This is a genomic window from Ruegeria sp. HKCCE3926, from assembly GCF_017872515.1.
Lineage (GTDB): Bacteria > Pseudomonadota > Alphaproteobacteria > Rhodobacterales > Rhodobacteraceae > Ruegeria.
In genome coordinates, this window is sequence record NZ_JAEDOU010000008.1 from 56,522 (window position 1) to 110,495 (window position 53,974).

Consider the following 53,974-nt stretch of genomic DNA (forward strand, 5'->3'; position numbering starts at 1 on the left):
TCTCTTTCAGACGTTTCGCCAGCTTGCCGGTGGTCGTCGTCTTACCCGAACCCTGCAAGCCGACCATCAGGATCGGTGCGGGCGGGTTGTCGATCTTCAGCGCGCCAGGGTCTTCCTCGCCACGCAGGGTGTCAACCAAAGCGTCATGCACGATCTTGACGACCTGCTGACCGGGGGTGATCGACTTGGTGACTGCCTGACCGGTGGCCTGGCTTTGAACTTTCTTGACGAATTCCCTTGCAACCGGCAGTGAGACGTCGGCCTCAAGTAGGGCAACGCGGACCTCACGCAGGGCGGTTTTGACGTCTTCCTCGGACAGGGCGCCCTGTTTGGTCAACCGGTCGAAGACGCCAGAGAGGCGTTCGGATAGATTTTCAAACATGCCTGCGGCCTCCTTAGCCGGTTCTGATTTGGCGCCCCTTAGATAAGGGCAGACGGGTCAATGCACAAACGCCCCCACGGGCGAAACTCGCTGGTGGGGGGCGATCCCTGAACGACTCAAGGGACCGGAAGATCGAGAGGCTTCCGGATGTTTGGCGATCATCTACGCCTCTGGGCCGTGTGAGTCAAGATAAGCTATGTGAGTGTCACATTGCGGGCTATTCTGCGTGATTGAAGCTGAGGGAGGAGGCGATGAAGAATGGTCTGCCGCGAAAGACGACCGACTATGTCGGCGAAGTGACCAACACCGATATATGGTCCGGATTCGAGATCCGGCCCAGCGACGTTTTTGTGTGCACACCGCCCAAATGCGGCACCACTTGGACGCAAACACTGGTGCGCATGCTCATCACCGAAACGGCCGACCCCAGTGTGTACGACAACAGGGTCTCACCGTGGCTTGATTGCAGTTTTCGCGATCGGGTGGCGCAGGCGGATGAACTGAGCGCGCAAAGCCATCGGCGCTGTATCAAGACACATACCCCGCTTGATGGCATCTTGTTCTCGCCAAATGCGCAATATCTGGTTGTTCACCGCCACCCGGTTGACGTTCATTTTTCAATGCGCCGCCATGTCGAGAATATGAAGCATGACTGGCTTGATTACCTGTTCCCCGACGATCTGTCGGAAGCTTTCGACATGTTTTTGAACCGGCCCGCGTCGTCCAAGGGCACAGATGACCTGACCCTCAGATCGATCATTCATCACTTCCATTCCTTTTGGATGTATCGCGACCTGCCAAACATCCATTTTCTGCACTATGCCGAGCTCAGCCGGGATCTTCCGGGACAGGTCGCGCGGCTTGCACGGATCATGGACATCGAAATTAACCCGGATCTGGTCAAGGACATAGCCGGGGCCGGCAGTTTCGGATCGATGAAAAACAATGCCATACGTCTGGAGCAAACCCCCGGATTCACCAGCGGTTTTCACGACTTTGCGCAGTTCTTCTCTTCGGGCACAAGCAACAAGTGGGAAGGCAAGCTGACCGAGCAGGACATGGCGCGATATGACTCCTGCATGTCCCGGCTGGTCTCAGCCGAAGAACGATTGTGGCTGGAACGCGGCCTGACCTCTTAATTCGTCCCGACTGCGCGACGGTCTTGGCCGGGCTTAGATGGAAGCCAGTCATTCACCGCCTCGGCCAACCGGCGAGAGCCGGAGCCGCTGGAAAACGCTTCGACAATGGGATGGCGGCCCGCGCTCATGCCTTTCTCAAGAACAAGGACCGGGCGATACAGCGTCGAGGTGCCGTTTTTGCTTCGGGATGTCGTGCTTTCGATTTCTGCGTGGGACAGGTTGGACAGTTTGTGTTCAACCGCTTCGTAACCAAAAACCGATTGGCGGCGGATCAGGATACTGTCCTTGTTCCGATCCAGAATGATCTGAACCCGTCTTACGAAAACGCAAAACGCACCAAACCCAAGACCTCCTCCGCCAAGGGCGAAGATCAGGCCGAACCAGATGCCTTCGCCGCCCGTGCTCATCAGAAAAATACCGGGGCCGACAAAGGCCAGAATGAAAATGACCAACGTGATACCGATGAACCAGGGCGTATTGGCGATGATCAGTTGGTTCGGGGTGTCTCGGGTCACTTTCATGGCGGTACGCTAGCACCGTTCCAACACCCTGTTCCAGTTTGTTTCATCACCGTCTTGCGTGAAATCAGGCGGAAACGCGCGGGGCAAGGACAGCACCGTCCTTGATCTCGGGCAGTGTGGTTGGCGAGGTCAAGGCCAGGTTCGGCACGCCAGACACTGACTGCGCCAGTGATGCGCGCGATTTTCATTCGGGCGGGTGTCACCCTGGCAATTGTATGTCCCGCGCTTGAATTCCAAGCTTTGTTGCGCGATGAGCAATCCCAAAAAAGCGAGGGCTTCATGGACGCTTCATCCACCTATCAGGACACGTTGCCGCTGAGTTCGGACGCATTGCTGGCGCAGATGGAAGATTGGGGGCTGACCTATCGCCTGCATACCCATGTGCCATTGCGTACGGTCGAGGATGCAAAGGCGGTCGAAGACCAGTTCATGACACCGGGAGAGAACGCGCTGAGGGTCAAGAACCTGTACCTGCGCGACAAGAAAAAGCGCAACTATCTGGTGACCTTGGAACAAAGTCGCGAGATTGATCTCAAGGCTTTGGGGGCCGAGTTGGGCATAGGCAACCTGTCCTTCGGCTCGGCGGACCGGCTGTTTCAGAATCTCGGCATACGCCCCGGCGCGGTCAGTCCGCTGGCGATGATCAACGGTGTTCAGAATGATGTCAGGTTCTTCATGGATGCGGCGGCACAGCAGGCCGAGGTGATTTACATGCACCCCCTTGTCAACGACCGCACCGTGGCCCTGACGCGGGCCGACATGATGGCCTTTTTCGAGCGCATCGGCTGCGCGGTCACGTGGTTGCCCTGATTACATCAGCGCCTCTTTCAATGCGGCGGCAACATGCGCGGCTGACGGGTTGACGAACAGATGCCCGTCAGCTTCGAACACCGGATCGTCCAGGTGGTTCGGAAAAGCCAGTGGAAGCTCGGTACAGGCCAGCAGGATCGCGGTTCCGGGGCTGGCGTGCTTGTCGCAAAACGCCAGCAGACGAGCGCGGGCCGTGTCGGTTGCACCACCATAGAAATCACTGTCGATCATGGCCTGCATCTGGGAAATCTCGGGTTCGGGCAACCGTTCATTCGCGGTAATGCCTTCGGCGGCCAGTCGATCCGCATAGTTGGTGGCCTGCATCGTCACGGTTGTTCCCAGGACCAGAGCCCGTGATGCGCCGGTACCTGCCGTCGCCTCGGCGGTTGCGTCAAAGATGTTGAGGATCGGCATCGAGACACCCTGCCGTATCGCGTGAAGCCGCGCATGGGGGGTGTTGGACGCGATAATGCCAAAATCGCACCCGGCGCGTTCGAGAGTCAGCAGGGCGTCGCGGAACACCGCGTCAAAATCCGCCCAGCTTGCCTCATCACCGGCGACACCGCGCAGGGCGCGCGTTCTGGCCTGCGTAACGGATTCGATGGTCATCGGTGGGATTGGCAAAGGCGAACCATGGCCGCGTTCCGCGTGATAACGCCCGGCCCCTTCGGCAATCGCCCGGTAATAATCGACGGTCGAGGCCCAGCCCACACCGCCCAGAATGCCGATTTTCTTCATGTGGCCCATCCAGTCTGCCTGTTTGCTCGCATGCAGACTGGACGTTTCCACGCTCGTTGGCCAGAGGCGATCAGGCTGCAAGCTCCGCAACCGCCTTGTGGGCATTTTCCAGCGCCGCATCCGGGTTCACGGCCATCTGATCCGCGGCGATGACGTCGATGTCATGAATGCCGATGAAACCCAGAACGTGGCGCGCGTAATTGGTGGCGAAATCAGCTTCGGATCCGACGGGAACACCGCCCGATGCGATGGCCAGAATCGCACGTTTTCCTTCCAGCAGGCCTTTGGGGCCGTTTTCCGTGTAGGAAAAGGTCAGGCCCGCGCGCGCCACGAGGTCGACCCAGGCCTTGAATGCGGCTGGCACCGAAAAGTTGTAGATCGGCAGGCCGATGACGATGGTGTCGGCCTCTTGCAGTTCGGAAACGAGTTCGTCCGACAGGGCCAGCCGGTCGCGCTGTAGATCGTCGCGCTGCTCGGCGGGGGTGAAATTGGCGGCGATCCAGTCTTCTGTCAGCAGGGGCAGGGGGGTGGCCAGATCGCGGCGGATGATACGGTCTGCGCCCAGTTGCTTGACCACACGGTCAGACAGATCGCGCGTGGTCGAGTTCACGCGGCGGGCGGATGAGTCGATGTGAAGGATCGTTTTGGTCATTGTTTTGGTCCTTTTGGTCAGGGGAATCTTGTCCTGCGCCCAATATGATTGTTGCGCTGATGAACAAAACTCGGATACATCAACAGTTATTGTTGGAAATTGCACAGTGACGACATTGCCATGGATAATTGGGATGAAGTGAGAACCGCCTATCAGGTGGCACGCATGGGGACGGTCAGCGGCGCGGCAGAGGTTCTGGGTGTTCACCACGCCACCGTGATCCGTCACATTGATGCGATCGAGGCGCGATTGGGTGTCAAACTGTTCCAGCGCCATGCCCGTGGGTATACGCCGACCGAAGCAGGCGACGATCTGTTGCGCGTGGCACAGGCGACCGAAGATCAGTTCAACCAGCTTGTCGGCCGGATGAAGGGACGCGGAGACGATGTCTCGGGTGAATTGGTCGTGACATCCCTGGGGTCTCTTGCCCCGTTGGTGGTGCCGACGCTCACCGCGTTTCAAAAGATGCATCCGGACCTGATCGTGCGATACCTGACGGGCGACCGGCTGTTCCGGTTGGAATACGGTGAGGCGCATGTGGCGATCCGCGCCGGATCGGCCCCTGATCAACCCGACAATGTCGTCCAGCCTTTCCGACAAGAGGAAGTTGGTCTTTATGCCAGCGCCTCGTACATCGAACGGTTCGGCAAGCCATCCGGAATCGAAGATTTTGCACGCCATCACTTCGTCAGTTCCGATGATGAGACCAGCCGCGCGCCGTTCACACGCTGGCTGCGCGCGACGGTACCCGCCGATCGCATCACCTTCCGCTGTACCAACAACTTCTGCATGCGCGAGGCCGTCCTGGCCGGTGCCGGCATCGGCTTCATGGCCCGTTGGGAGGCTGCCCGCCACGACAATCTGGTCGAGGTGATTGATCCGCTGCCGGAATGGTTCGGCAATTTGTGGCTGGTGACCCACGTGGATTTGCACCGCACCACCAAGGTACAGGCCTTTCTGAGCTTTCTGAAAGAAGAAGCCAAAGGCTGGCAGCCATGAGCCCGCAGATGCGTGGCCATCTGGCCATGCTTGCCTTTTCAGCCCTTGTGGCAGGCAGCTTTTCGCTGGGGTCCATGATCGCCAACGAAATCGCGCCAGCCGCCCTGAATGCGGTTCGCTTTGCGATTGCCGCTGCCGTGATTGGTTTGGCCGCCTTGGCGACAACCGGCCTGCCGCGCAGCGCCGCGCAGGCCCCTTGGCGCTATCTGGTGCTCGGGGCTTTGTTCGCCACCTATTTCGTCCTGATGTTCTATGGGTTGCGAACCGCCCCACCTGTCAGTGCGGCGGCGGTGTTCACCCTGACACCAGTTGTCTCTGCCATGGCCGGTTGGGTCTTGTTGCGCCAGATCACGACTCCGCGCATGGCGCTGGCCCTGACCATTGGCGCCGTGGGGGCGCTTTGGGTGATTTTCCGGGCCGATTGGCACATGTTCCGCGCCTTTGAAATCGGTGGCGGCGAAATCATCTATTTCTGGGGCTGCGTCGCCCATGCGATCTATACGCCCATGATACGCAAGCTGAACCGAGGAGAGCCCGCCGTGGTATTCACCTTCGGTACGCTGGTCGCCGGGTGTCTGTTGTTGGTCGTCTTCGGCTGGTCGGACCTGATGGCAACCGATTGGGCCGGGCTTCCGGCTATTGTCTGGATCGGTCTGTTCTATATTTCGTTATTTGCAACGGCAGCCAGCTTCGTGCTGGTGCAGTTTTCTTCTTTGCGGCTGCCGTCGGCCAAGGTCATGGCCTATACCTACCTGGTTCCCAGCTGGGTCATTCTGTGGGAGATCGCGCTGGGCAAAGGCGTGCCAACCGGTTTGATCCTGGGTGGTGTGGCGCTGACAATCATCGCCCTGCTGATGTTGTTGAAAGAGGAAGTCCCGCCCTCGGTGCCTGTTCGCCGCGCCGTGGAATAAGCCATGTCTTCGCTGGAAAAACCCGACAGATCCTAGATGCATTCCAGAGGTGGAATTTGTTGAGCCAGATCAAGGCGCCCCTGCGGGCTCTTCCATAACCTCTTTGGCAGGCAAATGGAGGAGATCATGTTCAAACATATCATGTTGCCGGTTGACCGGCATCTACCGCCCGAAGTTCGCAAAGCAGCCGATGTTGCCGCGCAGGTTGCAAAATGGCAGGGCGCCAAAATCACTCTGGTCAGCGTTACCGGGGCTCATATGGGTGAATCCTCGGAAACCGAGGCCGAGATCGACAAGGACTTGGCGGAGTTCACCGAACAGTTGGCCGCAGAAAGTGGATCAGACGTTTCCATGCGCAAAATCCACTCGGTCGACGTTGCCGCAGAGGTGGACAGCGATCTGACCCGCGCGGCCGAGGAGATCGGCGCAGATCTGGTCATTGTCGGCACCCACGCGCCCCGGATCACCGACTATATTTTTTCCAGCCACGCCGGTTATCTGGCGAAACACGCCAGCATGTCTGTTTTTGTGGTGCGCTAGGCCTCGCCCGACTTTGGCAGTTCAGCTTCCAGAAACCGTTCGAACGCGTCCAGATTGACGGGCTCGAATTGTCCGAACCCCTGCATCCAGACCGAAGCGGCGCGCAAGGCGTCGGGTTCCAGCTTGCACCATTTTACCCGCCCGCGTTTTTCCTGACTGATCAGACCGGCCTTGGTCAGTATGACCAGGTGTTTGGAAATCGCCGCCAGCGACATCTCGAACGGTTCGGCCACATCCGTCACCGCCATGTCATCCTCCAGCAGCATCGCCAGAATGGCGCGGCGGGTGGGGTCGGCGAGGGCTGCAAAGACGGTGTCGAGATCGTTGGACATGCGTCCGCTCAACCATAGCTGCCGGGATTGGTCAACCATTTGGTTGAATATGTGGATTCAGGGCTTTGGCGGCACAACGGTGGCCCTCGAAACCAATGACACGCCCTGTGGGTTCTGAAAATCATAGAATTTTCAATGCTTTAGGCTGCGTCAATGAGGGCATTCAAGGTCGTTGACTCTGGGCGCTTCGCGCCTTAGCACCATGCCCAAGATTGTACGAGGGAAACGCCCGTGACCGATGATGACCAAAAGCAGCGTATGGCGCAGCTTGAGGCCAAGATCGAAGCGGCGAAAAAGGCCAAAGCGCCAAAGCCTCGTGCGGATGCTGACGTGTCCGGGGGCGAGCTTGCCTGGCGGATGGTCATCGAAATGGTATCCGGTCTGGGGATCGGATTTGGCATCGGATACGGGCTGGACAGCCTGCTCGGGACGATCCCGATCTTTCTGGTGCTGTTTACATTGCTGGGCCTTGTCGCGGGCGTGAAGGTTATGCTCCGCAGCGCGAAAGAGGTTCAAGAGAAACAAACGGCGGCAACGGCTGCCGAGAAGGACGAGAGGGACTGAACGTGGCAACCGAGACCACCGCAGCAGAAGGCAGCAGCCTGGTATTCCACCCGATGGATCAGTTCATCGTCAAGCCGCTGTTCGGCGACGGTGCAGTAGGCATGTTCACGGTCACCAACGTGACCCTGTGGTTGTTCTTTGCGGTGCTGGCCATAATCGCTTTGCTGGTGCTGCCCACTTCGAAACGCGCCATCGTTCCGACCCGTATGCAGTCGGTGGCCGAGCTGGCCTATGGCTTCATCTACAAGATGCTGGAAGACATCTGCGGCAAGGAGGGCGTGAAATACTTCCCTTATGTCATGACCCTGTTCATGTTCATCGTCTGCGCAAACTTCCTGGGGCTGATCCCGACCTCGTTCACCACCACGTCGCATTTCGCCGTGACCATCCCGCTGGCGCTGGCCGTGTTCCTGACCGTGACCGTGCTGGGTTTCGTGAAGAACGGCGCCGCATTCCTGGGCCTGTTTTGGGTCTCCAGCGCGCCTCTGGCGCTGCGCCCGATCCTGGCGCTCATCGAGCTGATCTCGTACTTCGTACGCCCTGTCAGCCACTCCATCCGTCTTGCCGGTAACGTCATGGCAGGTCACGCGGTTATCAAGGTTTTCGCAGGCTTCGCCGCGATTGCCGTGATCTCGCCCGTGTCGGTTCTGGCGATCACTGCAATGTATGGTCTTGAGGTCCTGGTGGCCTTCATTCAGGCCTACGTATTCACCATTCTGACCTGTGTTTATCTGAAAGATGCGCTGCATCCTTCGCACTAAGGTCCGATACCCCAACATCGAAACTTCCAATTCGTAAGGAGACACATCATGGAAGGCGATCTCGCACACATCGGCGCAGGCCTGGCAGCAATCGGTTCCGGCGCAGCCGCAATCGGGGTGGGCAACGTTGCAGGCAACTTCCTGGCCGGCGCCCTGCGCAACCCTTCGGCGGCTGCTTCGCAGACCGCAACCCTCTTCATCGGTATCGCGTTCGCAGAAGCCCTGGGGATCTTCGCATTCCTGGTCTCGCTGCTGCTGATGTTCGCCGTATAATCTGCGGAACCTGATCCTTACGCGCAGGTGGGCCCAAGCCATAGCGGCCCACCTGTTGTAAAGACACGTTTCCGACGGAGGATATCATGGCGACTGAACCCCTTACAAAAGAGGTAGCTGGCTCGTGCGTCGACTCCTATGGCTCTGCCATCGGGATGCCACAGCTCTGCTTCGATTGGTTCCCCAACCAGATTTTCTGGCTGGTCATTACGCTGGTCGTCATCTTTCTGGTCCTGTCTCGCGTGGCTCTGCCCCGCATCGCGGCAATCCTGGCTGAACGTCAGGGGACCATTACAAATGACCTGGCTGCGGCCGAAGATCTGAAGGCCAAGGCGGTCGAGGCCGAAGAGGCCTATAACAAGGCGCTGGCCGATGCCCGTGCCGAAGCGCAGCGTATCGCTGCCGAAGCACGTGCGGAAATCCAGGCAGGTCTGGATGATGCGATTGCCAAGGCGGATGCGGAAATCGCTGCCAAGGCGGCTGAATCGGAAAAGGCAATCGCCGAAATCCGTGCCGGTGCGCTGGAAAGCATTCAAGTGGTTGCCAAGGATACGGCGGCTGAACTGGTCACCGCACTGGGCGGCGAGGCAGATGCCAAAGCCATCAACAGTGCAGTAGACGCACAGACGAAAGGATAAGTGACATGCGGAACACTCTTGCCCTTATCCTGACCGTTGGTGCCGCCAGCCCCGCGCTGGCTGCAAGCGGCCCGTTCTTCTCGCTTGGCAATACCGACTTTGTCGTCCTTCTGGGCTTCATCGTCTTCATCGCGGTCCTGTTCTATTTCAAGGTACCCGGTATGATCGGCGGTGCGCTGGACAAACGTGCCGAAGGCATCAAATCCGAACTGGACGAAGCCCGTGCTCTGCATGAAGAAGCCCGCAGTTTGCTGGCCTCGTACGAGCGCAAGCAGCGTGAAGTTCAGGGGCAGGCCGATGCGATTGTCGCGGCAGCGAAGGAAGACGCGGCCTTGGCAGCAGAACAGGCGAAAGCTGACTTGGAAAAGTCGATCGAACGTCGTCTGGCCGCAGCTCAGGACCAGATCGCTTCGGCCGAAGCGTCTGCACTGAAGGAAGTGCGTGATCAGGCCGTTTCGGTTGCGGTTTCGGCGGCCAGCTCGGTTCTGGCAAAGCAAATGACCGCAGCGCAGGCCAACAAGCTGATCGATGCATCGATTGCAGATGTGGATGCCAAGCTGCACTGACGGGTGACCCCGACAGACACGTGATACAGACGACCCGAGAGCTTTTGGCTGTCGGGTCTTTTGTTTTTACCGTGCTTCTGTTTCTGTTGTTTGGAACACTCCGAATCCTACGACCTGCCGGGGATCAGGTTGATAGGAGCGCCCTGATGGGGGCGTGAAAACAACAGGGAAAGACAGGCGGTGTCAGGCAACGCAGTTTCGATGAATATTGTCGGCGTCGTCCGAAATGGCGGGTCGGCTCTGATCGACACGATCAACAGGATCGAAAACCTGTCTGCGCAGTTGCACCGGTTCACCGTCACCATTGCCACGAACGACAACACGGACGGTACGGATCAGGTGTTGTCCGACTATGCGGTGCAAAACAGGCATGTCGATATCCTGCGACTGGATGGTCTTGCGTCAAAATTGCCAAACCGGGTCGAGCGTATCACGGCGGCCAGAAATGCAGTTCTCAAAAAACTCGAGGATCAGGACAGGGATCTGGAGTTGACGCTGGTGTTGGATCTGGATGGTCCGAATACCTGCCTGGATGCTCAGGCGGTTCTGACAGCAGCACAGCGGGTCGCCCCGTTGTGGGAGGGCGTTTTCGCCAACCCCAAACCAGCATATGATGATATCTACGCCCTGCGTTGCTCGGGTTGGTGTGATGAGGACGTATGGCAACGCATTCAAAGCACGCGCAGGCCGCTGTTCGGGCGTCGCAAATGGCGCCGGTCTGTCATGAAGTCCGCTGTTTTTGACCGCCAGTTCCACATTCCTGCCGATACGCCCCTAATCCCGGTCGACAGCGCATTCGGCGGTGCCGGGTTGTACAAATCCCGCGCGCTGCGAGGGTTGCGCTATTCTTGCCGGGATGAAAAAGGCCAACAGGTGTGCGAACACGTTATGCTGCACAAACATCTGAGAGATCGCGGCGCAAGGCTGTTCATCGACCCGGCGCTGACGACACTGGCCGCTGAGGACCGTTTGGGAGAAGGCAGCGGCGCGCCGTTCCCCCGACATCTGCTGCCAGCCGCGTCGGGCGCTGCCTAGTCCCGGCCTTGCCCTGCCTAGTCTGCAAAATCGGGGCCGCGCTCAGCCCCGCCCGGTTTCGTGTTGCAGCCTTTGTTGCGCAATAGCTTCGTTTCGATCGGCCTTTTGCTGGTCCGCCATACAGCGTTCCACAAAATCCAAATGGCGTTCGATTGCATTTCGGGCGGCCAGGGGATCACGCTCTTGCAGCGCCGCATTGATGGCGCGGTGCTGGTCCAGGATAGCCTCGCGGGTGGCGCGCTGACGGAACATGGTCTGACGGTTGTAGAACACCCCCTGCACCAGAAGGTCATACATCGACCGCATCATGTGCAGCATCACCACATTGTGGCTGGCTTCGATGATGGCCATGTGGAATTCGGCGTCCAGCTGCGCCTCGTCATTCGCAGCGTTTCGGTTGTGGGCCGCCTGCATCTTGTCAAAGATCGCCTGAACGACCTTCAGGTCGCTGTCTGATCCCAGGCGCGCGGCTCGTTCCGCCGCCAGCCCTTCCATGTCACGGCGAAAGGACAGGTAATCGAATACAGCTTCTTCATGGCTGCCGAACAGACGGATCAGTGCCGGTGAAAAGGCAGAGCCCAGAACCTCGGCCACATAGATCCCGGATCCGGCTTTCGCAGTCAAAAGCCCCTGTTCCTGAAGGTCAGAAATTGCATCTCGCAGGGACGGGCGCGAAACGCCCATGCGCTCTGCCAACTCCCGCTCGGATGGCAGGCGCTCGCCGGGGCGCAGGATGCCCCGCAGGATCAAAAGCTCGATCTGGCGAACAACTGCGAGCGACAGCTTTTCCGTCTGAACTTTGTGAAATGGCATCTCATCTTCCGAAAGTGGTCAACTCATTTGACCATGGACGCCGGTACTGTTCAAGAATCCCCGGTCGCATCCGCTGATTAATTAGATCAGCAATATTGACCTTAATGGGGGAGAGCTTAGGCTGCACCGAATTGAGATCGGAGGAGCCTCATGCCCCAACACCCTTTGTTTGCCACCCGGGCCTCGCGAATGAAAGCGTCAGAGATCCGCGAATTGCTGAAGCTGCTCGACCAACCCGGCATCATTTCCTTTGCCGGTGGGATTCCTGATCCCGCATTGTTTCCCGCCGATGCGTTTGCACAGGCGTTTCAGCAGGCTCTGGGGCCGGATTTTCAAGCGCAGGCGCTGCAATATTCGGTTAGCGAAGGCTATGTCCCATTGCGGCAGTGGCTGGCGCATCACATGCGCGAAATCGGGGTGTCCTGTGACATCGACAACATCCTGATCACCTCGGGGTCGCAGCAGGCGCTGGACTATCTGGGCAAGCTGTTCCTGTCCTCCGGCGACACGGCCCTGGTCGGGTGGCCCACTTATCTGGGTGCGCTGGCGGCATTCAACGCCTACGAGCCGCGCTTTGATCGGCTCAATGGCAATCAGGGGGCCAAGGAATACAAGGCCGCAGCGGGCGAAGGCGCAGTGAAATTTGCCTATCTGTCGGCGGATTTTGCGAACCCGACAGGAGAAACCGTGGACTTGCAGGGCAGAGAGGCGTTGCTGGATCTGGCCGAGGAACTGGATTGCGCGTTGATAGAGGACGGAGCCTATCAGGCTCTGCGCTATGACGGGGACCCGATCCCCCCCATACTGTCATTGGAGCAGGCCCGCAAAGGGTCAATCGAGGACTGTCGGACGATCTATTGCGGCAGTTTCTCGAAAACGCTGTCGCCGGGTTTGCGCATGGGGTGGGTGGTTGCGGCCAAGCCAGTCATTTCCCAGATGGTGCTGCTGAAACAGGCAGCGGACCTTCATTCCGCGACCATCAACCAGATGGCCGTGCATCACGTGGCGCAGGCCTGTTTCGACACCCATATTCCGAAAGTACGAAACGTCTATCGCGCCCGTCGTGATGTGATGCTGAACGCGATGGACCAGCATATGCCTGACGGGGTGGATTGGACACGTCCCGAAGGGGGGATGTTCATCTGGGTCACGTTGCCCGAGGGGATGGTTGGCTCTGACCTGCTGGCGCGTGCGTTGGACACCGTCAAAGTAGCATTTGTTCCGGGGCAGGCGTTCTTCCCGGATGGCAGCGGGGCAAACACGATCCGTCTCAGTTTTTCGAATTCTGACGAGGCGACAATCCGCGAAGGTATTCGCCGGCTGGGAGAGGTGCTGCGGGCCTGATGTTCGGAAAGGTTCTGTTAACCAAAATGCTGCAACTCTGCGGCATGATCCGGTTTCTCGCACCTCTCTTGCTGGCCGCCTGCGCCGCCGGCACTCCGCATTTCCGCGACGTTCCCGCCACGCGCGTGGCTGTGAATGGCAGTGTCTTTGATGTGCGTGTGCGCGGCGACCTGGCCGAGGCTGTGCGGATCAACGCGCAATACGCCCCTCGGCTGGGCCCGGTCCGGGATCGCGCCGCTTTGGCGATGGCGCAGGTTTCGGGATGTCCGATCCTGGACGTGCTGGGGGACGCAGCCGTGACCGTTGGGGTTTTGGGGTGTGACCGCGATGCGGGTGAGCGGCTTTTGCTGACGGCCGTCTCGACCCCCAATTACGAATGCATCGACTTTGGTCTTTATGAAAACGTCGGTGGGGAAAACGGGTATCAGGTCTTTGAATGCACCCCATATTGAGATGCGCGCGTTCTTGCGTATTTCGGCAAGATGTTGTGGATAACTCGGGCTGATATCCCATATCCTGCGCAACTCCGTTGACTCGGACCCCATCCCTTGCGCAGACTTCCAATGCACAGGAATCATGGGACACGCAGCCATTGCGTTTCAGCAAGCTCAAACTGACCGGCTTCAAAAGCTTTGTTGATCCGACCGATTTGATCATCGCGGACGGGTTGACCGGTGTGGTGGGCCCGAATGGTTGCGGCAAATCCAACCTTCTGGAAGCTTTGCGTTGGGTGATGGGCGAAAACCGCCCCAAATCCATGCGCGGTGGCGCGATGGAAGACGTGATCTTTGCCGGGGCCGCCACGCGACCCGCGCGCAACTTTGCCGAAGTTGTCCTGACCATGGACAACTCGGAACGTCTGGCACCGTCAGGGTTCAACGACAGCGATCAACTCGAAATCGTTCGCCGCATCACCCGCGATGTGGGCAGCGCCTACAAGACCAACGGCAAGGATGTGCGCGCGCGCGATGTGCAGATGTTGTTTGCGGATGCTTCGACCGGTGCGCATTCGCCCGCTTTGGTCGGGCAGAACCGCATTGCCGAACTGATCAACGCCAAGCCGCGTGCCCGTCGGCGCATTCTGGAAGAGGCCGCCGGGATCTCGGGCCTGTATCAGCGTCGCCATGAGGCCGAGCTCAAGCTGAAAGGCACCGAAGCCAACCTGACCCGCGTCGATGACGTGCTGGAGCAGTTGGGCGGACAACTGGCCCAGCTTGCGCGTCAGGCCCGTCAGGCGGCCCGCTATCGTGAAATTGGCGAACAGCTGCGTCAGGCCGAGGGGATGCTGCTTTATCGACGTTGGAAAGAGGCCGACATGGCCCGCCAGCAGGCCGAAGAAAAACTCCGTGAGCGGATCACCGAAGCCTCCCGTGCCGAGGTCGAAGCCCGCGCCGCCGCCGCAAAACGTGCCGAGATCGAGGAAACCCTGCCGCCTCTGCGCGAGGAGGAGGCCATTGCCGCCGCCGTGCTGCAACGCCAGCAGGTGCAGCGCGATCAATTGTCCGATCAGGAAACCCGCGCCCGTCAAACGATCGAGACGCTGACCAACCGGATTCAGCAGCTGGCCAACGATATCGAACGCGAAGCCGGTCTGAACCGCGATGCGGGACAAATGATTGAACGGCTGGAATGGGAAGCGCGCGAATTGGCCAAGGCAGCAGAAGGTCACGATGAGAAAGTGGCCGAAGCGGCGGAAATCGCCCGCGAGGCAGCCTCGATCTTACAGGAACGCGAAGACCACCTGTCGCAGCAAACCGAGGATATGGCCCGTCTTGTCGCCCGGCACCAGTCCGCCCAGCGTCTGGTCGAAGACAGTCGCAAGACACTGGCCCGATCCGAGAGTGAAGAAGAAGAAGCCCGGAAAGCCGTGGACGAGGCCAAGACGGCCCTGATCCGCGCCAGCGAGGCGTTTGAAGACGCCCAATCGGGCGAAGAAGAAGCCCGTGAAGCGGTGGAAGCCGCCGAAGAGGCGCTTGCCGCGGCGGATGAACTGCGCAACGAAACGCAAGCGCGCGAAGCCGAGGCCCGGGCAAGACGGTCCGAGGCAGAAGGCGAGCTGGGCGCGATCCGGGCCGAAACCACGGCGCTGGCCAAGCTGGTGGAGCGCGACACGGCGGAAGGCGGTCAGGTGCTGGACCTGCTGCGCGTCGAACCCGGCTATGAAAAGGCTTTGGGTGCTGCTCTGGCCGACGATCTTCGCGCGCCGCTGGTCGAGGGTGACGGGCCATCTGGCTGGGTGCAGGTGGCTGGATATGACAGCGACCAGCCATTGCCTGAAGGGGCCGAGCCTCTGGCGCTTCATGTATCGGGCCCCGATCGTCTCAGCCGACGCATTGCGCAGATCGGGTTGGTGGATGCGGATCAGGGCGGACGGTTGCAGGCATCTCTGAAGCCGGGCCAGCGGCTCGTGTCCCGCTCGGGCGACCTTTGGCGCTGGGACGGGTTTCGTGCCTGGGCCGAAGACGCGCCAAGTGCTGCTGCTCTGCGGTTGGAGCAGCTCAACAGGCTGGAAGCACTGAAACAGGACCTTGCCCGTGCTGAAGCACAGGCTGACGGTGCCCGGGCCGCGCATGAGGCGCTGTCACAGCAATTGGCGGACGTGACCGAAGCAGACCGGCGCGCGCGTGAGGCCCGCCGTGCTGCTGATCAGCGCATGGCCGAAACCGCGCGCGCACTGTCGCGGGCCGAGGCCGACCGCAATCTGGCCCAGGGCAAGCTGGAAACCCTGACCCTCGCCGTTGACCGCCACAAGGACGACGCCATGGCCGCCCGCGCGCAACTGCGCGAGGCCGAAGCGGCTTTGGCCGGTCTGGGTGATCTGGACAGTGCCCGCGCGCAGGTCGAAGACATCAAGCAGACGGTCGAGGCGGCGCGGATCACCATGCTGACCCACCGCTCGACCCATGACGAGCTGCGCCGTGAGGGGGACGCCCGCACGCGTCGCACCCAGGAGGTCGCGAAAGATCTCAGCGGGTGGCGCCACCGTTTGGAAACGGCTGAAAAGCGGATTTCCGAACTTGCCGAGCGCAAGGAAAGTTCGGAAGAAGAGCTGACGGAGGCCATGGCCATGCCCGGCGAAATCGCCGAGGCGCGTGAGGAGCTGAACGAACAGATCGAAGCCGCCGAAGCACGGCGCGCCGAAGCCGCCGACAAATTGGCCGAAGCCGAGGCTTTGCACCGTGAAATCGTTCTGGCCGAACGGGAGGCCGAGCGTCTGGCATCAGAAGCGCGCGAAAGCCGTGCCGCGGCCGAGGCGCGTTGTGACGCGGCCAAGGAAAGTGTTGTCGCGGCGGCCGAACGGATTGCCGAGGATCAGCAACTGACCCCAAACCAATTGCTGAACCAGCTGGACGTGAACCCCGACCAGATGCCAGCTGCGGACGTTCTGGAATCCGAAGTGAACCGTCACAAACGTCAGCGCGACGCGATGGGGGCCGTGAACCTGAGGGCCGAGGAAGACAGCAAGGAAGTTCAGGAAGAATTCGATACGCTCAGCAGCGAAAAAGCCGATCTGGAAGAGGCAATCAAGGCGCTGCGCAGCGGGATCGCCAGCCTCAACCGCGAAGGGCGCGAGCGGTTGCTGACTGCGTTTGAACAGGTGAATTCAAACTTTGCGATGCTGTTCAAGCATCTATTTGGGGGTGGCGAGGCCAATCTTGTGATGGTCGAAAGTGACGACCCGCTGGATGCGGGCCTTGAGATCATGTGCCAGCCGCCTGGCAAGAAACTGTCGACTCTCAGCCTGCTGTCGGGCGGAGAACAGACCCTGACGGCGACCGCGCTGATTTTCGGCGTCTTCCTTGCCAATCCAGCTCCGATCTGCGTGCTGGACGAGGTTGATGCGCCTCTAGATGATGCAAACGTGACGCGTTTCTGTGATCTGCTGGACGAGATGTGCCGCCAAACTGACACGCGGTTCCTGATAATCACTCACCATGCGGTGACGATGGCGCGCATGGATCGCCTGTTCGGTGTCACCATGCAGGAACAGGGCGTCAGCCAGCTGGTTTCGGTCGATCTGAAGAAGGCCGAACAGATGGTCGCCTGACCGCTCACTGCAAATTTATGACGATTGCGGCTTTATCGCGCTAACCTGAGCGCATGACGCGCTTTCTGATCCCCGCCCTCATCGCCGCCGGCCCTGTCTTTGCAGCCGACTGGCCAGTCAAAACCGGGGATACGCCCCTTACAGCCGCAGAGCTTGATGCTTTGGCGGGGCAGACGCTGACCTTTTTCGACGACGGACAGGCCAAATTCTCGGCCGGGGGCGCCTATTCCTATACATATGCAAGCGGAGATTCTGCCTTTGGAACTTACGCGATTGCCGATGATGGCAGCGTGTGCATCGCTTACCGCAATGGGTTCAGCCGATGCGATTTGTACGTACGCAACGGGGACAGGTTGATCCTGATTGACGAAAAAGGCGATCGGTATCCGGTGCGTAGTAAGTGAAATTGATCTGAGATTCTTGCAGTTTCTGCGCATTTGATAGGGGAAATCCGAAAAATCAGATAATGTATGGGAGAAAATCTGATAACCAAGGTGGTATTGTCCCGAAAATTTTCACTGACGGACGGAGACAGGCAATGTGCCGATTCTTGGCTTGGGTTGGGCGGCAGCGATACCTGGACGAACTGGTCCTTGAGCAAGAACAATCGCTTGTCATTCAAAGCCGAAATGCACTGATCGGAAAAACGCCGATAAACGCGGATGGGTTCGGTCTGGCATGGTATTCTGATCGTGATACGCCGTGTTTTTACAAGGACACCCATCCGGCGTGGTCCGATGCTAATCTGAAGCAATTGGCGCATCACACGAAATCCCGGCTGTTTCTGGCCCATGTACGGGCCTCGACGGGTACGGCGACCTCGCGCAACAACTGTCACCCCTTTGGCGTCGGCAGGTGGAGTTTCATGCATAACGGTCAGGCCGGGGGTCATGAACGAATCCGGCAAGAGCTTGATGCCATGATCCCAGCGCATCTGTACCAGCATCGTATGGGCGCAACCGAGAGCGAGGCGATCTTTCTCATCGCTCATGGCGAAGGGCTGGACACCGATCCTGTGGGTGCAATGGCCCGTGCGGTTGGTCGGGTCGAAGCCCTTTCCAGGCGCCGCGGAGCATCACCCTATCTTCGGTTTGCCGCCTGCTGGTCGGACGGCAAACGGGTTTTTGCGGCCCGTTATGCCTCGGATCGGTTTGCCCCCAGTTTGCACTACAAGGCCTGCAAAGACGGTATCATCATTTCGTCCGAGCCATTGGATGCCAACAACGAGGGATGGCTCGAGATACAGCCCAACACGGCAATCGAAACCGAGGGTGCCACGGTGACGACGCACGCCTTTGCGCCCTGTGTTCCGCAGCAACGGGAATGGGTCGCGTAAGCGTGGTTGCCGCCTAAAGCCGGTTTAACAGATCCACTGTCGGCCATGCATCGGCCGGCAGGCCAAGCCGCTTCTGTTCCGCCTGCACGGCCGCCCGCGTGCCAGCGCCCAGGATCCCGTCGACCTTGCCAACGTCATACCCCTTGGCCTGAAGCTTGCTTTGCAGCTGCTTCATCTGTGCACCGTTCAGACCCTGTGCGGGATTGCCGGCATCATAGGTCTGTGCCCCTTCCAGACGTGTCCCGAAATAGGCGGCGGTCAATACATAAACAAAGCTCTGGTTCCATTCGAAATAGACGTCGAAATTCGGATAGGCCAGAAAGGCCGGGCCCTGGTGCCCCTGGGGCAGGATCAGCGAGGCAGGCAGGTTTGCCAGCGACCCGCTGCGTGCCTGAACGCCCATGGCCTGCCAATCGGCCACCGACCGGGGCTTGCCGGGGCCGGACAGCGACCAGTCCATCTGCGCGGGCACCGTGACCTCTTGCAGCCACGGTTCGCCTGCGCGCCAGCCCAGATGCGACAGCATCTTGGCGCCAGACATCAGTGCATCGGGGGCCGAGGTTTTCAGGCGGACATGCCCGTCGCCGTCACCATCGACACCGTTTTCAAGAATGTCCCGCGGCAGCATCTGGACCATACCGATTTCCCCGGCCCATGCGCCCGTTGTGCGGGCCGGGTCGAAATCACCATTCTGAAAAAGTTCGATGGCGGCGAAGATTTGAGGGCGGAACAGGTCGGGGCGACGGCAGTCATGGGCCAACGTCACCAGTGCATTGCGGGTGTTGAAGTCGCCCTGAAATGATCCGTAATCGGTCTCGAACGCCCAGAAGGCCAGCAACACCCCGCGTGAGATTCCGTACTGCTTTTCGATCCGGTCAAACACCGCGTCGTGTTTGCGTGACATCGCTTGCCCGCGTTCGATCCGGTCTTGCGAAATCAGACGACGGGAAAACTCGATAAAGGGTTTCTGAAACACCCCTTGCGCCCGATCGGCCTTCAGCACGGCGCTGTCCTGCTGCACGCCTTTGAAAAACGCGTTCACGGTGGATTTGTCAAAGCCTTGCTGCGCGGCCTCGGCCTTTAGCCCTTTGACAAAGGAATTGAAGCCGCCACCACATTGGGCCAGGGCAGGTTGGGCAAACAGGGTGGCGGCGATCAGGCCGGAAAGAAAACGCATGACAAATGTCCGTCAGTAAATCAGGTCGATCCCAACCGACACCGACACGAGCCCAAGCGCAAGCCCCCAAACACGCCACAACATGCGACATGCGCGGAAAATGTCCAAGGCTCCGATTTCGCGCTGAGCATTGCCATTGACCCATGCCAGATCCCGCACCTTGCCGTCATAGCTGCGCGGCCCGGCCAGGGCGACGTTCAAGGCGCGGGCCATGGCGGCCTCGGGCCAGCCCGCATTGGGCGAGATGTGACGGTGCGCATCTGCCAAGATTTCGCGCCAGCGCGACCACTGGCCCGACAGCGCCACGATCATCAGGCAGGTCAGGCGGGCCGGGATCAGGTTCAGCAGGTCGTCGAACCGGGCCGAAGCCCAGCCGAACGCGCGGTACGTTTCATTGCGATACCCGATCATGCTGTCGGCCGTGTTCACCGCCTTGTAGACCAGCAGCCCCGGCAACCCGGCAATCAGAAACCAGAAAGCAGGCGCGATGACGCCGTCGCTGAGGTTTTCAGCGGCGCTTTCGATGGCCGAGCGTGCCACCTGTGCCTCGGTCATGTCCCGTGTATCGCGCGAGACGATCATGGCCACCCGTGCCCGCCCCTCTGACAGCGAGGCCATCAGCCCTTCGCCCACGGCGCGCACATGGGTGACCAACGATTTTTGCGCCAACAGGATCGCGCAGACCAGGATTTCAATCACCGGCCCCAACAGGGACAAACCCCAGCCAAGCGCCCCTGCGCCGCAAACCAGCAGGACAAGCACACCCACCCCTTTTGAACGGCGCAGGGCCCCGTGGTTCAAGCGTGTATCCAGCCAGCCGATCAGGTTGCCGATCATCACCGCCGGATGCCTGATGCGCGACCAGAGCCAGTCGGGTTCCCCCAGTGCTGCGTCCAGACACATGGCACAGACCAGCATCAGGCCAGGGCTCACAGGGCTGCCTCCAACCTGTTCCATCCATCCTCGGGCGGGAGCCCAAGGCGCAGATAGGTTTCAGAATAGGGGAAGATGCGGCTCCAGATGTGGGACCGTGCCAGACGACCTTGCCAATGGGCGGCGTTGTCGACCTGATAAAGTCGGAACAGGCTGGTGCCGCCGATCATTTTGGCCCCTTTTCTCGTGACCAGCGCATCCAGCCTTGAGGCCTCGTCAGCCAGACGCGCATGCGTGGCTTCCGCCCAACGGTTGTCCATCAAAGCCTGTGTGCCGATCCGCAAGGCCGGACCGGATACCGACCAAGGGCCGGTCAGATCGTTCAACCGGCTGATCATATCCGGCCGTCCGATGGCAAACCCCAGCCTTACCCCGGCCAGCCCCCAGAATTTGCCAAAACTCTTCAGCACGATCACGCCGGGGCGGTCTGCCAGATGGATCAGGGACTTGTCAGGCATGACGTCGCAAAAGCTTTCGTCAATCACGGTAAGTGGTGCCGATGCGTCGCTTTCCTGCCAGATACGCCCGTCCGGGTTGTTTGGATGTACGATCACGCGGGCGTCGCTGGGCCCGTCTTGCCGTACCTTCCACCCCTGCGCCGAAAAGGCGGCGGCATGTTCGTTATAGGTGGGCGGCGTGATCTGTACCGTACCCGTCGCGGCCAGAGCCGGCAGACGCGCGATGATCGCCGACGCTCCGGGCGCGGGCAGGATCGCGGCACGCTGCGGCACGTTCCAGAACCGGCGCGCGGCATCGCTGAGCCGTTCGAACGCCCCGTGATCCGGCAATTCGGCCCAATCCCCGGCCGACAGGCCAGACACGGGATAGGCATGGGGATTGATGCCGGTGGACAGGTCGATCCAGTCGGTGCGTTGCCCACCATATTTGACAATCGCCTTGTCCAACCCGCCGCCGTGGTCACGAACCGCGCGTGGATTCAGACTTTCATCGAATGTGCTCATCTGCTCTCTCTGCGAGAAATTACCGCTTTTGGACCGCTTCAAGCGGATTTTCGCCTCTTACACAAGCAAATCCGCCTGTTCACGGGCCTGTGGGGCTGCTGTTAACACTTTGTTAAGGAAATAACGAGATCACGGACCATGGGGGTCGGCACCACTCACCATACCAAGTGCCGAGGTTGTTGCAAATGAAAGTTCTGATTGTTGAGAGTAATCCCGACCTTGGTCGGGTCTGGAAAAGGCATCTGGAACGGCAGGGCGCCGAGGTCACGCTGGTCGAGACGCAGGAAGCCGCCATTCTAGCGCTGTACGGCACGGATTTCGAAATCATCGTGCTGGATCTGGTTCTGGAAACTGGCAGTGCACTGGCTGTGGCCGATTTCGCAAGCTATCGCCGCCCCCAGGCGCGGGTGATCTTTGTCACCAACACCACCTTCTTCTCGGATGGATCGATATTTGCCCACAGCCCGAACGCCTGTGCTTATGTGCAAAGCGAAACACCGCCAGAGGATCTGGCGGCGATGGTCGAGCATTACGCAGCAGGGCGCTGATCGCGGCGGTGCGGTTCTGTGTAATCCAGCACCGGGTTTACCGGAATGATCCGGTGCGGATTGATGCTGTCATGGCTGTAGTGATAGTGGCGCACGATATGGTTCATGTTCACCGTGGGCGCCACGCCGGGCCATTGGTAAAGTTCACGCGTATAGGCCCATAGGTTCGGGTAATCGATCAGGCGCCGCTTGTTGCATTTGAAGTGCAGATGATAGACCGGATCAAAGCGGATCAGCGTCGTAAACAGCCGCCAGTCAGCCTCGGTAATCCGATCCCCCATCAGGTAACGGTTCCGGGCCAGACGATCTTCCAGCCAGTCCAGCGTGTCGAACAACGGGCCCACGGCGGCGTCATAGGCCGCTTGCGAAGTGGCAAAGCCGGACTTGTAGACGCCGTTGTTGACGTCTGTATAGATGCGCGCGTTGACCTCTTCGATTTCATCGCGCATCGCTTCGGGCCAGTAATCATCGGTATTGCCGGTGATCCCGTTGAAGGCCGAATTGAACATGCGGATGATTTCCGAGCTTTCGTTCGACACAATGGTTTCCTGCCGCTTGTCCCACAGGATCGGCACGGTCACGCGCCCCGAATAGGCTGGATCGGCTTTGGTATAGATCTGGTGCGCAAAACCCAGCCCGTAAAGGTCATCTCCCGTCGCGCCGTGAGCGTCTGTTTCAAAGGTCCAACCCTGATCCAGCATGTCCGGATGCACGACCGACACCGAGATCAGATCGCTCAGCCCTTTCAACTCGCGAAAAATCAGCGTGCGATGGGCCCAGGGGCAGGCATAGCTGACGTAAAGGTGATAGCGCCCGGTTTCTGCTTTGAACCCGCCTTTGCCTGATGGCCCCGCCTCGCCGTCAGCTGTCAACCAATTGCGAAACTGCGCTGCGCTGCGCTTGAATGCACCGCCCGTGGACTTGGTATCATACCAGGTATCGTGCCATTTTCCGTCGACCAGCAGGCCCATGTCTTTTCCTCCGCATGTGCGTTTCGAAAAACATAGGGCCAGGGCTTGCATCTTCCTATGCGAGCGCCCGCGCAAATGCTCTGCATCCGCGCACAGTCGAGTTCGGGATTTCTGTGCAACAAACCTCGGCTGGATCGTGTTTCTGTGACGTGGTTCACTGGATTTTTACAACTTATCCCGCACAATAGAAGTCATTCACGGGGGAACGGATTAATGAGTACCTATGTTTCAAAGGAAATACGCGCCGAGTTGGACGCGGCCCGAATCGCCACATTGAAAAAAGCCAGCCGTTTACGGGTGGAGATGGGCGACAATACCTACAAAATACTCAAATTGTGGAAAGACGGTTTTACGGTTGAGGCGGAAACCACGCCGCGCCTGCGCGGGCTTGTCGATATCTTTGACGGGGCCAACCACCTCTATCAATGCCTCATCGTCGCGGATGAGGATGAAGGCGGTGAGATGCGGTATGAATTCAAACGCAGCACGGCCGCCCATGACAGCGCGCCGCTTGATTTTTACCGCGCGCCCGATGCGCCGATCGCCCTGCTGGGGCGTGACGACTAGGGACGAATTTCAACTGGTATTCCGATTTGGCCCGGGTTTGGTCGATGCCAAAGGCCAGCGATGCCAGCCTAAAGACAGGCGCGCGCGGCCCAAAGCGGCCTCAACCAAGGCAACCGGCACCTGTGAAAACAGGGCAGGGCTTTCAAGCTCTGGCCGGCACGTACTTATTGCAGATCCCCGAAAGCACGTTTCAGCCGCAGGCAAGCTTCCTCGACCCGCGCCCGTTGAGTGGCGAGGTTGAACCGTTCAAACGTTTCTCCTCCAGTGCCGAAACCCGGACCTGACGATGTCGCGATCCGCGCGTCCTCGCGCAATCGGCGGACAAATTCGGCGTGATCCATGCCGGTGCCCGAGAAATCGACCCAGGCCAGATAGGTCGCCTGCAAGGGCATCGACCAGAGCCCCGGAATCTCGGTGATGGTCTGATCGAACAGACGCCTGTTTCCCTCCAGATGCGCGATCTGGGCATCTACCCATTCGGCCCCTTCGGGGCTGTAGGCGGCGGTGATCATCGCCACGCCCAACGCGCCGGGATCGTAATCCAATGTTTGCAGCCGTTGCTTCATGGCCGCGCGCAGTTTGGGATCGGGAATGATCATGTTGCCGGTCCGCTGCCCGGCGATGTTGAAGGTCTTCGACGCCGCAGTCAGCGTCACGGTCCACGGGCGTGCATCCGGGGCCGCCACGTCCATCGGCACAAATTTGGCGCCGGGATAGACCAGATCGTGGTGAATCTCGTCCGATACCAGGATCAAACCGTTCCGTTCGGCAAACGCAGCAACGGCCTGCAACTCGTCGGGCGTCCAGACACGACCCGACGGGTTTTGCGGCGAACACCACAGCAGCATCTTCTCGGACCCGTCCAACCGGGACTGGGCGTCGTCCAGATCCAGGCCGTAGCTTTCCCCGTCCCGCACCAAAGGGCATTCCACGACCCGGCGGCCGGATTTGTTCACCTTGTGGGCAAACTCATGGTAAACGGGGGTAAAGATCACGATGCCATCACCGGGATCGGTCCAGACATCCAGCGACAGGGCGATTGCATTGCCCAAGCCCTGGGTGGTCAGAATCCAATCCGTGTCGATTTCCCAATCGTGGCGGGTTTTCATCCACCATTGAACCGAGGCCAGATAGTCCGGGTGCATCCATGAATAGCCGAACACGCCGTGATCTGCGGCTTTGCGCACGGCCTCGATCACGCAGGGTGCCGTTTTGTAATCGGAATCGGCCGTCCACATGGCCAGACCGTCCTCGGGCGAGACGCCATACAGCATCTCCATCTTGTCCCATTTTGAACTGTTGGTGCCCCGGCGGTCGATCAGGTCGTTGAAAGTCATGTCTGCTCCATTTTCTCGACCGAAAGCTAACCGCAAATCGGGCAGGTGCAAGGGGGGCGTTGCGGCGCGGGGCGGGATGGCCTAAATCAGCCTCATGAAACGCACTATCCTGATCCATCCCGATCCCCGCCTGAAAAAGGTCTGCGCGCCCGTATCCGACCTGACGGACGAGCTGCGCACGCTGGCTGACGACATGCTGGAAACCATGTATGACGCGCCCGGGATTGGCCTTGCCGCCCCGCAGATCGGTGTGCTGGAACGGTTGATCGTGCTGGATTGCATCAAGGAAGAAGGCGAGACCCCGCGCCCGCTGATCATGTTCAACCCCGAGGTCATCGCCTCTTCCGAGGAAACCAATGTATACGAAGAAGGATGCCTGTCGATCCCAGATCAATATGCCGAAGTGACCCGCCCCAAGGTGGTCGATGTCACCTGGATGGACGAGAAGGGAAACCTGCGACAGGAGACGTTCGACGGTCTTTGGGCCACTTGCGTGCAGCATGAAATCGACCATCTGAACGGCAAGCTGTTCATCGATTACCTCAAACCGCTGAAACGGCAGATGATTACCCGCAAGATGCAAAAGCTCAAACGTGAACGGGCGCGCGCATGACCGTCCGCACCTGTCTGCCCTGGCCTGACAAACGCTTGCGCACAAAGGCGGATGAGGTGACTGAAATCACCGATGACATTCGCCGGATTTGGCAGGACATGATCGACACGATGGAGGCCATGCCCGGTGTCGGTCTGGCCGCGCCGCAGATCGGAGTGATGTTGCGTCTGGCCGTGGTCGATGGGTCGGCCGAGCGGGGCAAGGCCGTGCGTCTGGCGAACCCGGAAATCCTGCACAGCTCGATCGAACTGCGTGAACATGAAGAAGCCAGTCCGAACCTGCCGGGCGTGTCGGCCAAGGTAAAACGCCCGCGCGCGGTGACTGTCAAATTCCTGAACGAGCAGGGCGTGGTGGACCGTCGCGATTTTGTCGGCATCGAGGCCACCAGTGTCCAGCACCAGATCGACCATCTGAATGGCCGGATGTATTTTGACCGGCTCAGCAAGGTCAAACGCGACATGCTGCTGCGCAAAGCCAAGAAACAGGGGTAAAGATGCGCGTTGTTTTCATGGGAACCCCGGACTTCTCGGTGCCGGTTCTGGATGCGCTGGTCGAGGCCGGGCATGAGATCGCCGCCGTCTATTGCCAGCCCCCGCGCCCGGCGGGGCGGGGCAAGAAGGATCGCCCGACACCGGTCCACGCGCGTGCCCAAGCGCTGGGTCTGGACGTGCGTCACCCAACCTCGCTGAAACCGGCCGAGGAGCAGGACAGTTTTGCGGCACTGAACGCGGATGTGGCGGTGGTTGTGGCTTATGGGCTGATCCTGCCCCAGCCCATCCTCGATGCGCCGGCTCATGGCTGCCTGAACATTCATGCCAGCCTGCTGCCGCGCTGGCGCGGGGCGGCTCCGATCCACCGCGCGATCATGGCGGGCGATGCGCAAACTGGCGTCTGTATCATGCAAATGGAGGCGGGCCTTGATACCGGCCCCGTTCTGTTGCGGCAGGCCACCGATATCGGGCCCGAGGAAACCACTGCGAAACTGCATGACCGGCTCTCGGCGATGGGCGCGGCCTTGATCGTTGAGGCGTTGGCAAAGCTGCCCGGCCTGACCCCTGATCCGCAGCCCGAGATTGGTGTCACCTATGCCGCCAAGATCGACAAGTCCGAGGCCCGCGTGGACTGGTCGCGCCCGGCGGTTGAGGTCGATCGGCAGGTCCGCGGGCTGTCGCCCTTTCCCGGGGCCTGGACCGAGATCGACGGCAACCGGGTAAAACTCCTCGCTTCGCGTCTGGCCGAAGGGCAGGGCGCGCCGGGCGAAGTTCTGAATGACGATCTGTATGTGGCTTGCGGGCAGGGCGCCATAGAACTGCTGCGCTTGCAAAGGGCGGGCAAAGGCGCGCAGGATAAGGAAACGTTCCTGCGGGGCTGGCCAATCCCGATCGGCACCCGGATGTCTTCGGAGTAAAGCCATATGTTCATGGTGATGATGGGCACTGTCGTGATTGCCGGGATCGTCGGGTATCTGTCCGAACAGACCGGTTTCACCCATAACGGCTATTTGCAATCCATCATCATCTGTGTGGGCGGGGCGTTCCTGTTCTATTTCGTCCGTATCATGTTCGGTATCAGCTTTGGTCCTCCGGGGCTGGATGCGGTGATTTCCTCTGTTGGTGCCCTGATCATCGTGCCGACCCACTGGAGGAAGTGACATGCCAATCGTCGCCCTGATCATCATCGGTGCAGCGGCAGGGTTTCTGGCCACCCGCCTGATGCGGATCGAGGCGGATATCCCGACGACCATGTTGATCGGTATCGTGGGGGCCCTGATCGGAGGGGCGCTGCTGCGGTTTCTTGTTACCGTTATGGGGTGGCTGTCTGGTTTTGTCGGGGCGGTTCTGGGCGCGTTGCTTGTGATTTGGATCTGGCAGACCTACCTGCGCCGCTAACCCCTTGACCCGGTGCCCTTCCTCCGTCCAGATCACATTCAACGAAAAAGGGGAATGATGATGCCGTATGATTTGAAGCCGGGTGATGTCGCTCTGATGGGTGTTCCTTTGGATCTGCATTCCTCGTTCCTGCAAGGGCCGGCCTTCGCACCCGGACGCATCCGCGAAGCGCTGCATTCCGGTGCCGCCAACCTGACCGCCGAAGATGGTACCGATCTGGGTGAAAGCGCCAAATTCAGGGATACCGGCGATCTGGATGTGTTCGAAATGCGCGGGCAGGAACCGATTGACCGGATCGAGGCCGAAGCGGCGAAGCGGATCGCAACCGGCGCACGCCTGTTGTCGCTGGGCGGCGACCATTCCGTGGCCTATCCGCTGATCAAGGCCCATGCAGATCGGTACGAAGGCCTGAACATCCTGCATATCGACAGCCACCCGGATCTGTACGACACGCAGGATATCGGCCCGCTCGGCCATGGCTGCCCCTTTGCGCGGGTGATGGAGACCTGCCCGGTCAAGCGTCTGGTGCAGGTCGGCATCCGCACCATGAACGCCCATCAGCGCGAACAGGCCAACAAGTTCGGCGTCGAGGTGATCGACATGCGCAACTGGCGCCCCGACTTGCAGATTTCATTCGATGGCCCGGTCTATCTGTCCCTTGATCTGGACGCGCTGGACCCGGCCTTTGCCCCGGGCGTCTCGCACTATGAACCCGGTGGGCTGAGCACGCGCGAGGTTATCGACCTGATCCACCGGTTCAAAGGTCAACTGGTCGGGGCGGATATCGTCGAGCTCAACCCGCATCGCGACCCCTATGGCATGACGGCGATGGTGGCCGCGAAATTCGTCAAGGAAATCGGCGCGCGCTTGCTGAACGGTTGACTTACCGTTCGTCGCACACCGTCGCAGACCCAAGTGCCGGAGCACCCCTGGTGGTCAAATCGAACCGGTTCGCCTCGGCGGCGTTCATCCAGTGGATGCTGTCGGCCGGGGCTGCGAACAGAGTGTACCAGTAAAACTCCTCGTCCACGCCGATATCCTTGAAATAGTCCAGGTATCGGTCATGTTCGGGATCGTCCTCGGGCAAGTCGGTCGCCACCAGACCCGACCCGGCCCAGCTGTGGACACCGACACAAGCCCCCGGTTGCAGCACGCGGCGGTTTCCGGCCAGGAACAGATCGGTGCCGCCGCTGGCAACCAGACCGTTCGATGGAACAACGGTATCGAACCCGGCCCTGTGCACTTCGCGGGCGAAGATGACATTGGCGTCATCATCAACCGATCCTTCAATGTATTGCAGAACCAAAGTGCGGGCTTCGGGGTTTTGGGCTGTCACTTCCTCAAAGGCAGACAGCGTTGTCTCGTCAATCGTGCCCGAGGCGATGATCTGGTCGCCCTGCGCAACAAAACTGACAGGGGTGTAATACGCGCCGCATGAGGCGAGCAGGGCCAGGCAGGCTGTGATGGATGCAAGTCTGAATGTCACGTTGGCCTCCGGGCTGTGCTTTCAAAAGGGGTATCAGCCAGCCGCTTTGGCGTCCACTATCGGGCTCAGTTGCGCGGCGGACGGCTTTTGTAGACCGGCAATTGCCAGCCAAACATCAACGACCCGGCACGCAACGCCCAGCACACCAAGGCGCAGAGAGCCAGAGAAAACGCAGGCTCTGTCCCCAATCGGGCAGCCAGAACCGCCGTCAGGGCACCTGTAAAGGCGCAGGACACATAAAGCTCACCTTGTTTCAGCACCAGCGGCACTTCGTTGCAGACCACATCGCGCATCAGCCCGCCCAGGCATCCGGTCGTCACACCCATCAAAACGACAATGACCCCGGACTGATCCAGCGACAATGCCGCGCCGGTTCCGGCCGCAACAGCCACTGACAGTGCAAAACTGTCCAGCCAGACCAGCCAGTTATAGCGGCTTTCCACCAGATGTGCGGTAAAGAACACCAGGACCGACGCCGCGACTGCGATCAGGATGTAATCCGGCTGCCCGACCCAAAAGATCGGGTGACGGTCCAGCAAAAGGTCTCGTACAGTGCCGCCCCCGACGGCAGTCAGGCAGGCCATGAAGGCAAATCCCACCAGATCCAGCTGGGCACGGCTGGCCACCAGTGCCCCCGTCAACGCGAAGATCAGAACCGAGGCATAGTCCAGCAGCGTCAGCGCGGTCACGCCTGTGCCTTTTTCGGTTTGAACGGCGCCATTCCGGCCCGGGCCAGCTCATCAGCTTTTTCATTCTCGGGGTGGCCTGCGTGGCCCTTGACCCATTCCCATGTCACATCATGCCGTTCCTGCGCCTCGTCCAGACGCTGCCAAAGATCGACATTCTTGACCGGTTTCTTGTTCGAGGTTTTCCAGCCGTTGCGTTTCCAACCGAAAATCCAGCCAGTGACGCCGTTCTTCACATAGGCACTGTCGGTGACGACGGTTATCTTCGACGGTCGCTCCAGCGCTTCAAGGGCGCTGATGGCGGCCAGCAACTCCATCCGGTTGTTGGTCGTCTCGGCTTCGCCCCCGTTCAGCTCACGCTCTTTCAGAACGCTGTCCCCGTCCATCGCGCGCAACAGCACGCCCCAGCCTCCGGGGCCGGGGTTTCCGGAACAGGCACCGTCTGTATAGGCAAACAATTCAGGCATGGGCGAACACCAGGATATATCCGTCATACGATCCGGCCAGGCCTTTGCCCATGCCATGGACTGCGCGGTCAATCGTGAACCCGGCCTTGTTCAAGGCGCCCTCGATCTCGGCCTCCGTGTAATAGGAATAATAACGATCCAGATCATCCCGATGTTCACCAGTGCCCAGCTTCATCCCCAGAAACAGCTGTCCACCGGGTTTCAGAGCCCTGTGGATCGCATTCAGATGCCGCTGGAAATCAGCGCGCGGCGCGTGCAGCAGGGAAAAGCTGGCGTAAACACCGTCATATTCGGCTGTCTCGGTGACGTCATCGAACGTACCCAGATAAGCATCCACACCGTTTTCCCGCGCATGTTCGACAAAGGCCGGCGTGGCATCCAGCGCGCGAACCTTCAGCCCCTGACGCATCAGAAACCCGCTGTCCGACCCCGGCCCGGACCCCAAATCCAGCACATAGCCGCCTGCGCCGACTGCATCAGCAAAAGCCTGTCGGGCCTCAAGCTGCTCGGGCGGCAGAGGGATCTTCAGATATTCCGCCACCCTGTTGGTATAAGCGGTGATCGTACGTTCATCGGTCACAGATAGACTCCGACTGCAAGACTGGCCAATACGACCGCGGTCAGCAGGATGCGCAACCGCATCCACCAGACCGGTGTCAGGCGCCAGTAGGAAAACAGGGCATCCAGCAACAACAGGCCAGCGAACCCATACATCAGATTGGTGCCCGCATTCACCGGCCCACCACCTGTCATGGCAAAGGCCCAAAGCGCGGGCAGAACCGACAACAGATAACACAGGGCCGCCTTGCTGCCCGATGTCTTGGTGGCAAAACCCCAGAGTACACCGGACATGAAGCTGAGGATGACTGATCCATAGAACAGTTGCACATAAGGGCCCACGAAACGCGGGCCAAAGGTTTGCGCGCCCCAGGCATTCAGATCGCCATTCAGATAGGTCAGGGCGCCCCAGAAAAACGGAATCAGTCCCGCCAGCCCCAGATAGAGAGGCGCTTTCGGCACTCCGTTCACGCCGGTTGCCTCAACACGCGGGGGACTTTGAACTCGACGTTTTCAACGGCGGTCTCGACCGGCTCGACGGTGACATTATAATGCGCGCTGAACGCTTCGATCACCTCGTTTACCAGAACCTCCGGGGCCGACGCGCCTGCGGTGACAGCCACGGTCGAGATACCCTCGAGCGCGCGCCAGTCAATCTCGGTGGCGCGCTGGACCAGCTGCGCGTACTGGCACCCCTCGCGCGAGGCAACCTCGACCAGACGGCGCGAGTTCGATGAGTTCGGCGCGCCTACTACCAGCAAGGCGTCCGCCTTGGGGGCCACGGCTTTCACCGCTTCCTGCCGGTTGGTGGTGGCGTAACAGATATCTTCCTTGTGCGGTCCGACAATGGCCGGGAACCGGGCCTGAAGGGCGGCGATGATATCCTTGGTGTCATCGACCGAAAGGGTGGTTTGGGTGACAAAGGCCAGCTTATCCGGGTCACGCACCTGCACCGTGGCCACGTCGTCCACGGTCTCGACCAGCAGCACATCGCCCTCGGGCAGCTGCCCCATGGTGCCCACGGTTTCGGGATGGCCTTTGTGGCCGATCATGATCATCTGCAACCCCGCGTCCGCGTGGCGCTGCGCCTCGACATGCACCTTGGAAACCAGAGGACAGGTGGCGTCCACATAGATCATCTCGCGCTGGGCAGCCTCGGCGGGAACGGATTTCGGCACCCCGTGGGCGGAAAAGATCACCGGGCGGTCATCGGGGCATTCCTGCAATTCCTCGACGAAAACGGCCCCTTTGGCGCGAAGGCCATCGACCACGAATTTGTTGTGCACGATCTCGTGGCGCACATAGACCGGTGGTCCCCATTTCTGCAAAGCCATCTCAACGATTTTGATGGCACGGTCCACACCGGCGCAGAACCCGCGTGGGGCGGCAAGGTAAAGTGTCAGTGGCGGCTTTTTCATCAGGCTGTCTCCTTGTGGCACAGGTAAGTCTTTTCCCGGCCTTGGTCCAGACAGGACATCGTCATTCATCTGACACGAATCGTTGCTACTAGGGTGATGTTTAAGCACCTGTACCTTGTTAAAGAAGCGCGGCCAGGACTGATGTCCTGACCGCGCAAATTTTTTCCCCATCATGACAGGCTTGTCGCCTTGTCAGCTGTTGCTGGCAACAGCGACGCTGCGATGCTCCGTCGGCATTTCACGCGGCGGGCGACCGATGACATCGCGCAGATCTTCCAGTTCGATGAAATTGTCGGCCTGGCGGCGCAGTTCGTCCGAGATCATCGGCGGTTGGCTGCGGATTGTCGAAACCACCGATACGCGCACGCCCTGCCGTTGCAGGCTGGCGATCAGCGGGCGGAAATCCCCATCACCCGAGAACAGCACGATATGATCGACGCGCGGCGCCAGTTCCATGGCATCGACGGTAAGCTCGATATCCATATTTCCTTTGACTTTCCGACGCCCCATGCTGTCGGTGTATTCCTTGGCCGGTTTCGTGACCATGGTGAAGCCGTTGTAATGCAGCCAGTCAACCAATGGGCGGATCGGCGAATACTCGTCGTTTTCCAGCAGCGCTGTATAATAGAAGGCCCGAAGAAGCTTGCCGCGGCGCATGAATTCCTGCCGCAGAAGTTTGTAGTCAATGTCGAAACCGAGTGCTTTTGCCGCAGCATAAAGATTCGAGCCGTCGATGAACAGCGCTAGCCGTTCGTCTTTATAAAACATAAATGTTCCCTTCCGGTATAATCCAGTGCGTGCCGCGTTACGTGAGTGAGTGAGTGATAAAATGACGCGCTCTGGTACGCCCATAATTAGAACTTCTGTCGATTATCGCAAGTATGCAATGGGTCGAATGTAGGGTATCACATGAGCAAATCCATGCCAAATGCCGTTGTTGCGCTGGGCGCAAATCTCGATTTGAGAGGAAATGGTCCCGATGTAACACTTCAGAACGCGCTTGACGCGTTATCGCGTCACGATGTGGTGATTCGCTCCGTCAGTCGTTTTTTTTCCACCCCGTGCTTTCCCTCCGGGGCCGGCCCGGATTATGTGAATGCTGCGGCGCTGATTGCGACCGAGAAATCTCCGTCGCAGCTGTTGCAGGTGCTGCACGAGGTGGAACAGGAATTCGGGCGTGAACGGGTGCAGCGCTGGGGGATGCGGACGCTGGACCTGGATCTGGTCTGTTTCCAAGATCTGGTCCTGCCGGATCGCGCCACGTTTGATCGCTGGCGGACCCTGCCGACCGACGCGCAAAGGCAAGAGGCACCGGATCAGTTGATCTTGCCGCATCCGCGCCTTCAGGATCGCGCCTTTGTCCTGGTGCCGATGGCCGATATCGTGCCCGACTGGCGTCATCCGGTTATGGGTCGCACCGTCTGCGAGATGATCCAGACCCTTCCCGCGGCAGAGGTTGCGGCGGTCACGGCGCTGTGATCCGTGCAAATGCAGCATTTCCTGCTTGTCAAGGCGCGGATTCGCGCTTAGATAAACCCCTTCCTGACATGGATTCAGAAACGGAGAGCGCCCAATGGCCCGCGTGACGGTTGAAGATTGCGTAGACAAGGTTCCAAACCGGTTCGAGCTGGTGATGCTCGCCGCCCATCGGGCGCGTGAGATTTCCGCCGGTGCAGCGATTACCGTTGACCGCGACAACGACAAGAACCCTGTCGTGTCTCTGCGTGAGATCGCCGATGAAACCCAAAGCGCGGACGAACTGCGCGAGCGCCTGATCGAGGCCAACCAGACCCAGATCGAGGTTGATGAGCCCGAAGAAGATCAGATGGCGCTGCTGATGGGTGCCGAAACGGACAAACCCGCCATGGACGACATGTCGGAAGAGAAGCTCCTGCGCGCTCTGATGGAGGCTCAAGGGCAGGGGTAAGCCCTGAAGACGAAGGTGCGGACCGGATGATTTCTGCTGACGATCTGATTGCGCTGGTCCGCAACTACAATCCCAAGACGAATGCTGACCGCATTGCGCTGGCCTATGAATTTGGCCAGCAGATGCACGAAGGGCAGTTCCGCCATTCCGGCGAGCCCTATTTCACTCATCCCGTTGCCGTTGCCGCCATCCTGACCGAACAGCGTCTGGATGATGCGACCATAATCACGGCGCTGCTTCACGACACGATCGAAGACACCAAGGCCAACTATGGCAAGGTGGCTGAACTTTTCGGGGATGAAGTCGCCAAACTGGTCGACGGCGTCACCAAGCTGACCAATCTGCAACTGTCCAGTCGCGAGACCAAGCAGGCCGAGAACTTCCGCAAGCTGTTCATGGCCATGTCCAAGGACTTGCGCGTCATTCTGGTCAAGCTGGCCGACCGTTTGCACAACATGCGGACGATCAAGGCGATGCGTCCCGAAAAACAGATCGTCAAGGCCCGCGAGACGATGGACATCTACGCACCGCTTGCGGGCCGGATGGGTATGCAGTGGATGCGCGAGGAACTGGAAGACCTGGCTTTCCGTGTTCTCAATCCCGAAGGCCGCCAGTCGATCATCCGTCGCTTTATCACCCTGCAACGCGAGACCGGCGACGTGATCCATCGCATCACCGGCGACATGCGGCACGAGTTGGAAAAGGCCGGGATCGAGGCCGAGGTGTTCGGCCGAGCCAAGAAACCCTATTCGATCTGGCGCAAGATGCAGGAAAAGGATCAGGGCTTTTCGCGCCTGTCCGACATCTATGGGTTCCGCATCATCACCCAGACCGAGGAAGACTGCTATCGAACCCTGGGGGCCATCCACCAGCGCTGGCGCGCGGTGCCGGGGCGCTTCAAGGACTATATCAGCCAGCCCAAATCGAACGGTTACCGCTCGATCCACACCACGGTTTCCGGCCGGGACGGCAAACGGGTCGAGGTCCAGATCCGCACCCGCCAGATGCACGACGTGGCCGAAACCGGGGTCGCGGCGCATTGGTCCTATCGCGACGGTGTGCGCACCGAGAACCCCTTCGCCGTCGACCCGGCCAAATGGATTTCCAATCTGACCGAGCAGTTCGACAACGAGGAAGATCACGAAGACTTCCTCGAGGCCGTCAAGCTCGAGATGTATTCGGACCAGGTGTTCTGTTTCACCCCCAAGGGCGACGTGGTGAAGCTGCCGCGTGGCGCGACGCCGATCGATTTTGCCTATGCCATTCACACCCGGATCGGTCATGCCTGTGTCGGGGCCAAGGTTGACGGGATCCGCGTTCCGCTCTGGACGCGGCTCAAGAATGGCCAGTCCGTGGACATCATTACCGCCGATGGTCAGACGCCGCAGGTCACGTGGCTGGAGATTGCAGTCACCGGCAAGGCCCGTACCGCCATTCGCCGCGCCCTGCGCGAGGTGGATCGGGAACGATTCATCAAGCTGGGCAAGGAACTTGCCCGTTCCGGGTTCGAGCACGTGGGCCGCAAGGCGACCGACAAGGCGCTCGATACCGCAGCAAAACACCTGCGCCTGAAAGACCGGCACGAGCTGCTGGCCCGCCTTGGCAGCGCCGAACTGACCGCACATGAGGTGGTTCAGGCCGTCTATCCCGAACTTGCCAAGGACGACGGCGACGCCATTCCGCTGCGCCGTGCGGTGATTGGCCTGGAGCCGGGGCAGAAGTTCGACCGGGCCCCCTGCTGTCAGCCGCTGCCGGGGGAACGTATCGTCGGTATCACCTATCGGGGCAAGGGCGTGGTCGTGCATGCCATCGATTGCGATCGGCTCAGCGAGTTCGAAGGCGAACCTGACCGGTGGGTCGATCTGCACTGGCATTCGGGCACGCACCCGGCCGTCTATGGCGCGACGCTGGATCTGACCATTGGCAACGATGCCGGGGTTCTGGGGCGTATTTGCACATTGATCGGCGAGAAAAAGGCCAATATCTCGAACCTGGAATTTGTTGACCGCAAACCGGATTTTTACCGCCTTCTGATCAATGTCGAACTGCGCGACCTTGAACAGCTTCATTCACTCATGCTGATGCTGGAGGCGGAAAGCGACGTTGCAGCGGTCGAACGTTATCGGGACCGGACCAAAACCGCGACCGCGGCTGGCTGAGAAGGGGTGATCACGGGTGGTATTCAAGCGCCGAGACCGACGCTCTCCAGTCCAGATTGCATCGGATTTCGTCTATCCGCGTGGCGGATGGACCCGCGCCTTCCATTACGTGAAACACCGCGTCCGGCGCTTGCCGGATACCCCTGACCGGATCGCGCGCGGTATAGGGGCGGGTGTTTTCGCGGCCTTTACGCCGTTTTACGGGTTGCATTTTCTTGTCGCCGCCATCGGTGCCCGGCTGATCAAGGGAAATATTCTGGCCGCGCTCAGCGGCACGTTTTTTGGCAACCCGCTCACCTATGTTCCGATCGGGGTGATCTGTCTTCAGACTGGGCATTTCCTGCTGGGGACAGAATACGAAGAAGGCGACACACAAGGGCTGATGGGCAAATTCGCCAGCGCTATAGGGGACCTCAAGAACAATTTTCTGGCGTTGTTTACGGATCGCCTGGCCGACTGGCACGGGCTGTCGCAGTTCTACGATGACGTCTTCTATCCCTATATGATCGGTGGGATCATTCCGGGCGTCGTTGCGGGGGTGATCTGCTATTACCTCAGCCTGCCGCTGATCCTGACGTATCAGCAGCGCCGCCGCGCCAGGATCAAGGCGAAGTTCGAGGAAATCAAGCGTTTGGCCGAAGATTCGGCTGCCGTTTCTTCGGCAGAGCCTCTAGGCTCGGGCAGAAACATGCAAAAGGAATCGAGTGATGTCTGAGAACCATCTGCGTCTGGGTGTGAACATCGATCACGTGGCCACCGTGCGCAATGCGCGGGGTGGGGATTATCCAGATCCGCTGCGCGCTGCCAAACTGGCGGAAGAAGCGGGGGCGGATGGCATCACCGCGCATCTGCGCGAAGATCGACGCCATATCTCGGACGCCGATATCGACGGGTTGATGGAGGTTCTGTCGGTGCCGCTGAATTTTGAGATGGCCGCGACGCCCGAGATGCAGAAAATCGCCCTGCGCCACAAGCCTCACGCGGTCTGCATCGTGCCTGAAAAGCGCGAAGAGCGCACGACCGAAGGCGGGCTTGAAGTCGCGCGCGAGGAAAACAAGCTGGCGCATTTCATCGCGCCCCTGCGTGAGGCCGGCTGCCGCGTGTCGATCTTCATTGCCGCCGATCAGCGTCAGATCGAAGCCGCGCATCGCATTGGTGCCGAAGTGATCGAGCTGCACACCGGCGCCTATTGCGACGCCCATGCCGAAGGTCGCATGGAAGATGCCGAACGCGAGCTTGAGTCGCTGCGCCAGATGTCCACCTTCGCCCATTCGCTTGGGCTCGAGGTTCATGCGGGCCATGGCCTGACCTATGACACCGTAAAACCGGTTGCCGCTTTCCCAGAAGTAAAAGAGCTGAATATCGGTCATTTCCTGATTGGCGAGGCGATTTTTCTGGGCATGACCCCGGCCATTCAGGCAATGCGTCGCCTGATGGACGAGGCGCGCGCGTGATCACCCCCGGCTTTGTCGCCATCTGGTTCGCCTGGCTGATGGCCGGGGGCTCTCCGGGCCCCGCCACGATGGGCATTGCCGGAACCGCCATGAACGAAGGCCGCCGCGCCGGTCTGGTCTTCGCGCTGGGCATCTGTGCCGGGTCCGCCGCCTGGGGCATTGCTGCAGCGCTTGGCCTGTCGGCGATCATGCTGGCCAATGTCTGGGTGTTCGAAGTGATCCGCTATGTCGGCGTGGCCTATCTGGGTTGGCTGGCCCTCAAGGCCCTGCGCCGCGCGATGACCGCGGATGAGGTCGCTTTGGGCAGACCGGTCACGGGCGCGCTGCCGACGATCTTCGCCAAAGGTGCCGCCATCCACCTGACGAACCCCAAGGCGATCCTCAGCTGGGGCTCGATCTATGCCATCGTCGCCCCCAGCGATGCCAGCCTGTCGATGCTGCTGGGCTATTTCACCATGCTCTATGCTGGATCGTTGATGATTTTTATCGGCTATGCGTTTCTGTTTTCCTCCGAACGCCTGGTTCGAACCTACCGCCGCGCCCGCCGCTGGTTCGATTTCGCCTTTGCCGGGTTCTTCGGGGTGGCGAGTTACAAGATCCTCACGGTGCGGTTGTCATGATCCTCGGAATCGGCACAGACCTCGCAAACATCGACCGCATCCAGGGCACGCTCGACCGGTTCGGCGACCGCTTCCGCAACCGGGTCTTCACCGACACCGAACAGCGCAAGGCCGAACGCCGCGCCGATACGGCCGGAACCTATGCCAAACGCTGGGCCGCGAAAGAGGCCTGTTCCAAAGCGCTCGGCACCGGCCTGCGCATGGGCATTTCGTGGAAGGACATGGCCGTCACCAATCTGCGCACCGGCCAACCGGTGATGCACGTGACCGGCTGGGCCGCCGAGCGCCTCAAGGAAATGACCCCCGACGGGCACGAGGCGATCATCCACGTCACCCTGACCGATGATCACCCCTGGGCGCAGGCTTTTGTGGTGATCGAGGCGCGTCCGGTTCAAGATCAGCCCGCGCAGCCTTGACTTGCCCCCATCCCCCCCGCATGTAGCAGCGAAGCCAAGCAAAGAACTGGAGCGAGCAGAATGGCCGAGGACGCCAAAACCGGAAATCCCGTCTGGGAGACGATCAAGACCATCGTCTACGCGCTGTTGATTGCCGGCGTGTTCCGCACCCTCTTCTTTCAACCGTTCTGGATCCCCTCGGGCTCGATGAAGCAGACGCTGCTGATCGGCGATTTCCTCTTCGTCAACAAGATGGCCTATGGCTATTCCTACGCATCCTGCCCCAGCCTGATCATCCCCAGCGTCGGCCTGAACGTGGATGCCGAAGATATCTGTGGCTGGATGCAGGGCGAAGACAATACCCGTATCTGGGGCGGTGATCCCGAACGTGGCGATGTCATCGTCTTTCGCCATCCGGTCACCGGGCGTGATTATATCAAACGCCTGATTGGGTTGCCGGGCGACCGGATCCAGGTCCGCAATGGCCAGATCATCCTCAATGGCACTCCGGTTCCTCAGCAGCCCGACGGCGTGTTTACTGAAATTGCCGAACCGCAAGGCCCGCAGCGCCTGCGCCCCCGCTGTGAAAACGGCCCTGTTGGAATCGGTGGTACCTGTGAAAAGTCGCGCCTGATCGAAACCCTGCCCAACGGTGTGTCCTATGACGTGCTGAATATCGGCAACCAGGCATCGGACAATACCGGCATCTATACCGTGCCCGAGGGTCATTATTTCTTCATGGGTGACAACCGTGACAATTCCAGCGACAGCCGTCTGCCGCAATCTGCCGGTGGTGTCGGATACGTGCCTTACGAAAACCTGATCGGTCGTGCCGACCGGATCATGTTCTCGTCCGCGGGCCGTTCGATGCTGTTCTTCTGGACATGGCGCGGTGATCGGTTCTTCAAGGCGGTCAATTGAAGCTCTCGGCTGAAATAAAGGCGTTCCAGCGGCGATTGGGGTATGAGTTCAAAAACCCCGAACTGCTGGTGCGCGCGCTGACCCATGGCTCGGTGTCTTCGTCCACCCGCCCCGACAATCAGCGGCTGGAGTTTCTGGGAGACCGGGTGCTGGGCCTTGTCATGGCCACTGCGCTGCTTGAAGCTGACAAGAAGGCGTCCGAGGGTCAGTTGGCCCCACGGTTCAACGCACTGGTCCGCAAAGAAGCCTGCGCTGATGTGGCCCGCCAGATTGACCTGGGCGCGGTGTTGAAACTCGGCCGGTCCGAGATGCTGTCCGGTGGCCGTCGCAAGCAAGCGCTGCTGGGCGACGCGATGGAGGCCGTGATCGCTGCCATCTATCGAGATACGGGGTTTGAGGCCGCCCGCGATGTCATCCTCGCCCTCTGGGGGGACCGCATCCACAAGGTCGAGGCCGACGCCCGCGACGCCAAAACCGCGCTTCAGGAATGGGCGCAGGCGCGCGGCCAGAAACCACCCAGCTATGTCGAGGTCAAACGCAGCGGCCCCGACCACGCCCCCGTCTTCACCATCGCCGCCCGCCTTCAGGACGGAACCGAGGCACAAGCCACGGCAGGTTCCAAGCGCCAGGCCGAACAGGCGGCCGCCAAGGCCTTGCTGGAGCGGGTCGGCTGATCTCAGTTTAAGCTCGGCCTGTCACAAACTTCAATCTAACTTGAAGACTATAGAAGCCACGACAGACGACCTGTATCTGGGTATCAGTCGTTTTGGCACCAGTCAGGCTACGGCAGGTCAAAGCACTCAGGAAACAACATAAAAAAGGCAATCTAATGCAACGTGCAAAACTCTCGCTCGTCAATATCGGCTTTCTGTTCATTGCCGGGTTTGTGGCAACCATGGCCTTCGATTTCTGGGGGCAGGTTGTCAGTCCCGGGATCGGCTGGGCCAACCTGTCACCCGAAGGTCTGGCGCAGAGTTTGCTGTCCAGTCTGGGCCTGCCCAGCAACGCTTTTCTGGGCTTCTTTGTGCATTTCTACATTGTCGGCCTGATTGCCTATCCTTTGGGTTGGTTCCTTATTTTCCAGCCAATCTGGATCAAGGTTCTGGGTCCGGCCCACATCTTTGTAGCCTCGGCAATCTATGGTTTCGGTCTGTGGGTGTTTGCTATCGGAGGTGTCACGACCTTTGCCGGTCTGCCACCGTTCCTGAACTTTGTCGGCATCACATGGGTCGCGCTGATCGGACACGTTTTGTACGGTATCGTGTTTGTGGCCGTGCTGAACCCCATCCTGCGCCGTCACCCGTGATCTGACCCGTACTATCTGTCGGTCCGGTGTCGGGCCGACGGTTTTCATTGATCACTCCACCCGGATGAACCCGGTCAGCCCGGTTTTCTGATGTTCGATCACATGGCAATGAAACGCCCAGTCGCCGGGGTTGTCCGCCACCAGTGCGATATCCGCCACCTCATCCTTCAACAGCAGCATCGTGTCCGTCATCAGCGGTGGCAGGGTGCGCAGGTTGGATCGCAGCGGCACGAAGGCCAGCCCGTGCAGGTGGATCGGGTGCAGATTGGGCGATTCATTGCGCAATCGCAAAACATAGCTCTTGCCCCGTTGCAGCACGGCCAGCGGCCCGGTTTCCTGCGCCGCATCGCCCGGCCAGGGTGTGCGGTTGATCGACCAGAAACTATAGCCCAACGACCCGCAGAACCCGTCATTCGGGGCGCCGCCTTCCGGGGTCCAGCCGAACACGAATTCATGTAACTCGGCCTGATCAAGATCTGGGCGCGCGACAGGGTTTGCACGCAATGGGCGCAGCTCTCTCAGATCGCGCGCCGCTGATGTGCCGGTCGCCCGCAAGCGCGCCATGGCGCGATGTGGTTGACCGGGAAGCTTGGCTATCAGGTCCGCCGACTGCCCTTCGCCCTCGGGCATCCGGACGGCAATATCCACCCGTTGACCGGGGCCCAGCAACAGCGGTTCGTCCGCCGTTGGCACCGGCAGATCGATCTCGACCGGATGCCCGTCCCAGGCGATGATCCGGGTCTCGGCCCCCTCAGGATGCAACCTATAGATGCGGGTCGTGTCCGTGTTGACCACCCGCAGCCGCACCAGACTACCCGCCGTGTGTTCATAGACCGCCTCGCTCTGCCAGTTGGCGGTCTGCACCGTGCCAAACGTGCCCGCCCGCGCCGCACCTCGCGCCGTATAGGCCGGCAGGAACGCGTCATTCTCGTCCAGACGGAAATCCCGCAGATTGACCACCTGCTCGCTGTCGAACCCCGGCTCGTCCGGCTCGGCAATCACCATCACGCCGGTCAGCCCGCGCGCCATCTGGTCCATCGTCATGCAATGGGGATGATACCAATACGTGCCCGCATCCGGCGGCGTGAACTCATAGGCGAAACTTTCGCCCTCGCCGATGGGCATTTGGGTCAGGTAGGGCACCCCGTCCATCCCGTTTCGAATGCGCAGCCCGTGCCAGTGCATCGAGGTATAATCCGGCAAGGTGTTGCGAACGCTCAGCCGCATAGGCTCGCCCTGCCGCCCATACAGAATCGGCGGCGGCGCATCGGGCGACAGGCTGACCATCCCTGTGGTCAGCCCTTCGCGCAGCCGGTAACTGGCGGGTTGCAGCACCAGCTCCTGCGCCGCATTGCCTGCCGCCAGCGACCATCCGCCCAACCCAAACGCACCAGCGGCGGCACCGCTTCCAAGAAGAAACTCGCGACGTTTCATGACAACCTCACTGAAAGGATTTGCTGCCGGGCTGGAACTGGCTGGGCATCTAATCCTGTCCTGCCACTGCAAGCGCAGGGCTGCAATGCGACAAATCCCTCTGGCCCGCCGCCCCTTTCTGCTATAGGGGGGCGCAGTTGCAGACAGGATTGCCAGACACATGACCACACGCGCCGGATTTATCGCCCTGATCGGAGAGCCCAATGCGGGCAAATCCACCCTCCTGAACCGCATGGTCGGGGCCAAGGTGTCGATCGTGACGCATAAGGTGCAGACCACCCGCGCGCGTATCCGCGGCGTGGCGATGGAAGGCGACGCGCAACTGGTCTTCGTCGACACGCCGGGCCTGTTCAAACCCCGCCGCCGACTGGATCGCGCCATGGTCGCCGCCGCATGGGGCGGGGCCGCGGATGCCGACATCGTTGTGCTCATGGTCGAGGCGCATCGTGGCATTACTGAAGGCGTCGAGCGCATCCTTGAAGGTCTGGAAGAGATCGGGCAGGGCCGCACGATCGCGTTGGCCATCAACAAGATCGACAAGGTGCCGTCCGAGAAGCTGCTGGCGCTGACCAGTGACCTGAACGCGCGCTACCCGTTTGCCGAAACCTTCATGATCTCTGCTGAAAAGGGACACGGCGTCGAGGACTTGCGCAAGTGGCTGGCCTCTGAACTGCCTGAAGGCCCGTGGTTGTATCCCGAAGACCAGATCGCCGATCTGCCCCTGCGCATGATCGCCGCCGAAATGACGCGCGAGAAGCTGACCCTGCGTCTACATCAGGAATTGCCCTATCAACTGACCGTCGAGACCGAAAACTGGGAAGAGCGCAAAGACGGCTCTGCCAAGATCGATCAGGTCATCTATGTCATGCGCGACGGCCACAAGGGCATCGTTCTGGGCAAGAAGGGCGAGACGATCAAGGCCGTCAGTCAGGCCGCACGGGCCGAGCTGGAAGAATTCCTCGACCGCAGGATTCACCTGTTCCTGCAAGTGAAGGTCCGGCCCAATTGGCTGGAAGAATCCGAGCGGTATTCGGAAATGGGGCTGGATTTCAAAGACGGAAACGCATGACGCGGCTGACGGCGGAATTCTGGGTTCACGCCTATCTGGCGCGGCTGCGATTTCAGGATATCCCGGCCTATGTGGTTGCCCATGGCGATGACACCGCAGGCGCAGTTCTGGTCAAGCTGAACACACTAAACGGGCAGGCCGTTGCCTTCCAACGCAGCTTTGATCTGATGAGTGGCGAACGGAAATGGGTCGAACTCTCGTCCGGCCTTGAAGGTGACGTGGACCAGGCCATTCAGCGCCAACGCAGCTTTGACCCCGACCTCTGGGTGATCGAGGTCGAAGACCGGCAGGGGCGGCACCTGCTGGGCGAAGAAGGGCTGGAGTGACCACGGTACAGACGGGTCTTTGACGCAGAGACCAAAATGACTATTTTACCCCGGCAATTACACTGGCAGGGCTGGCTTGCCCTGTGGACAGGCGCAACCAAGAGGTGCTTTCGTGGCTAAAACGCTTGCTGAGAAACTGGAAAAATCGGAACTCGGCCACTGGATGCAGCGTTTCGAAAGCTTCATGGTCTTTGTCGGGGTTGTTGGTCCTTTTGCCACGCTTCCGCAACTGATCAAGCTCTACTTCACCCATTCCGAACACGCTACTGGTCAGTCGCTTCTGTCCTGGTCGCTTTATGCCGGGCTGTCCTTCCTGTGGTTCGCATATGGTCTGGTGGTCGGCAAGTTGCCCATCTATGTGGGCAACGGTATCTCGATGGTGCTGAACCTGCTGATGGTCATAGGAATTCTGGTTCATGCGGGTGTGACGTTCTGAACTTCACGCTGGCTTGGGTCTTTCTTGTTCGCGGTCGCAGACGATGCTCGGGGCCATCAATCCGCGTCGCCAAAATAGACAAAGCTCATCTTGTTCCCATCGGGGTCGCGTGCGTAGGCACCAAAAAAGTTTGGGCCATATTGGGGGCGGTCCCCCGGATCACCTTCGTTTGTTCCGCCATTTGCAAGCGCGGCCGCGTGCGCCTCACGCACTTCCTCTGTGCTTTGGCACAGCAGGCCAACCATGTTTCCGTTGCCGATCGTCGCGTCTTTTTTGTCGAACGGTGTCGCGACCCATATGCATCCGCCGCCGCGCAGCTCATAACATACGGCATGCGGCATATACTCAGCGACGACCTTTCCGCCGATCCGGGGCATAACCGCGTCGTAATAGCTGCGTGCCTTGGCAACGTCGTTGGAACCGATCATGACGTAATTAAGAGACATTTTGGGAATCCCGTTTTAGAACATAAGTAGAACATTATGGCCTGAACGGGATTAAAGCAACGCATTCTTTTGCCCGCAGTTGGCGATACCCCGGACGACAGACGGGGTTTCCATCGGCCAAGGGGCAGCAGGCGCGTTCTGCCGGGGCACATTGGTGATCTGAGGAATGGCGGCGGGTTCATGTTGAGGCACAACGGAATCCACCGTGGTCAGGTCTGGTCGCTATATCGGACTGGACCGTTGCAATGAAAAGCCGATGCTCTGCCCTTCAGTCTTTGCATGTCTTGGGATTACGCGCCATGTCCGCCGTTCCACCCGTCTTCGTACTCGCCCAACACCCTGGACAGGTGCAGCAGAGAGGCAGAAAAGCGTGCGTAGACATCCCTCGACAACATCGGCTTGTTGTCATCCAAAACCTGCACAAGTTCGACGATGGCTGACGCAAATGTCTCATAGACCTGCATGTCTGCCGCCGTGGGGTCCGGTGTCCAGATTTCGCGTTCGTCGTAATATGTGGCGGGTTTCGGTTCGTCATCGATCATGCTGCGGCCCCTTTTGTTGAAGCGCAGTTGGGGGTCGTAAAAACACGTACAAGCCGGGTGGCGCGAAGTCACAAAACTATGGCAGCTTCGGAAAAGAACACGCGCTGAAAAGGGGTTGAAGCACTTCCGCTCTTGCGTGCCAACGTCGCTTGGGATTTTCTGCGAACCAACCAAACCAGCAACAGGGTCAGGTTTTGGACTGGCGCGATCACGGAATACTCCTGACATTACGCCGCCATGGTGAAACAGCGGCGATCATCGAGGTCTTTACCGAAGGCCACGGGCGCCACGCAGGTGTGGTGCGCGGCGGGACCAGCCGCAAGATCGCGCCGATCCTGCAACCTGGGGCGCAATTGGACGTGCTGTGGCGTGCGCGGCTGGAAGAACATATCGGCACCTTTCAGGTCGAACCCCTGCGGTCCCGTGCGGCAGCCGCTTTTTCAGGGCGGCTGGCCTTGTCCGGGCTGAACGCGGTCGTTTCGCTGTTGTCCTTTTGTCTGCCCGAACGGGAACCACACCCCGCGCTTTATTCCCGGACGGAACAGTTGATGGATCTGTTGGGGCAGGACGAGGTCTGGCCTCTGGCCTATCTGCGATGGGAGCTCGCGTTGCTTGACGAACTTGGCTTTGGCCTTGATCTGACAGTCTGCGCCGTGACCGGTGTGACCGAAGGATTGATCTATGTATCCCCCAAAACAGGCCGTTCCGTCAGCGCCAATGGCGCCGGGGAATGGGCGGACAAGCTGTTGCCTCTGCCGCCTTGTCTGCGAGGTGAGGGCACTGCGCCCGATGCCGAGGTCGCAGAGGCCCTGCGCACAACCGGATATTTCCTGGAGCACCGCGTTGCTCCGTCTTTGGGGCATAATCCGCTGCCCGAAGCGCGGGCTCGGTTCGTGGATCAGGTCACTCGGCGGCTGTGAACACCATCTCGTGCCCGTCCTCATTGCGCAGGATCAGAACATTGCCTGACACCTCGGATTGGGTCATGGCCATGAGGGCGGCAAAGTAGACCCCTTCCGCCTCGAGTCCCGCGCAGGCGGCGCGCGTCGCGTTGAGGTTCTGAACCTCAAACCAAGGGTAAGGCGCGTTGAGTGTTCCGTCATAGCTGTTGCACGGAGCGTTGCCGGCAATCCTGCCTTCTTCCGGAAACCGCAGCAGAGCGCTCGCCTCATAGGGCTGACCATCGATCTCCTGCAGCACCCAAATCTGGTCCGCCGCACCATAGGCGGCGACGGTTTCGTCCTTGTCGCATTGGAACAGTGCCAACAAGGGCAGGGTCAGGATCAGACGAGTCATGGCTGGGTCTTAGCGCATAGGGGATGTTGTTGGAACCGGATCAGTAAGGAAGAGACCCGTTCAGCAGTTGCGCACGCACTTCCTGCCGGGGTTTCCAGCTATAGCGCGTATCTTCACGCACCGGCGCCCAGAACAAGGCACCGCTGTTGCGCCATGGGTCGAGGATGATACCGTCATACATTGTGTCCCCCTTGGCGCTGATCGATGCCGAATGGTGGATGATGCGAAACGGGGTCGGCGGCGACGTGGCCCAGTTCAGGTCCAGCGTCTGGAAATTTTCCTGCCGCAAGCGTTTGGTCATCGCTTCGGCCCAGTCATTGCACAGGCCCTTTTCGCGGAACCCGTTGATGACCTTGGCGTTGTGGATGATAGCCGGGTCGGTGACATTCCAATCCCGTGCCAACTGCTGCGAGTAGGAATAGGCGATTGTGGCCGCCCTCTGAGCCTCGGCCGGATCGACATCCGACCCGAGCGCCTGGATCGACTGAGCCAGCGCATCAATATCGTTCCGGCTCACCGTCGGTTGAGACGTGGTGCAAGCCGCCAGAGCAAGAGCCGCAAGAACAGCACACATGGCAAGGAAAGATCGGGTCATGCGGTATCCCAAAAGTTAATTTCGACGTCTCGTGTTCGGCTGATGCTCTACCGGTGAAAGGGGCGGGATCAAAGGGGGAAGTTTTGAAACACGTGGGTCATTTGTGACCGTCACGCGGGCTACGAGGGGCGATGGTATGTTTTGTACAAAACACACTCTGCATGGTTCGGACCGCGTACAGATTGTACAAAACAGGAAAAAGACCCGGCGCAAGCGCCGGGCCAGTCGGGGAAACAGGGCTGCCGGAATGGGTCACCCGAGCAGACGTCGTGCGATGACCTGTGCCTGAATCTCGGCCGCCCCTTCGAAAATGTTAAGAATACGCGCGTCGCACAGAACGCGGCTGATCTTGTATTCCAGTGCAAAGCCGTTTCCGCCGTGGATTTGCAGCCCGTTGTCCGCCGCAGCCCAGGCCACACGCGCGCCAAGCAGCTTGGCCATACCGGCCTCTAGATCACAGCGCTGGCCGTGGTCTTTTTCCCATGCGCTGAAATAGGTCAGCTGGCGCGCGATCATGATCTCGACCGCCATCATTGCCAGCTTGCCCGAGACACGCGGGAAGTTGATCAGCGATTTGCCGAATTGCTTGCGGTCGATGGCATATTGCATGGCGATATCCAGCGCGCTTTGCGCCACGCCAATGGCGCGCGCGGCGGTCTGGATACGGGCACTTTCAAAGGTTTCCATCAGCTGTTTGAAACCCTTGCCTTCTTCACCGCCCAGCAGGTTTTCACCCTTGACGTGAAAGCCGTCAAAGCCCAGCTCGTATTCCTTCATGCCGCGGTATCCCAGAACCTCGATCTCACCACCGGTCATGCCGGGGGTGGGGAAGGGATTGTCGTCCGTGCCGGGTGTTTTTTCCGCCAGGAACATGGACAGGCCGCGGTGATCGGTGCTGTCGGGATCGGTCCGCGCCAGCAACGTCATGACATGGGTCCGCGCGGCGTGGGTGATCCAGGTCTTGTTGCCGGTGATCCGGTAATCACCGTTCTCGTCCTTCACGGCACGGGTGCGCAGGCTGCCAAGATCCGAGCCGGTGTTGGGTTCAGTGAAGACAGCCGTCGGCAGAATTTCAGCGCTGGCCAGTTTTGGCAGCCAGTTGGCTTTTTGCTCGTCCGTACCGCCGGCAATGATCAACTCGGCCGCGATTTCCGAACGCGTGCCCAGCGAGCCGACGCCGATATAGCCACGCGACAGTTCTTCGGAAACGACGCACATGGATGCTTTGGACAGTCCGAAACCGCCAAACTCTTCCGGGATGGTCAGCCCGAAAACGCCCATTTCCGCCAGTTCTTCGATGATTTCCAGCGGGATCAGCTCATCCTTGAGGTGCCATTCATGGGCATACGGTTCGACCTTTTCCTGCGCATAGCGGCGGAACTGGTCGCGGATCATTTCCAGTTCTTCGTCCAGGCCCGACGCGCCGAACATTGTGGCGCCGGCCTGATCTTGCATCAGCTCGACCAAACGGCTGCGTGCGGCTTGTGAATTCGCCTGCGCCATCAAGGTCTGTACTTCGGACGACTGAAAGCCCGACAGCGCATCCCAGCCGAGACCCATGTCCTGAAGGCGCACGACCTCGCCCTGGTTCATCGGGATGCCACCTGCGACCTGATGCAGGTACTCGCCAAAGGCGATCTGGTGAAGCAACTGCTCGAGCTCGCCGAACTTGCCTTCGGCCTGAAGTGCTTCGGCCCAGCGCTGCATTTGTTGCAGCGACTGATTATACGTGGCCAGCCATGCCAGCCCATGCGCGGCGGTCTGGTTTGCCTCGATCAGAGCGCCAGAGATACGGCCATCCGCCGAGACCATGTCGCGCACGGATTCACGGGCTTTTTCAAAAACAGCTTCTACCGCGGGTAGGGCAGCCCGGGTCAAATTCAGAAGATCGGGCAAAACTGCAGCAGTTGTCATCTCGGTCATATCCTGTCCGTCGTGGGCCATGAATCGCGTCCTTTCCTCGGTCGTCTGGTCATATCATGCTGCACGTGCAGCGCAACAAAAATACTTATTACGCTGCGAAAAAGTTCAAAAATTACCCCACCATTTTTGCAATGCAGAAGAAAATCCAGATGATATCTAGGGGGCATGACCCTGTTTTCCATTCTTTCCCCGCAGGAACTGTTGTTGGCCATGGCAATCGCGTTTGCCTCTGGGTGGGTCAAGGGCATGGTTGGTTTCGCGATGCCCATGATTTTGGTATCAGGGTTGAATTCATTTCTGCCGCCGGATCTGACCCTGGCGGGACTTATCCTGCCGACGCTGGTGACCAATGGGCTGCAGGCCCTTCGCGGTGGCCGTGTCGCCGCGTTTGCCTCGATTCGGCGCTTTCGGGTTTTCCTTGTTGTTGGCGGTCTTCTTCTGCTGTTGAGCGCACAGTTGGTCGCATTGATCCCGGGGTCTGTCTTTCTGGTTCTGATGGGCGGCTTTGTGTCAGTTTTTGCTCTGTTACAGGTTCTGGGGTTCAGAATGGCGCTGAACCAACCCTCGACCGCAGTCGAGGCTCTGGTAGGTGGCGTGGCGGGGTTTGTTGGCGGCATGTCAGGAGTTTGGGGGCCTCCGACAGTTGCCTATCTGACAGCGCTGAACACCCCCAAGACCGAACAGATTCGAATTCAGGGCGTAATCTACGGTTTGGGGGCGGTTTTGTTGCTGGTCGCACATCTTGGATCAGGCATTCTGTATGCAGAAACACTTGAGTTTTCGGCAGCCCTGATCGTTCCGGCCCTGGCCGGGATGTGGATCGGCATGAAGCTGCAGGACCGTATTGATCAGGCAAGCTTTCGCAAGGCGACCTTGTTGGTATTGCTGATCGCGGGCCTGAACCTGCTTCGACGCGGTTTGGTGGGGTAACACGTCAGCCCGAGCGCTTGTCGGCAAACCGGAAAGCAAAATACAGGCCCAGCATCAGAAAGAACAAACCCGAGATATCGCCGATCAGGAATGCGATATATTCCACCGTCGCACTGCCAAAAGCCAGGTTGGTCAACCCGGAGACAAGGAAGGACGTTACGATTCCGATGCCCATCACACATATCCAACAGGGTTTGCGATCCGGACGGGGAAACAGATCCCACCCGATTGCCTTGAGAAGATAGAACACGATCGGGGCCGTCAGAACCGCAATCGCCATGGCCATCAGGCGGCTGGGCAGGAACACATCCGTTTGACCCAAATAGGCAAAAACGATGAACACGCCGGGCAACAATGCGAAAACGGCGCGCCACCCCAACAGCCACGCCGACAGAACCCGCACGCCATGCGGCAGAAACAACAGGCTCGCCCTGCTTGGGTATTCCGGGAAAAACACGTTCTGCAACGGCATGAGGACGGCGAATGTAAGGAACGACGCCAGCACATAGGCCAATGAGGCCAGAAGCGTTTCAGTAGCCCACCCGCGCAAAGTAATCACGGCCTCTTGCGCGGGTGGATCGCATCATTTGGGTGCATGAACGATATACCGTCCCCGGTTGGCGCTGCCGCTTTGAGAAAGATAGCCTTTTTCGACCAGCGACTTCAGTGCGCGAAAGAATGTTGGGCGCGAAACACTTTGAACCAACGTGTGCTCGATCAGGCCGAATGTGCGCACTTCCTGATCGGACTTGGAAAGCTCTTCGGCGGCATAGTAGATGTCGCGTTCAACCGGAGATAGTTTTTCCAGGCCTAAAGTGCGCTCCATGCTTTGCATCAATTTGCGCAGTTCGGTGAGTTTCGAGATCTCAGTCATAATGTTACCTATCGTTTGCCGTGTCATTTGCCGCCTAATTGCGACTGTTTGAGCCATGCTGAATGACGCGCAAGTCAGCAGGTCTCGTGTTGACACTCATCCCCATTTACTTAGACTAGGTGACTGATTAGGTTGCTCAATCCAGCGTTGTGAGTGTGCGCACATGAGCGACCCCCAATCTAATTTCAGTCAGTGCCCGGCGCAAAAGTGCCGGGTTTTTTCGTCTCAGCGATTATCAGGGCTAGCGCAAATTTCATTTTGAAACAACGCAATTGTATGTGCTTTTTGCGACAAACAACCTTAGGGAGAAGCACAGTGAGTGTAGTAAAAAAGGGGCGCTGTGGCCCCTTTTCCTGATTTATCCGATTGCGACGGCTTTGATGTCGTCATCGATGAAGGGCAGATATTGTTCAAAGTTCTCGGCAAACATCTGCACTAGTTTTTCGGCCTGTTTGTCAAAGGCTGCCTGATCGTCCCAGGTACGGCGCGGGTCCAGCAGAACTTCGGCAACCCCCGGGACAGAGACTGGAACGTCAAAGCCGAAATTGGCATCCTTGCGGAACTCGGCGTCGCGCAGGGACCCTTCCAGAGCGGCGGTCAGCAAGGCGCGTGTCGCGCGGATCGGCATCCGGCTGCCCACGCCATAGGCGCCGCCGGTCCAGCCGGTGTTCACAAGCCAGCAGGTCGCGCCGTGCTGGGCGATCTTGTCCCGCAGCAGGTTGCCGTATTCCTCAGGGCGACGGGGCATGAACGGCGCGCCGAAACAGGTCGAGAATGTCGGCTGCGGCTCGGTGATGCCGCGTTCGGTCCCGGCGACTTTTGACGTGAAACCCGACAGGAAGTGATACATGGCCTGTGCCGGCGTCAGCCGCGCGATCGGAGGCAGAACGCCAAACGCGTCGCAGGTCAGCATGATAATATTCTTCGGGTGACCACCCAGTGCGCTTTTGGATGCGTTCGAGATATATTCAAGCGGATAGGCGCAGCGCATGTTGGCGGTCAGCGAGTCATCGTCGAAATCCAGTTCCTTGGTTTCGGGGTCGAAGACCATGTTTTCGATCACGGTTCCGAACTTCGAAGTGGTGGCATAGATTTCCGGCTCTGCCTCGGCATTCAGGTTAATGGTCTTGGCATAGCAACCGCCTTCGAAGTTGAAGGTGCCGCGATCGGACCAGCCGTGCTCGTCATCCCCGATCAGTATGCGCGAAGGATCTGCGGACAAGGTGGTCTTTCCGGTGCCGGACAGGCCAAAGAACACGGCCGTATCGACCGGGTTGCCAACAGCATGGTTGGCCGAGCAGTGCATCGGCATCACGCCTTTTTCAGGAAGCATGTAGTTCAGCAGGGTGAAAACGGACTTCTTGTTTTCACCGGCATATTCAGTGCCGCCGATCAGGATCAGTTTGCGGTCGAAGTTCATCGCAATCACAGTCTCGCTGCGGCAGCCATGCTTTGCCGGGTCGGCCTGAAAGCTGGGGCAGTTGATGACAGTGAAATCGGCCGTGAACTCATCCAGATCTTCGCGGTCCGGGCGACGCAGAAGGTGGCGGATGAACAGGTTGTGCCACGCCAGCTCGGTAACCATTCGTACATTGATTGCGTAAGCCGGGTCCGCACCACCGACGAGGTCCTGCACGAAATAATCGCGGCCCTTCATGTGAGCCAGCATGTCTTCGTACAGCGCGTCAAAGCCCTCGGGGCTCATTTCGGCATTGTTTTCCCACCAGATGGTGTCGGCAACGGTGTCGGTCTTGACGACGTGTTTGTCCTTTGGCGACCGGCCGGTGAACTTGCCTGTGGTAACCAGGAACGCTCCACCATTGCCAAGTGTGCCTTCGCCGCGCTTCAGCGCCTCTTCGATCAGCGCCGGCTCCATGAAGTTGTAATAGACATTGCCCAGACCCTCGATGCCCTGATCTTCGAGGCGGAATTGCGGGTTAACCCGTCCAGATGTCATGTGTGTCTTCTCCTGTGGCGGCGCGAAGGTCGTTGGCCGTTGCGCCTTTGGGGCAGTGAGCCGGGAAAACCGGCGGCTGAGCGCGTCTTATCACGGTCGTTCATGGCATGAACAGGCGGGTTTGACGCAGTTAGCGCAACCAAGTCCGGGTTTAGCGCCATCAGAAATTCAATGTCGGAAAAGCGGGCAGATTTTTGCGGGCATAAAGGCAAATTTGCCGCAGACCTGCCGCAACAAAGGCATGATTCGCAGTTACGGATTGATTCGGCGTCTTAAAACCGCCAACAATGCCTTACAAATAAGCGAATTATTGCGCGAGTGAGCAGGAATAGGGGTGAGCCCGATGTCAAAGATTGCACTTGTGGATGACGATAGAAACATTCTGACGTCTGTATCCATGACCCTCGAAGCCGAAGGTTTCGAGGTTGAAACATATAATGATGGCCAGGCCGCGTTGGATGCGTTCAACAAGAAACTGCCGGACATGGCTGTTCTTGATATTAAGATGCCGCGGATGGACGGCATGGATCTGTTGCAACGGCTGCGTCAGAAGACGCAGATGCCGGTGATCTTTCTGACCTCGAAAGACGATGAGATCGACGAGGTTTTGGGCCTGCGCATGGGCGCGGATGACTATGTAAAGAAACCTTTTTCGCAGCGTCTGCTGGTCGAACGCATTCGGGCCTTGCTGCGCCGGCAAGAGGCGACAAGCGGCGATGCGGTCGCATCCAACAGCAATGACACCAAAGTCATGGAGCGCGGCGACTTGCGGATGGACCCGCTGCGCCATGCGGTCAGCTGGAAAGGTAATGATGTGTCCCTGACCGTGACCGAGTTCCTGCTGCTTCAGGCGCTGGCCCAACGTCCGGGATTCGTCAAAAGCCGCGACCAGCTGATGGATGTCGCCTATGATGATCAGGTCTATGTGGATGACCGGACGATCGACAGCCACATAAAGCGTCTGCGGAAAAAGATGCGCGCGGCTGATCCCGAGTTCTCGGCGATCGAAACCTTGTATGGTATCGGTTACCGTTACAACGAAGAATAGGCGCGGCCGCCTGCAAGAGGTAATGGGGTCTCGTGCGCGACACCGAACAAGCCAGCGAATTGCGCGACGGTGACGTCGTTCTTGGGGATGACTGGGTCATTCCCCAGGACCCCGAGTCAGCGGAGCTAAGGGAAAAGCGATCGCGGAGAAACCTGTTTTCGCTGCGTGGTTCTCCTCTGGCGCGCAAAATCATCACGTTCAACCTGATCGCTCTGGTGATCCTGGTCACTGGGTTGTTGTATCTGGACGACTCGCGAAAAGAGAAGGTTCAGCAGACTGCCCGCAATCTTCTGGGCGATGCG

At 59.5% G+C, this 53,974-nt stretch carries 68 protein-coding genes (2 of these 68 cut by a window edge); 41 read left to right on the top strand and 27 right to left on the bottom strand.

Features of this window, described 5'->3' with window-relative positions; translation table 11 throughout:
- Window positions 1-382 carry the 5' end (the start) of a signal recognition particle protein gene (gene ffh, locus I9184_RS17285; RefSeq protein ID WP_171120316.1) on the bottom strand. Its footprint begins 1,115 nt before the window's first position, so the window shows 382 of its 1,497 coding nt (coding positions 1-382); it begins with the start codon at window positions 380-382; the stop codon falls past the left edge of the window.
- A 251-nt stretch (window positions 383-633) separates the two neighbouring features.
- Between ffh and I9184_RS17290 the strand changes: the two genes are divergently transcribed.
- Window positions 634-1,521 (top strand): sulfotransferase domain-containing protein, encoded by an 888-nt coding sequence (locus tag I9184_RS17290; RefSeq protein ID WP_209835276.1) that lies wholly within the window; start codon window positions 634-636, stop codon window positions 1,519-1,521.
- On the opposite strand, the gene I9184_RS17295 is transcribed toward I9184_RS17290, so the two are convergent.
- Entirely contained in the window at window positions 1,518-2,042 is a 525-nt protein-coding gene (locus tag I9184_RS17295; RefSeq protein WP_171637622.1) for a hypothetical protein, read from the bottom strand. The genes I9184_RS17290 and I9184_RS17295 overlap by 4 nt on opposite strands.
- Window positions 2,043-2,321: 279 nt before the next feature.
- Between I9184_RS17295 and I9184_RS17300 the strand changes: the two genes are divergently transcribed.
- Window positions 2,322-2,852 (top strand): prolyl-tRNA synthetase associated domain-containing protein, encoded by a 531-nt coding sequence (locus I9184_RS17300; protein WP_171637620.1) that lies wholly within the window; start codon window positions 2,322-2,324, stop codon window positions 2,850-2,852.
- Here the strand turns inward: I9184_RS17300 and I9184_RS17305 are convergent, their stop codons facing one another.
- Window positions 2,853-3,590 (bottom strand): aspartate/glutamate racemase family protein, encoded by a 738-nt coding sequence (locus tag I9184_RS17305; protein WP_171724833.1) that lies wholly within the window; start codon window positions 3,588-3,590, stop codon window positions 2,853-2,855.
- A 70-nt stretch (window positions 3,591-3,660) separates the two neighbouring features.
- Window positions 3,661-4,242 carry an NAD(P)H-dependent oxidoreductase gene (locus I9184_RS17310; RefSeq protein WP_171724834.1) on the bottom strand — a complete coding sequence of 194 codons (582 nt, stop codon included), beginning with the start codon at window positions 4,240-4,242 and terminating at the stop codon, window positions 3,661-3,663.
- A gap of 120 nt (window positions 4,243-4,362) precedes the next feature.
- Between I9184_RS17310 and I9184_RS17315 the strand changes: the two genes are divergently transcribed.
- The 3 genes from I9184_RS17315 (at window position 4,363) to I9184_RS17325 (ending at window position 6,692) form a co-directional block, all read left to right on the top strand.
- Window positions 4,363-5,241, top strand: a complete 879-nt coding sequence (locus I9184_RS17315; RefSeq protein WP_152457042.1) for a LysR family transcriptional regulator — start codon at window positions 4,363-4,365, stop codon at window positions 5,239-5,241.
- A complete protein-coding gene (locus tag I9184_RS17320; RefSeq protein WP_209835277.1) occupies window positions 5,238-6,152 on the top strand; it encodes a DMT family transporter in 915 nt (304 codons plus the stop codon). Before I9184_RS17315 ends, I9184_RS17320 begins: the two co-directional genes overlap by 4 nt.
- 126 nt (window positions 6,153-6,278) lie before the next feature.
- A complete protein-coding gene (locus I9184_RS17325) occupies window positions 6,279-6,692 on the top strand; it encodes a universal stress protein (protein WP_209835278.1) in 414 nt (137 codons plus the stop codon).
- Here I9184_RS17325 and I9184_RS17330 read toward each other — a convergent pair.
- The gene (locus I9184_RS17330; protein WP_170344797.1) at window positions 6,689-7,024 is read right to left on the bottom strand and encodes a metalloregulator ArsR/SmtB family transcription factor; all 336 of its coding nucleotides are present in this window, start codon (window positions 7,022-7,024) and stop codon (window positions 6,689-6,691) included. The genes I9184_RS17325 and I9184_RS17330 overlap by 4 nt on opposite strands.
- A gap of 231 nt (window positions 7,025-7,255) precedes the next feature.
- On the opposite strand from I9184_RS17330, the gene I9184_RS17335 reads away from it, so the two are divergent.
- The 6 genes from I9184_RS17335 (at window position 7,256) to I9184_RS17360 (ending at window position 10,861) form a co-directional block, all read left to right on the top strand.
- On the top strand, window positions 7,256-7,588 hold the full coding sequence (locus tag I9184_RS17335; protein WP_152457046.1) for an AtpZ/AtpI family protein: 333 nt from the start codon (window positions 7,256-7,258) through the stop codon (window positions 7,586-7,588).
- A gap of 2 nt (window positions 7,589-7,590) precedes the next feature.
- Window positions 7,591-8,349: a F0F1 ATP synthase subunit A gene (locus I9184_RS17340; protein WP_171637610.1), complete on the top strand. Its 759-nt coding sequence runs from the start codon at window positions 7,591-7,593 to the stop codon at window positions 8,347-8,349.
- Window positions 8,350-8,397: 48 nt separating this feature from the next.
- Window positions 8,398-8,622 carry a F0F1 ATP synthase subunit C gene (locus I9184_RS17345; RefSeq protein WP_005981269.1) on the top strand — a complete coding sequence of 75 codons (225 nt, stop codon included), beginning with the start codon at window positions 8,398-8,400 and terminating at the stop codon, window positions 8,620-8,622.
- 86 nt (window positions 8,623-8,708) lie between these two features.
- Window positions 8,709-9,260: a F0F1 ATP synthase subunit B' gene (locus I9184_RS17350; protein ID WP_171120301.1), complete on the top strand. Its 552-nt coding sequence runs from the start codon at window positions 8,709-8,711 to the stop codon at window positions 9,258-9,260.
- Between the two features lie 5 nt (window positions 9,261-9,265).
- Window positions 9,266-9,826 (top strand): F0F1 ATP synthase subunit B, encoded by a 561-nt coding sequence (locus I9184_RS17355; RefSeq protein ID WP_152457049.1) that lies wholly within the window; start codon window positions 9,266-9,268, stop codon window positions 9,824-9,826.
- Between the two features lie 201 nt (window positions 9,827-10,027).
- Entirely contained in the window at window positions 10,028-10,861 is an 834-nt protein-coding gene (locus I9184_RS17360) for a hypothetical protein (protein ID WP_209835279.1), read from the top strand.
- Window positions 10,862-10,903: 42 nt separating this feature from the next.
- On the opposite strand, the gene I9184_RS17365 is transcribed toward I9184_RS17360, so the two are convergent.
- Window positions 10,904-11,674 (bottom strand): FCD domain-containing protein, encoded by a 771-nt coding sequence (locus I9184_RS17365; RefSeq protein ID WP_152457051.1) that lies wholly within the window; start codon window positions 11,672-11,674, stop codon window positions 10,904-10,906.
- Between the two features lie 150 nt (window positions 11,675-11,824).
- Here I9184_RS17365 and I9184_RS17370 point away from each other — a divergent pair, with 150 nt between their 5' ends.
- The 5 genes from I9184_RS17370 (at window position 11,825) to I9184_RS17390 (ending at window position 18,402) form a co-directional block, all read left to right on the top strand.
- On the top strand, window positions 11,825-13,018 hold the full coding sequence (locus tag I9184_RS17370) for a PLP-dependent aminotransferase family protein (protein ID WP_209835280.1): 1,194 nt from the start codon (window positions 11,825-11,827) through the stop codon (window positions 13,016-13,018).
- Entirely contained in the window at window positions 13,018-13,470 is a 453-nt protein-coding gene (locus I9184_RS17375; RefSeq protein ID WP_245218195.1) for a hypothetical protein, read from the top strand. Before I9184_RS17370 ends, I9184_RS17375 begins: the two co-directional genes overlap by 1 nt.
- A 140-nt stretch (window positions 13,471-13,610) precedes the next feature.
- Entirely contained in the window at window positions 13,611-17,066 is a 3,456-nt protein-coding gene (locus tag I9184_RS17380; protein ID WP_209835281.1) for an AAA family ATPase, read from the top strand.
- Between the two features lie 53 nt (window positions 17,067-17,119).
- Window positions 17,120-17,470: a hypothetical protein gene (locus I9184_RS17385; RefSeq protein ID WP_171637600.1), complete on the top strand. Its 351-nt coding sequence runs from the start codon at window positions 17,120-17,122 to the stop codon at window positions 17,468-17,470.
- A 134-nt stretch (window positions 17,471-17,604) separates the two neighbouring features.
- Entirely contained in the window at window positions 17,605-18,402 is a 798-nt protein-coding gene (locus tag I9184_RS17390; protein ID WP_209835282.1) for a class II glutamine amidotransferase, read from the top strand.
- A gap of 13 nt (window positions 18,403-18,415) precedes the next feature.
- On the opposite strand, the gene I9184_RS17395 is transcribed toward I9184_RS17390, so the two are convergent.
- The 3 genes from I9184_RS17395 to cobD are packed head-to-tail and all read right to left on the bottom strand — an operon-like array spanning window position 18,416 to window position 21,474.
- Window positions 18,416-19,579, bottom strand: coding sequence for a lytic murein transglycosylase (locus I9184_RS17395; RefSeq protein ID WP_209835283.1), 1,164 nt, complete (start codon window positions 19,577-19,579; stop codon window positions 18,416-18,418).
- 12 nt (window positions 19,580-19,591) lie between these two features.
- Entirely contained in the window at window positions 19,592-20,512 is a 921-nt protein-coding gene (gene cbiB, locus I9184_RS17400; RefSeq protein WP_209835284.1) for an adenosylcobinamide-phosphate synthase CbiB, read from the bottom strand.
- Entirely contained in the window at window positions 20,509-21,474 is a 966-nt protein-coding gene (gene cobD / locus I9184_RS17405) for a threonine-phosphate decarboxylase CobD (RefSeq protein WP_209835285.1), read from the bottom strand. Before cobD ends, cbiB begins: the two co-directional genes overlap by 4 nt.
- Window positions 21,475-21,659: 185 nt before the next feature.
- Between cobD and I9184_RS17410 the strand changes: the two genes are divergently transcribed.
- A complete protein-coding gene (locus I9184_RS17410; protein ID WP_117869888.1) occupies window positions 21,660-22,022 on the top strand; it encodes a response regulator in 363 nt (120 codons plus the stop codon).
- On the opposite strand, the gene I9184_RS17415 is transcribed toward I9184_RS17410, so the two are convergent.
- Window positions 22,004-22,993, bottom strand: a complete 990-nt coding sequence (locus I9184_RS17415) for a glutathione S-transferase family protein (protein WP_209835286.1) — start codon at window positions 22,991-22,993, stop codon at window positions 22,004-22,006. The genes I9184_RS17410 and I9184_RS17415 overlap by 19 nt on opposite strands.
- Window positions 22,994-23,206: 213 nt before the next feature.
- On the opposite strand from I9184_RS17415, the gene I9184_RS17420 reads away from it, so the two are divergent.
- Complete coding sequence (locus tag I9184_RS17420; RefSeq protein ID WP_171169191.1) at window positions 23,207-23,560, top strand: hypothetical protein; 354 nt, start codon at window positions 23,207-23,209, stop codon at window positions 23,558-23,560.
- 164 nt (window positions 23,561-23,724) lie between these two features.
- Here the strand turns inward: I9184_RS17420 and I9184_RS17425 are convergent, their stop codons facing one another.
- Window positions 23,725-24,897, bottom strand: coding sequence for a MalY/PatB family protein (locus tag I9184_RS17425; RefSeq protein WP_171637589.1), 1,173 nt, complete (start codon window positions 24,895-24,897; stop codon window positions 23,725-23,727).
- 94 nt (window positions 24,898-24,991) lie between these two features.
- Here I9184_RS17425 and def (I9184_RS17430) point away from each other — a divergent pair, with 94 nt between their 5' ends.
- The 6 genes from def (I9184_RS17430) to speB are packed head-to-tail and all read left to right on the top strand — an operon-like array spanning window position 24,992 to window position 28,281.
- Entirely contained in the window at window positions 24,992-25,510 is a 519-nt protein-coding gene (def, locus tag I9184_RS17430; protein ID WP_171637587.1) for a peptide deformylase, read from the top strand.
- Window positions 25,507-26,001: a peptide deformylase gene (gene def / locus I9184_RS17435; RefSeq protein ID WP_171120283.1), complete on the top strand. Its 495-nt coding sequence runs from the start codon at window positions 25,507-25,509 to the stop codon at window positions 25,999-26,001. Before def (I9184_RS17430) ends, def (I9184_RS17435) begins: the two co-directional genes overlap by 4 nt.
- Before the next feature lie 2 nt (window positions 26,002-26,003).
- Window positions 26,004-26,918, top strand: a complete 915-nt coding sequence (gene fmt, locus I9184_RS17440; protein ID WP_209835287.1) for a methionyl-tRNA formyltransferase — start codon at window positions 26,004-26,006, stop codon at window positions 26,916-26,918.
- 6 nt (window positions 26,919-26,924) lie between these two features.
- Complete coding sequence (locus I9184_RS17445; protein ID WP_170344822.1) at window positions 26,925-27,161, top strand: hypothetical protein; 237 nt, start codon at window positions 26,925-26,927, stop codon at window positions 27,159-27,161.
- A gap of 1 nt (window position 27,162) precedes the next feature.
- Complete coding sequence (locus I9184_RS17450; protein ID WP_171637580.1) at window positions 27,163-27,399, top strand: GlsB/YeaQ/YmgE family stress response membrane protein; 237 nt, start codon at window positions 27,163-27,165, stop codon at window positions 27,397-27,399.
- A gap of 54 nt (window positions 27,400-27,453) precedes the next feature.
- Window positions 27,454-28,281, top strand: a complete 828-nt coding sequence (speB, locus tag I9184_RS17455) for an agmatinase (RefSeq protein WP_245218196.1) — start codon at window positions 27,454-27,456, stop codon at window positions 28,279-28,281.
- Between the two features lies 1 nt (window position 28,282).
- Here the strand turns inward: speB and I9184_RS17460 are convergent, their stop codons facing one another.
- The 7 genes from I9184_RS17460 to I9184_RS17490 form a co-directional block, all read right to left on the bottom strand.
- Window positions 28,283-28,885 (bottom strand): alpha/beta hydrolase, encoded by a 603-nt coding sequence (locus tag I9184_RS17460; RefSeq protein WP_209835288.1) that lies wholly within the window; start codon window positions 28,883-28,885, stop codon window positions 28,283-28,285.
- 65 nt (window positions 28,886-28,950) lie between these two features.
- Window positions 28,951-29,574 carry a trimeric intracellular cation channel family protein gene (locus tag I9184_RS17465; RefSeq protein ID WP_171637576.1) on the bottom strand — a complete coding sequence of 208 codons (624 nt, stop codon included), beginning with the start codon at window positions 29,572-29,574 and terminating at the stop codon, window positions 28,951-28,953.
- Complete coding sequence (gene rnhA, locus I9184_RS17470) at window positions 29,571-30,038, bottom strand: ribonuclease HI (protein WP_152457071.1); 468 nt, start codon at window positions 30,036-30,038, stop codon at window positions 29,571-29,573. The genes I9184_RS17465 and rnhA overlap by 4 nt, the downstream gene beginning before the upstream one ends.
- Window positions 30,031-30,618, bottom strand: coding sequence for a class I SAM-dependent methyltransferase (locus tag I9184_RS17475; protein WP_209835289.1), 588 nt, complete (start codon window positions 30,616-30,618; stop codon window positions 30,031-30,033). The genes rnhA and I9184_RS17475 overlap by 8 nt, the downstream gene beginning before the upstream one ends.
- Complete coding sequence (locus I9184_RS17480; protein WP_209835290.1) at window positions 30,615-31,067, bottom strand: DUF3429 domain-containing protein; 453 nt, start codon at window positions 31,065-31,067, stop codon at window positions 30,615-30,617. Before I9184_RS17480 ends, I9184_RS17475 begins: the two co-directional genes overlap by 4 nt.
- On the bottom strand, window positions 31,064-32,014 hold the full coding sequence (ispH, locus tag I9184_RS17485; protein ID WP_209835291.1) for a 4-hydroxy-3-methylbut-2-enyl diphosphate reductase: 951 nt from the start codon (window positions 32,012-32,014) through the stop codon (window positions 31,064-31,066). The genes I9184_RS17480 and ispH overlap by 4 nt, the downstream gene beginning before the upstream one ends.
- 192 nt (window positions 32,015-32,206) lie before the next feature.
- Window positions 32,207-32,782, bottom strand: coding sequence for an NYN domain-containing protein (locus tag I9184_RS17490; protein ID WP_117869875.1), 576 nt, complete (start codon window positions 32,780-32,782; stop codon window positions 32,207-32,209).
- Between the two features lie 141 nt (window positions 32,783-32,923).
- Between I9184_RS17490 and folK the strand changes: the two genes are divergently transcribed.
- The 10 genes from folK (at window position 32,924) to I9184_RS17540 (ending at window position 40,796) form a co-directional block, all read left to right on the top strand.
- Window positions 32,924-33,493, top strand: a complete 570-nt coding sequence (gene folK / locus I9184_RS17495; RefSeq protein ID WP_171637572.1) for a 2-amino-4-hydroxy-6-hydroxymethyldihydropteridine diphosphokinase — start codon at window positions 32,924-32,926, stop codon at window positions 33,491-33,493.
- 94 nt (window positions 33,494-33,587) lie between these two features.
- A complete protein-coding gene (rpoZ, locus tag I9184_RS17500; RefSeq protein ID WP_117869873.1) occupies window positions 33,588-33,941 on the top strand; it encodes a DNA-directed RNA polymerase subunit omega in 354 nt (117 codons plus the stop codon).
- A 26-nt stretch (window positions 33,942-33,967) separates the two neighbouring features.
- The gene (locus I9184_RS17505) at window positions 33,968-36,100 is read left to right on the top strand and encodes a bifunctional (p)ppGpp synthetase/guanosine-3',5'-bis(diphosphate) 3'-pyrophosphohydrolase (RefSeq protein WP_171637571.1); all 2,133 of its coding nucleotides are present in this window, start codon (window positions 33,968-33,970) and stop codon (window positions 36,098-36,100) included.
- Window positions 36,101-36,116: 16 nt separating this feature from the next.
- A complete protein-coding gene (locus I9184_RS17510) occupies window positions 36,117-36,815 on the top strand; it encodes a DUF2062 domain-containing protein (RefSeq protein ID WP_171637570.1) in 699 nt (232 codons plus the stop codon).
- Window positions 36,808-37,554 carry a pyridoxine 5'-phosphate synthase gene (locus I9184_RS17515; RefSeq protein ID WP_171637569.1) on the top strand — a complete coding sequence of 249 codons (747 nt, stop codon included), beginning with the start codon at window positions 36,808-36,810 and terminating at the stop codon, window positions 37,552-37,554. Before I9184_RS17510 ends, I9184_RS17515 begins: the two co-directional genes overlap by 8 nt.
- Complete coding sequence (locus tag I9184_RS17520; protein ID WP_209835292.1) at window positions 37,551-38,174, top strand: LysE family translocator; 624 nt, start codon at window positions 37,551-37,553, stop codon at window positions 38,172-38,174. The genes I9184_RS17515 and I9184_RS17520 overlap by 4 nt, the downstream gene beginning before the upstream one ends.
- Entirely contained in the window at window positions 38,171-38,590 is a 420-nt protein-coding gene (gene acpS / locus I9184_RS17525; RefSeq protein WP_171637565.1) for a holo-ACP synthase, read from the top strand. Before I9184_RS17520 ends, acpS begins: the two co-directional genes overlap by 4 nt.
- Window positions 38,591-38,650: 60 nt before the next feature.
- The gene (gene lepB, locus I9184_RS17530) at window positions 38,651-39,490 is read left to right on the top strand and encodes a signal peptidase I (RefSeq protein WP_171229134.1); all 840 of its coding nucleotides are present in this window, start codon (window positions 38,651-38,653) and stop codon (window positions 39,488-39,490) included.
- Window positions 39,487-40,164, top strand: coding sequence for a ribonuclease III (gene rnc / locus I9184_RS17535; RefSeq protein WP_171637563.1), 678 nt, complete (start codon window positions 39,487-39,489; stop codon window positions 40,162-40,164). Before lepB ends, rnc begins: the two co-directional genes overlap by 4 nt.
- A gap of 155 nt (window positions 40,165-40,319) precedes the next feature.
- The gene (locus I9184_RS17540) at window positions 40,320-40,796 is read left to right on the top strand and encodes a hypothetical protein (RefSeq protein WP_209835293.1); all 477 of its coding nucleotides are present in this window, start codon (window positions 40,320-40,322) and stop codon (window positions 40,794-40,796) included.
- Window positions 40,797-40,847: 51 nt separating this feature from the next.
- On the opposite strand, the gene I9184_RS17545 is transcribed toward I9184_RS17540, so the two are convergent.
- Window positions 40,848-42,230, bottom strand: coding sequence for a multicopper oxidase family protein (locus tag I9184_RS17545; RefSeq protein WP_209835294.1), 1,383 nt, complete (start codon window positions 42,228-42,230; stop codon window positions 40,848-40,850).
- Between the two features lie 160 nt (window positions 42,231-42,390).
- Between I9184_RS17545 and era the strand changes: the two genes are divergently transcribed.
- From era to I9184_RS17560, 3 genes are all read left to right on the top strand, one after another.
- Window positions 42,391-43,299 carry a GTPase Era gene (era, locus tag I9184_RS17550; RefSeq protein WP_171169156.1) on the top strand — a complete coding sequence of 303 codons (909 nt, stop codon included), beginning with the start codon at window positions 42,391-42,393 and terminating at the stop codon, window positions 43,297-43,299.
- The gene (locus I9184_RS17555) at window positions 43,296-43,625 is read left to right on the top strand and encodes a DUF1491 family protein (RefSeq protein WP_171724856.1); all 330 of its coding nucleotides are present in this window, start codon (window positions 43,296-43,298) and stop codon (window positions 43,623-43,625) included. The genes era and I9184_RS17555 overlap by 4 nt, the downstream gene beginning before the upstream one ends.
- Window positions 43,626-43,737: 112 nt before the next feature.
- Window positions 43,738-44,061, top strand: a complete 324-nt coding sequence (locus I9184_RS17560) for a SemiSWEET transporter (RefSeq protein ID WP_171637557.1) — start codon at window positions 43,738-43,740, stop codon at window positions 44,059-44,061.
- Between the two features lie 56 nt (window positions 44,062-44,117).
- Here the strand turns inward: I9184_RS17560 and I9184_RS17565 are convergent, their stop codons facing one another.
- Together I9184_RS17565 and I9184_RS17570 are read right to left on the bottom strand one after the other, a co-directional pair.
- Window positions 44,118-44,507, bottom strand: a complete 390-nt coding sequence (locus I9184_RS17565) for a VOC family protein (RefSeq protein WP_171637555.1) — start codon at window positions 44,505-44,507, stop codon at window positions 44,118-44,120.
- Between the two features lie 290 nt (window positions 44,508-44,797).
- Entirely contained in the window at window positions 44,798-45,049 is a 252-nt protein-coding gene (locus tag I9184_RS17570; protein WP_171724857.1) for a hypothetical protein, read from the bottom strand.
- Window positions 45,050-45,243: 194 nt separating this feature from the next.
- Here I9184_RS17570 and recO point away from each other — a divergent pair, with 194 nt between their 5' ends.
- Entirely contained in the window at window positions 45,244-45,969 is a 726-nt protein-coding gene (gene recO, locus I9184_RS17575; RefSeq protein WP_209835295.1) for a DNA repair protein RecO, read from the top strand.
- On the opposite strand, the gene I9184_RS17580 is transcribed toward recO, so the two are convergent.
- The 3 genes from I9184_RS17580 to I9184_RS17590 form a co-directional block, all read right to left on the bottom strand.
- Entirely contained in the window at window positions 45,953-46,345 is a 393-nt protein-coding gene (locus I9184_RS17580; RefSeq protein WP_171637551.1) for an META domain-containing protein, read from the bottom strand. The two genes, recO and I9184_RS17580, sit on opposite strands and share 17 nt — an antisense overlap.
- Before the next feature lie 40 nt (window positions 46,346-46,385).
- Entirely contained in the window at window positions 46,386-46,940 is a 555-nt protein-coding gene (locus tag I9184_RS17585) for a hypothetical protein (RefSeq protein WP_209835296.1), read from the bottom strand.
- A 252-nt stretch (window positions 46,941-47,192) separates the two neighbouring features.
- The gene (locus I9184_RS17590) at window positions 47,193-48,884 is read right to left on the bottom strand and encodes an acyl-CoA dehydrogenase family protein (RefSeq protein WP_171637546.1); all 1,692 of its coding nucleotides are present in this window, start codon (window positions 48,882-48,884) and stop codon (window positions 47,193-47,195) included.
- A gap of 144 nt (window positions 48,885-49,028) precedes the next feature.
- Between I9184_RS17590 and I9184_RS17595 the strand changes: the two genes are divergently transcribed.
- Entirely contained in the window at window positions 49,029-49,793 is a 765-nt protein-coding gene (locus tag I9184_RS17595; protein ID WP_171724859.1) for a sulfite exporter TauE/SafE family protein, read from the top strand.
- Between the two features lie 4 nt (window positions 49,794-49,797).
- Here the strand turns inward: I9184_RS17595 and I9184_RS17600 are convergent, their stop codons facing one another.
- From I9184_RS17600 to I9184_RS17610, 3 genes are all read right to left on the bottom strand, one after another.
- Window positions 49,798-50,352, bottom strand: coding sequence for a hypothetical protein (locus I9184_RS17600; protein ID WP_348539545.1), 555 nt, complete (start codon window positions 50,350-50,352; stop codon window positions 49,798-49,800).
- A gap of 24 nt (window positions 50,353-50,376) precedes the next feature.
- Window positions 50,377-50,667 carry a hypothetical protein gene (locus tag I9184_RS17605; protein ID WP_152457096.1) on the bottom strand — a complete coding sequence of 97 codons (291 nt, stop codon included), beginning with the start codon at window positions 50,665-50,667 and terminating at the stop codon, window positions 50,377-50,379.
- A 358-nt stretch (window positions 50,668-51,025) separates the two neighbouring features.
- Window positions 51,026-52,624: a phosphoenolpyruvate carboxykinase gene (locus I9184_RS17610; protein ID WP_209835297.1), complete on the bottom strand. Its 1,599-nt coding sequence runs from the start codon at window positions 52,622-52,624 to the stop codon at window positions 51,026-51,028.
- 343 nt (window positions 52,625-52,967) lie between these two features.
- On the opposite strand from I9184_RS17610, the gene I9184_RS17615 reads away from it, so the two are divergent.
- Complete coding sequence (locus I9184_RS17615) at window positions 52,968-53,672, top strand: response regulator transcription factor (protein ID WP_171169148.1); 705 nt, start codon at window positions 52,968-52,970, stop codon at window positions 53,670-53,672.
- A 32-nt stretch (window positions 53,673-53,704) separates the two neighbouring features.
- Window positions 53,705-53,974 carry the 5' end (the start) of a sensor histidine kinase gene (locus I9184_RS17620; protein WP_171724862.1) on the top strand. It continues 1,449 nt past the right edge of the window, so the window shows 270 of its 1,719 coding nt (coding positions 1-270); the start codon lies at window positions 53,705-53,707; its stop codon lies beyond the right edge, outside the window.

Excerpts from the sequence above, each read along its gene's own strand:
- I9184_RS17290 (WP_209835276.1), top strand. The coding sequence starts at position 634 with ATGAAGAATGGTCTGCCGCGAAAGACGACCGACTATGTCGGCGAAGTG.
- I9184_RS17295 (WP_171637622.1), bottom strand. The coding sequence starts at position 2,042 with ATGAAAGTGACCCGAGACACCCCGAACCAACTGATCATCGCCAATACG.
- I9184_RS17300 (WP_171637620.1), top strand. The coding sequence starts at position 2,322 with ATGGACGCTTCATCCACCTATCAGGACACGTTGCCGCTGAGTTCGGAC.
- I9184_RS17305 (WP_171724833.1), bottom strand. The coding sequence starts at position 3,590 with ATGAAGAAAATCGGCATTCTGGGCGGTGTGGGCTGGGCCTCGACCGTC.
- I9184_RS17310 (WP_171724834.1), bottom strand. The coding sequence starts at position 4,242 with ATGACCAAAACGATCCTTCACATCGACTCATCCGCCCGCCGCGTGAAC.
- I9184_RS17315 (WP_152457042.1), top strand. The coding sequence starts at position 4,363 with ATGGATAATTGGGATGAAGTGAGAACCGCCTATCAGGTGGCACGCATG.
- I9184_RS17320 (WP_209835277.1), top strand. The coding sequence starts at position 5,238 with ATGAGCCCGCAGATGCGTGGCCATCTGGCCATGCTTGCCTTTTCAGCC.
- I9184_RS17325 (WP_209835278.1), top strand. The coding sequence starts at position 6,279 with ATGTTCAAACATATCATGTTGCCGGTTGACCGGCATCTACCGCCCGAA.
- I9184_RS17330 (WP_170344797.1), bottom strand. The coding sequence starts at position 7,024 with ATGTCCAACGATCTCGACACCGTCTTTGCAGCCCTCGCCGACCCCACC.
- I9184_RS17345 (WP_005981269.1), top strand. The coding sequence starts at position 8,398 with ATGGAAGGCGATCTCGCACACATCGGCGCAGGCCTGGCAGCAATCGGT.
- I9184_RS17350 (WP_171120301.1), top strand. The coding sequence starts at position 8,709 with ATGGCGACTGAACCCCTTACAAAAGAGGTAGCTGGCTCGTGCGTCGAC.
- I9184_RS17355 (WP_152457049.1), top strand. The coding sequence starts at position 9,266 with ATGCGGAACACTCTTGCCCTTATCCTGACCGTTGGTGCCGCCAGCCCC.
- I9184_RS17360 (WP_209835279.1), top strand. The coding sequence starts at position 10,028 with ATGAATATTGTCGGCGTCGTCCGAAATGGCGGGTCGGCTCTGATCGAC.
- I9184_RS17365 (WP_152457051.1), bottom strand. The coding sequence starts at position 11,674 with ATGCCATTTCACAAAGTTCAGACGGAAAAGCTGTCGCTCGCAGTTGTT.
- I9184_RS17370 (WP_209835280.1), top strand. The coding sequence starts at position 11,825 with ATGCCCCAACACCCTTTGTTTGCCACCCGGGCCTCGCGAATGAAAGCG.
- I9184_RS17375 (WP_245218195.1), top strand. The coding sequence starts at position 13,018 with ATGTTCGGAAAGGTTCTGTTAACCAAAATGCTGCAACTCTGCGGCATG.
- I9184_RS17385 (WP_171637600.1), top strand. The coding sequence starts at position 17,120 with ATGACGCGCTTTCTGATCCCCGCCCTCATCGCCGCCGGCCCTGTCTTT.
- I9184_RS17390 (WP_209835282.1), top strand. The coding sequence starts at position 17,605 with ATGTGCCGATTCTTGGCTTGGGTTGGGCGGCAGCGATACCTGGACGAA.
- I9184_RS17395 (WP_209835283.1), bottom strand. The coding sequence starts at position 19,579 with ATGCGTTTTCTTTCCGGCCTGATCGCCGCCACCCTGTTTGCCCAACCT.
- cobD (WP_209835285.1), bottom strand. The coding sequence starts at position 21,474 with ATGAGCACATTCGATGAAAGTCTGAATCCACGCGCGGTTCGTGACCAC.
- I9184_RS17410 (WP_117869888.1), top strand. The coding sequence starts at position 21,660 with ATGAAAGTTCTGATTGTTGAGAGTAATCCCGACCTTGGTCGGGTCTGG.
- I9184_RS17415 (WP_209835286.1), bottom strand. The coding sequence starts at position 22,993 with ATGGGCCTGCTGGTCGACGGAAAATGGCACGATACCTGGTATGATACC.
- I9184_RS17420 (WP_171169191.1), top strand. The coding sequence starts at position 23,207 with ATGAGTACCTATGTTTCAAAGGAAATACGCGCCGAGTTGGACGCGGCC.
- I9184_RS17425 (WP_171637589.1), bottom strand. The coding sequence starts at position 24,897 with ATGACTTTCAACGACCTGATCGACCGCCGGGGCACCAACAGTTCAAAA.
- def (WP_171637587.1), top strand. The coding sequence starts at position 24,992 with ATGAAACGCACTATCCTGATCCATCCCGATCCCCGCCTGAAAAAGGTC.
- def (WP_171120283.1), top strand. The coding sequence starts at position 25,507 with ATGACCGTCCGCACCTGTCTGCCCTGGCCTGACAAACGCTTGCGCACA.
- fmt (WP_209835287.1), top strand. The coding sequence starts at position 26,004 with ATGCGCGTTGTTTTCATGGGAACCCCGGACTTCTCGGTGCCGGTTCTG.
- I9184_RS17445 (WP_170344822.1), top strand. The coding sequence starts at position 26,925 with ATGTTCATGGTGATGATGGGCACTGTCGTGATTGCCGGGATCGTCGGG.
- I9184_RS17450 (WP_171637580.1), top strand. The coding sequence starts at position 27,163 with ATGCCAATCGTCGCCCTGATCATCATCGGTGCAGCGGCAGGGTTTCTG.
- speB (WP_245218196.1), top strand. The coding sequence starts at position 27,454 with ATGATGATGCCGTATGATTTGAAGCCGGGTGATGTCGCTCTGATGGGT.
- rnhA (WP_152457071.1), bottom strand. The coding sequence starts at position 30,038 with ATGCCTGAATTGTTTGCCTATACAGACGGTGCCTGTTCCGGAAACCCC.
- ispH (WP_209835291.1), bottom strand. The coding sequence starts at position 32,014 with ATGAAAAAGCCGCCACTGACACTTTACCTTGCCGCCCCACGCGGGTTC.
- I9184_RS17490 (WP_117869875.1), bottom strand. The coding sequence starts at position 32,782 with ATGTTTTATAAAGACGAACGGCTAGCGCTGTTCATCGACGGCTCGAAT.
- folK (WP_171637572.1), top strand. The coding sequence starts at position 32,924 with ATGAGCAAATCCATGCCAAATGCCGTTGTTGCGCTGGGCGCAAATCTC.
- rpoZ (WP_117869873.1), top strand. The coding sequence starts at position 33,588 with ATGGCCCGCGTGACGGTTGAAGATTGCGTAGACAAGGTTCCAAACCGG.
- I9184_RS17505 (WP_171637571.1), top strand. The coding sequence starts at position 33,968 with ATGATTTCTGCTGACGATCTGATTGCGCTGGTCCGCAACTACAATCCC.
- I9184_RS17515 (WP_171637569.1), top strand. The coding sequence starts at position 36,808 with ATGTCTGAGAACCATCTGCGTCTGGGTGTGAACATCGATCACGTGGCC.
- acpS (WP_171637565.1), top strand. The coding sequence starts at position 38,171 with ATGATCCTCGGAATCGGCACAGACCTCGCAAACATCGACCGCATCCAG.
- lepB (WP_171229134.1), top strand. The coding sequence starts at position 38,651 with ATGGCCGAGGACGCCAAAACCGGAAATCCCGTCTGGGAGACGATCAAG.
- I9184_RS17540 (WP_209835293.1), top strand. The coding sequence starts at position 40,320 with ATGCAACGTGCAAAACTCTCGCTCGTCAATATCGGCTTTCTGTTCATT.
- I9184_RS17545 (WP_209835294.1), bottom strand. The coding sequence starts at position 42,230 with ATGAAACGTCGCGAGTTTCTTCTTGGAAGCGGTGCCGCCGCTGGTGCG.
- era (WP_171169156.1), top strand. The coding sequence starts at position 42,391 with ATGACCACACGCGCCGGATTTATCGCCCTGATCGGAGAGCCCAATGCG.
- I9184_RS17555 (WP_171724856.1), top strand. The coding sequence starts at position 43,296 with ATGACGCGGCTGACGGCGGAATTCTGGGTTCACGCCTATCTGGCGCGG.
- I9184_RS17565 (WP_171637555.1), bottom strand. The coding sequence starts at position 44,507 with ATGTCTCTTAATTACGTCATGATCGGTTCCAACGACGTTGCCAAGGCA.
- I9184_RS17570 (WP_171724857.1), bottom strand. The coding sequence starts at position 45,049 with ATGATCGATGACGAACCGAAACCCGCCACATATTACGACGAACGCGAA.
- I9184_RS17580 (WP_171637551.1), bottom strand. The coding sequence starts at position 46,345 with ATGACTCGTCTGATCCTGACCCTGCCCTTGTTGGCACTGTTCCAATGC.
- I9184_RS17585 (WP_209835296.1), bottom strand. The coding sequence starts at position 46,940 with ATGACCCGATCTTTCCTTGCCATGTGTGCTGTTCTTGCGGCTCTTGCT.
- I9184_RS17590 (WP_171637546.1), bottom strand. The coding sequence starts at position 48,884 with ATGGCCCACGACGGACAGGATATGACCGAGATGACAACTGCTGCAGTT.
- I9184_RS17595 (WP_171724859.1), top strand. The coding sequence starts at position 49,029 with ATGACCCTGTTTTCCATTCTTTCCCCGCAGGAACTGTTGTTGGCCATG.
- I9184_RS17605 (WP_152457096.1), bottom strand. The coding sequence starts at position 50,667 with ATGACTGAGATCTCGAAACTCACCGAACTGCGCAAATTGATGCAAAGC.
- I9184_RS17610 (WP_209835297.1), bottom strand. The coding sequence starts at position 52,624 with ATGACATCTGGACGGGTTAACCCGCAATTCCGCCTCGAAGATCAGGGC.
- I9184_RS17615 (WP_171169148.1), top strand. The coding sequence starts at position 52,968 with ATGTCAAAGATTGCACTTGTGGATGACGATAGAAACATTCTGACGTCT.